Annotated in this window: 50 protein-coding genes and 3 pseudogenes (1 of these 53 cut by a window edge); 26 read left to right on the top strand and 27 right to left on the bottom strand. The window is 70.4% G+C overall.

Annotated features, from left to right (window positions below; all coding sequences use genetic code 11):
* Together IF11_RS0105665 and IF11_RS0105660 are read right to left on the bottom strand one after the other, a co-directional pair.
* Positions 1-354, bottom strand: partial view of a hypothetical protein gene (locus IF11_RS0105665; RefSeq protein WP_030350310.1) — the 5' portion only. 126 nt of this gene lie to the left of the window's left edge; 354 of the gene's 480 nt are visible here — the first part of the coding sequence; its start codon is at positions 352-354; its stop codon lies beyond the left edge, outside the window.
* 109 nt (positions 355-463) lie between these two features.
* Complete coding sequence (locus IF11_RS0105660) at positions 464-1234, bottom strand: hypothetical protein (RefSeq protein ID WP_030350309.1); 771 nt, start codon at positions 1232-1234, stop codon at positions 464-466.
* A gap of 295 nt (positions 1235-1529) precedes the next feature.
* On the opposite strand from IF11_RS0105660, the gene IF11_RS0105655 reads away from it, so the two are divergent.
* The 5 genes from IF11_RS0105655 to IF11_RS0105635 all read left to right on the top strand — a co-directional run bounded on the left by IF11_RS0105655 (position 1530) and on the right by IF11_RS0105635 (position 6417).
* On the top strand, positions 1530-3272 hold the full coding sequence (locus IF11_RS0105655) for a sensor histidine kinase (RefSeq protein WP_030350308.1): 1743 nt from the start codon (positions 1530-1532) through the stop codon (positions 3270-3272).
* The gene (locus IF11_RS0105650; RefSeq protein ID WP_030350307.1) at positions 3269-3676 is read left to right on the top strand and encodes a roadblock/LC7 domain-containing protein; all 408 of its coding nucleotides are present in this window, start codon (positions 3269-3271) and stop codon (positions 3674-3676) included. The genes IF11_RS0105655 and IF11_RS0105650 overlap by 4 nt, the downstream gene beginning before the upstream one ends.
* A complete protein-coding gene (locus IF11_RS0105645) occupies positions 3676-4047 on the top strand; it encodes a DUF742 domain-containing protein (protein WP_030350306.1) in 372 nt (123 codons plus the stop codon). The genes IF11_RS0105650 and IF11_RS0105645 overlap by 1 nt, the downstream gene beginning before the upstream one ends.
* Positions 4028-4642 carry a GTP-binding protein gene (locus tag IF11_RS0105640; RefSeq protein ID WP_030350305.1) on the top strand — a complete coding sequence of 205 codons (615 nt, stop codon included), beginning with the start codon at positions 4028-4030 and terminating at the stop codon, positions 4640-4642. The genes IF11_RS0105645 and IF11_RS0105640 overlap by 20 nt, the downstream gene beginning before the upstream one ends.
* A 173-nt stretch (positions 4643-4815) precedes the next feature.
* Entirely contained in the window at positions 4816-6417 is a 1602-nt protein-coding gene (locus IF11_RS0105635; protein ID WP_030350304.1) for a cytochrome P450, read from the top strand.
* A 40-nt stretch (positions 6418-6457) separates the two neighbouring features.
* On the opposite strand, the gene IF11_RS0105630 is transcribed toward IF11_RS0105635, so the two are convergent.
* Together IF11_RS0105630 and IF11_RS0105625 are read right to left on the bottom strand one after the other, a co-directional pair.
* Entirely contained in the window at positions 6458-7540 is a 1083-nt protein-coding gene (locus IF11_RS0105630) for a terpene synthase family protein (protein WP_030350303.1), read from the bottom strand.
* A 556-nt stretch (positions 7541-8096) separates the two neighbouring features.
* Positions 8097-8705, bottom strand: a complete 609-nt coding sequence (locus tag IF11_RS0105625; protein ID WP_030350302.1) for a TetR/AcrR family transcriptional regulator — start codon at positions 8703-8705, stop codon at positions 8097-8099.
* Positions 8706-8898: 193 nt separating this feature from the next.
* On the opposite strand from IF11_RS0105625, the gene IF11_RS0105620 reads away from it, so the two are divergent.
* From IF11_RS0105620 to IF11_RS38510, 5 genes and pseudogenes are all read left to right on the top strand, one after another.
* Positions 8899-9720: a phosphatase PAP2 family protein gene (locus IF11_RS0105620; RefSeq protein WP_420894581.1), complete on the top strand. Its 822-nt coding sequence runs from the start codon at positions 8899-8901 to the stop codon at positions 9718-9720.
* Positions 9717-10826, top strand: a complete 1110-nt coding sequence (locus tag IF11_RS36375) for a DMT family protein (RefSeq protein ID WP_078490484.1) — start codon at positions 9717-9719, stop codon at positions 10824-10826. Before IF11_RS0105620 ends, IF11_RS36375 begins: the two co-directional genes overlap by 4 nt.
* A 193-nt stretch (positions 10827-11019) precedes the next feature.
* Positions 11020-12054, top strand: coding sequence for an L-threonine 3-dehydrogenase (gene tdh / locus IF11_RS0105610; protein ID WP_030350299.1), 1035 nt, complete (start codon positions 11020-11022; stop codon positions 12052-12054).
* Between the two features lie 75 nt (positions 12055-12129).
* Positions 12130-13329, top strand: a complete 1200-nt coding sequence (locus IF11_RS0105605) for a glycine C-acetyltransferase (RefSeq protein WP_030350298.1) — start codon at positions 12130-12132, stop codon at positions 13327-13329.
* 71 nt (positions 13330-13400) lie between these two features.
* Positions 13401-14246, top strand: a pseudogene (locus IF11_RS38510) (LysR family transcriptional regulator); the annotation flags it as partial.
* Between the two features lie 112 nt (positions 14247-14358).
* On the opposite strand, the gene xylB reads toward IF11_RS38510, so the two are convergent.
* Positions 14359-15834: a xylulokinase gene (gene xylB / locus IF11_RS0105595; protein ID WP_030350296.1), complete on the bottom strand. Its 1476-nt coding sequence runs from the start codon at positions 15832-15834 to the stop codon at positions 14359-14361.
* Between the two features lie 201 nt (positions 15835-16035).
* Between xylB and xylA the strand changes: the two genes are divergently transcribed.
* Positions 16036-17205 carry a xylose isomerase gene (gene xylA, locus IF11_RS0105590; protein ID WP_030350295.1) on the top strand — a complete coding sequence of 390 codons (1170 nt, stop codon included), beginning with the start codon at positions 16036-16038 and terminating at the stop codon, positions 17203-17205.
* 75 nt (positions 17206-17280) lie between these two features.
* Here the strand turns inward: xylA and IF11_RS0105585 are convergent, their stop codons facing one another.
* From IF11_RS0105585 to IF11_RS0105575, 3 genes are all read right to left on the bottom strand, one after another.
* A complete protein-coding gene (locus tag IF11_RS0105585) occupies positions 17281-18528 on the bottom strand; it encodes an ROK family transcriptional regulator (RefSeq protein WP_030350294.1) in 1248 nt (415 codons plus the stop codon).
* A 106-nt stretch (positions 18529-18634) separates the two neighbouring features.
* A complete protein-coding gene (locus IF11_RS0105580) occupies positions 18635-19066 on the bottom strand; it encodes a hypothetical protein (RefSeq protein WP_030350293.1) in 432 nt (143 codons plus the stop codon).
* Positions 19060-19533 carry an ATP-binding protein gene (locus IF11_RS0105575; RefSeq protein WP_030350292.1) on the bottom strand — a complete coding sequence of 158 codons (474 nt, stop codon included), beginning with the start codon at positions 19531-19533 and terminating at the stop codon, positions 19060-19062. Before IF11_RS0105575 ends, IF11_RS0105580 begins: the two co-directional genes overlap by 7 nt.
* 208 nt (positions 19534-19741) lie before the next feature.
* Here IF11_RS0105575 and IF11_RS0105570 point away from each other — a divergent pair, with 208 nt between their 5' ends.
* The 3 genes from IF11_RS0105570 to IF11_RS0105560 all read left to right on the top strand — a co-directional run bounded on the left by IF11_RS0105570 (position 19742) and on the right by IF11_RS0105560 (position 21744).
* Positions 19742-20605: a helix-turn-helix domain-containing protein gene (locus tag IF11_RS0105570; protein ID WP_030350291.1), complete on the top strand. Its 864-nt coding sequence runs from the start codon at positions 19742-19744 to the stop codon at positions 20603-20605.
* Positions 20606-20842, top strand: a complete 237-nt coding sequence (locus IF11_RS0105565; RefSeq protein WP_030350290.1) for a DUF397 domain-containing protein — start codon at positions 20606-20608, stop codon at positions 20840-20842.
* A 101-nt stretch (positions 20843-20943) separates the two neighbouring features.
* A complete protein-coding gene (locus tag IF11_RS0105560) occupies positions 20944-21744 on the top strand; it encodes an SAM-dependent methyltransferase (RefSeq protein WP_030350289.1) in 801 nt (266 codons plus the stop codon).
* An 85-nt stretch (positions 21745-21829) separates the two neighbouring features.
* Here IF11_RS0105560 and mmsB read toward each other — a convergent pair whose 3' ends face one another.
* The 6 genes from mmsB to IF11_RS0105530 are packed head-to-tail and all read right to left on the bottom strand — an operon-like array spanning position 21830 to position 28977.
* Positions 21830-23080, bottom strand: a complete 1251-nt coding sequence (gene mmsB / locus IF11_RS0105555; RefSeq protein WP_030350288.1) for a multiple monosaccharide ABC transporter permease — start codon at positions 23078-23080, stop codon at positions 21830-21832.
* 5 nt (positions 23081-23085) lie between these two features.
* The gene (gene mmsA / locus IF11_RS0105550; protein WP_106979109.1) at positions 23086-24627 is read right to left on the bottom strand and encodes a multiple monosaccharide ABC transporter ATP-binding protein; all 1542 of its coding nucleotides are present in this window, start codon (positions 24625-24627) and stop codon (positions 23086-23088) included.
* Positions 24624-25730, bottom strand: coding sequence for a multiple monosaccharide ABC transporter substrate-binding protein (gene chvE / locus IF11_RS0105545; RefSeq protein WP_030350286.1), 1107 nt, complete (start codon positions 25728-25730; stop codon positions 24624-24626). The genes mmsA and chvE overlap by 4 nt, the downstream gene beginning before the upstream one ends.
* A 24-nt stretch (positions 25731-25754) precedes the next feature.
* Positions 25755-26732, bottom strand: a complete 978-nt coding sequence (locus IF11_RS0105540) for a hypothetical protein (protein ID WP_030350285.1) — start codon at positions 26730-26732, stop codon at positions 25755-25757.
* A 47-nt stretch (positions 26733-26779) separates the two neighbouring features.
* Complete coding sequence (locus tag IF11_RS0105535; protein ID WP_030350284.1) at positions 26780-27817, bottom strand: zinc-dependent alcohol dehydrogenase; 1038 nt, start codon at positions 27815-27817, stop codon at positions 26780-26782.
* On the bottom strand, positions 27814-28977 hold the full coding sequence (locus tag IF11_RS0105530) for a mandelate racemase/muconate lactonizing enzyme family protein (protein ID WP_030350283.1): 1164 nt from the start codon (positions 28975-28977) through the stop codon (positions 27814-27816). Before IF11_RS0105530 ends, IF11_RS0105535 begins: the two co-directional genes overlap by 4 nt.
* Positions 28978-29143: 166 nt before the next feature.
* On the opposite strand from IF11_RS0105530, the gene IF11_RS0105525 reads away from it, so the two are divergent.
* From IF11_RS0105525 to IF11_RS43125, 4 genes and pseudogenes are all read left to right on the top strand, one after another.
* A complete protein-coding gene (locus IF11_RS0105525; RefSeq protein WP_030350282.1) occupies positions 29144-29911 on the top strand; it encodes an IclR family transcriptional regulator in 768 nt (255 codons plus the stop codon).
* A gap of 22 nt (positions 29912-29933) precedes the next feature.
* Positions 29934-30374: pseudogene (locus IF11_RS0105520) on the top strand (helix-turn-helix domain-containing protein); the annotation flags it as partial.
* 75 nt (positions 30375-30449) lie between these two features.
* A complete protein-coding gene (locus tag IF11_RS0105515; RefSeq protein ID WP_030350280.1) occupies positions 30450-30887 on the top strand; it encodes a YchJ family protein in 438 nt (145 codons plus the stop codon).
* 49 nt (positions 30888-30936) lie between these two features.
* A pseudogene (locus IF11_RS43125) lies at positions 30937-31593 on the top strand (PIG-L family deacetylase); the annotation flags it as partial.
* Between the two features lie 270 nt (positions 31594-31863).
* On the opposite strand, the gene IF11_RS0105510 reads toward IF11_RS43125, so the two are convergent.
* The 5 genes from IF11_RS0105510 to IF11_RS0105490 all read right to left on the bottom strand — a co-directional run bounded on the left by IF11_RS0105510 (position 31864) and on the right by IF11_RS0105490 (position 36396).
* Complete coding sequence (locus IF11_RS0105510) at positions 31864-32616, bottom strand: class I SAM-dependent methyltransferase (protein ID WP_106979108.1); 753 nt, start codon at positions 32614-32616, stop codon at positions 31864-31866.
* Complete coding sequence (locus IF11_RS0105505; protein ID WP_030350278.1) at positions 32613-33245, bottom strand: TIGR04282 family arsenosugar biosynthesis glycosyltransferase; 633 nt, start codon at positions 33243-33245, stop codon at positions 32613-32615. Before IF11_RS0105505 ends, IF11_RS0105510 begins: the two co-directional genes overlap by 4 nt.
* Positions 33242-33985, bottom strand: coding sequence for a glycosyltransferase family 2 protein (locus IF11_RS0105500; RefSeq protein ID WP_037727100.1), 744 nt, complete (start codon positions 33983-33985; stop codon positions 33242-33244). The genes IF11_RS0105505 and IF11_RS0105500 overlap by 4 nt, the downstream gene beginning before the upstream one ends.
* A 176-nt stretch (positions 33986-34161) precedes the next feature.
* A complete protein-coding gene (locus IF11_RS0105495) occupies positions 34162-35223 on the bottom strand; it encodes an NAD-dependent epimerase/dehydratase family protein (protein WP_030350276.1) in 1062 nt (353 codons plus the stop codon).
* Positions 35224-35325: 102 nt separating this feature from the next.
* Positions 35326-36396, bottom strand: coding sequence for an ATP-dependent DNA ligase (locus IF11_RS0105490; protein WP_030350275.1), 1071 nt, complete (start codon positions 36394-36396; stop codon positions 35326-35328).
* A gap of 74 nt (positions 36397-36470) precedes the next feature.
* On the opposite strand from IF11_RS0105490, the gene ligD reads away from it, so the two are divergent.
* The gene (ligD, locus tag IF11_RS0105485; protein WP_030350274.1) at positions 36471-37484 is read left to right on the top strand and encodes a non-homologous end-joining DNA ligase; all 1014 of its coding nucleotides are present in this window, start codon (positions 36471-36473) and stop codon (positions 37482-37484) included.
* 61 nt (positions 37485-37545) lie between these two features.
* Here ligD and IF11_RS0105480 read toward each other — a convergent pair whose 3' ends face one another.
* Together IF11_RS0105480 and IF11_RS0105475 are read right to left on the bottom strand one after the other, a co-directional pair.
* Entirely contained in the window at positions 37546-39777 is a 2232-nt protein-coding gene (locus IF11_RS0105480; protein WP_030350273.1) for an OmpL47-type beta-barrel domain-containing protein, read from the bottom strand.
* On the bottom strand, positions 39774-42254 hold the full coding sequence (locus IF11_RS0105475; protein ID WP_030350272.1) for a ThuA domain-containing protein: 2481 nt from the start codon (positions 42252-42254) through the stop codon (positions 39774-39776). Before IF11_RS0105475 ends, IF11_RS0105480 begins: the two co-directional genes overlap by 4 nt.
* Positions 42255-42457: 203 nt before the next feature.
* Between IF11_RS0105475 and IF11_RS0105470 the strand changes: the two genes are divergently transcribed.
* Complete coding sequence (locus IF11_RS0105470) at positions 42458-43477, top strand: multicopper oxidase domain-containing protein (protein WP_030350271.1); 1020 nt, start codon at positions 42458-42460, stop codon at positions 43475-43477.
* Between the two features lie 79 nt (positions 43478-43556).
* Here IF11_RS0105470 and IF11_RS0105465 read toward each other — a convergent pair whose 3' ends face one another.
* Positions 43557-45815 carry a DEAD/DEAH box helicase gene (locus IF11_RS0105465; RefSeq protein WP_030350270.1) on the bottom strand — a complete coding sequence of 753 codons (2259 nt, stop codon included), beginning with the start codon at positions 45813-45815 and terminating at the stop codon, positions 43557-43559.
* A 187-nt stretch (positions 45816-46002) separates the two neighbouring features.
* On the opposite strand from IF11_RS0105465, the gene IF11_RS0105460 reads away from it, so the two are divergent.
* A complete protein-coding gene (locus IF11_RS0105460) occupies positions 46003-46971 on the top strand; it encodes an alpha/beta fold hydrolase (protein ID WP_240627578.1) in 969 nt (322 codons plus the stop codon).
* Here IF11_RS0105460 and IF11_RS0105455 read toward each other — a convergent pair.
* A complete protein-coding gene (locus IF11_RS0105455) occupies positions 46957-47745 on the bottom strand; it encodes a TetR/AcrR family transcriptional regulator (RefSeq protein WP_078490481.1) in 789 nt (262 codons plus the stop codon). The two genes, IF11_RS0105460 and IF11_RS0105455, sit on opposite strands and share 15 nt — an antisense overlap.
* A gap of 126 nt (positions 47746-47871) precedes the next feature.
* Between IF11_RS0105455 and IF11_RS0105450 the strand changes: the two genes are divergently transcribed.
* Positions 47872-48669, top strand: a complete 798-nt coding sequence (locus IF11_RS0105450; RefSeq protein ID WP_030350267.1) for a VOC family protein — start codon at positions 47872-47874, stop codon at positions 48667-48669.
* Positions 48670-48767: 98 nt separating this feature from the next.
* Positions 48768-49055, top strand: coding sequence for a WhiB family transcriptional regulator (locus IF11_RS0105445; RefSeq protein ID WP_030350266.1), 288 nt, complete (start codon positions 48768-48770; stop codon positions 49053-49055).
* A 189-nt stretch (positions 49056-49244) separates the two neighbouring features.
* Here IF11_RS0105445 and IF11_RS0105440 read toward each other — a convergent pair whose 3' ends face one another.
* The 4 genes from IF11_RS0105440 to ssgD all read right to left on the bottom strand — a co-directional run bounded on the left by IF11_RS0105440 (position 49245) and on the right by ssgD (position 54060).
* The gene (locus tag IF11_RS0105440; RefSeq protein ID WP_030350265.1) at positions 49245-50219 is read right to left on the bottom strand and encodes an acyl-ACP desaturase; all 975 of its coding nucleotides are present in this window, start codon (positions 50217-50219) and stop codon (positions 49245-49247) included.
* A 117-nt stretch (positions 50220-50336) separates the two neighbouring features.
* Entirely contained in the window at positions 50337-51122 is a 786-nt protein-coding gene (ddaH, locus tag IF11_RS0105435) for a dimethylargininase (RefSeq protein WP_030350264.1), read from the bottom strand.
* Between the two features lie 139 nt (positions 51123-51261).
* Positions 51262-53535, bottom strand: a complete 2274-nt coding sequence (locus IF11_RS0105430; RefSeq protein ID WP_030350263.1) for an ATP-binding cassette domain-containing protein — start codon at positions 53533-53535, stop codon at positions 51262-51264.
* Positions 53536-53643: 108 nt separating this feature from the next.
* Positions 53644-54060 (bottom strand): spore wall synthesis regulator SsgD, encoded by a 417-nt coding sequence (ssgD, locus tag IF11_RS0105425; RefSeq protein ID WP_030350262.1) that lies wholly within the window; start codon positions 54058-54060, stop codon positions 53644-53646.
* Positions 54061-54272: 212 nt separating this feature from the next.
* Between ssgD and IF11_RS0105420 the strand changes: the two genes are divergently transcribed.
* Genes IF11_RS0105420 through IF11_RS0105410 form a run of 3 tightly spaced genes read left to right on the top strand, consistent with a single transcriptional unit; the run spans position 54273 to position 56561 of the window.
* Positions 54273-55460: a WD40/YVTN/BNR-like repeat-containing protein gene (locus IF11_RS0105420; protein WP_051745534.1), complete on the top strand. Its 1188-nt coding sequence runs from the start codon at positions 54273-54275 to the stop codon at positions 55458-55460.
* Positions 55461-55469: 9 nt separating this feature from the next.
* Positions 55470-55835 (top strand): iron chaperone, encoded by a 366-nt coding sequence (locus tag IF11_RS0105415; protein WP_030350260.1) that lies wholly within the window; start codon positions 55470-55472, stop codon positions 55833-55835.
* Positions 55836-55880: 45 nt separating this feature from the next.
* A complete protein-coding gene (locus tag IF11_RS0105410) occupies positions 55881-56561 on the top strand; it encodes an endonuclease V (protein ID WP_030350259.1) in 681 nt (226 codons plus the stop codon).
* Positions 56562-56707: the final 146 nt, after the last annotated feature.

Genomic DNA, 56707 nt, shown 5'->3' with positions numbered 1-56707 from the left:
GACGGTCTCCAGCGCCTGAACGGTGCGATCGCCCAGGGGGCGGGCCATACGGTCCGCTCCGCTCGGCATCCCGATCGGCCCCATGCGGGCCGACTTCACCGCGCGGCGGGCCACCCCGTCCATTCCCGCGGTGGCGTAACCGATCGCCGTGGCCAGATCCTCCACGGACTTCTTCATGGCGGAGTGCAGCTCGGCGATCCCCAGCAGCGTCTGCGCGGGACCCCCGGCCTCAAGCCCATGGGCGGACGGAGTCCCGTACAAGCCGCTCAGGTGCTCACTCTCCTCACCCAGCAACTTCGCGGCCCGGTCCAGCACCCGGATCACCGCCACCAGCTCACTGACATCCGCGGCCATCACACACCCCTCCCGGAGGAACTCGTCCGCCGACGATAGGCCCCTGACGCCGCTCCGGTCCGCCGTTCCCGCAACCAGTAACCCCAAAGACGGACACGCCGGTTCGCTCTCAGGGGCGGACCGCGCCGTGGCGCAGCCAGTCGAGCAGGTCGTCCGTCATGGGTTCGCTCAGGCCGCAGGTGTCGATGTCCCGCTCGCCCGCGCCGAGATCGAGCAGATGCACGGTAGCCCGGTCGTGTTCGCTGCCGCTGTCGTCGTCACGGTCATGTCCGTGCCGTCGCATGAAGAGGCCGCTTCCCCCGCTGTTGTCGCCGATCAGAATCCAGTCCGGGGCGTAATCGCCCACCTCGTAGGTCTCGTTGCGTTCGAGGATGTCCTGCGGTCCGTAGACCAGCACACCGTTTGGCAGCAGGACGCCCGGTGTCGACCGCCAGAGCCGGGCGACCGCCGGGGTCGGACCGGCGCCGAGGCCGAGGTGTCGCGCCGCGCGTACGGTCAGGAAGCCGGCGAACGAGTCCGCCACATACTCGGCGTCGGCGTCGGCGTCGTCGTCGGCGCCCCGCCTGGTCACCGCGTACTCCCCGTAAGCCTGCCGTCCGAGCGCGAATTGGTAGGTGTCCCCGGTCCCTGGCTCGGTGCAGAAGCGGAGAAGGTCACCGTCGAGGCGCCACGCGGTGGTGAGGTCGGTGGCCGCCGCCGGGGCGCCGGCAGGGCTGCCGCCGCCGTACTCGGCCAGCCACCATCGGTACGACGGCGGCAGCGGGCCCACGACGGACTCGGCCGCGAGGATCCTGGCCTCGGGAAGTCCTTCACCCCGGAGAGTGAAGATCGTTGGCGATTCCTCGATCAGCCCGCGGAGCTGTACCAGGTCCGGTCTCATACGGGCGAGCCTGTCATACGAGCGTCATCACCCGATGATCAGCCGATATCGGGCCTATTGTCACGCCCCGGTTCCGTTACTCTTCGTGCCTTCGTGGAAGCTCAGCGTGCAAACGCGCGAGTCTATGCCCAACGGCATTGCCCGCGCACGAGGTTGCGTGAATATGCCGATGCGCCGATTTCATCGGGCTAAGCTCTCGCGGAGCGCGCCGAGTTGATACGTAATCAGGCACTTGTTCCCCGTGTGCCTTGATCGTTCGAATTATCTGATCTGAATCGACCGCCAGAGGGCTTACATGGTTCGAGTTGAAGCACCCCCGAGTGATCAAGCATCCCCGTCCGTCCGCGCGCTCGTACTCCCCGCCGTCCTGATCGTGGCGGCCACGGCGGCCGCGGTGGCCCTTGTGCCCGACGCCGCCCGGATACCGCTCGTGGTATACGGCGCGATCGCGACGATCGTCGTGACCTGGTGCGCGGGCGAACTGTCCCGGCGGGCCAGGACCGTCAGTACGCTGCACGAGCACTACGCGTACCGCCTCGCGCAGTTGGAACGGCGTCTCGCCCAGCACGACGAGGAGACCGTACGGCTCGGCAAGGAACTGATGCCGGCCACCATCCACCGGCTGCGACAGGGCGAATCGCCCGACGAAGTCATCCGCGCCGTGGTGGACGGGGACGAGCGCTACCGCGAACTCCCCACCGTGCAGCGGTCCTTGCTCCGCTCCGTACTGCAGATCGTGGACGACGAGGAGGCCATGCGCGAGTCCGCGCAGCGTTCCTTCGTGAACATCGCCCGCCGTGTCCAGTCCATCGTGCACCAGCAGGCCAGCGAGCTGCGGGAGATGGAAGAGGCGCACGGCCGCAACCCCGAGGTCTTCGACGACCTGCTGCGCATCGACCACGGCACCGCGCTGATCGGCCGGCTCGCGGACAGTATCGCCGTGCTCGGCAAGGCCCGGCCCGGACGCCAATGGCCCAGGCCCGTACCGCTGTTCAGCGTGTTGCGCGGTGCGATGTCCCGGATCCTGGAGTACCAGCGCGTCGATCTGCACTCCATCGCCAAGGTCGCCATCATCGGCACGGCCGTGGAACCCCTCATCCACGCGTGCGCCGAACTCCTCGACAACGCCACCCGCTACTCGCCGCCGCAGACCCGCGTCCATGTCACCGCCGTCGAGGTGCAGACCGGGATCGCGATCGAGATCGAGGACGGCGGTGTCAGCCTCAGCGAGGAGGCACGGGCACGGGCCGAGACCATGCTCGCGCAGGCCCAGGCCGGTATCGACCTCAATGACCTCGGCGAGACGCCCCGGCTCGGGATGGCCGTGGTCGGCCGGCTCTGCCAGATGTACAACCTGCAGGTCTCGCTGCGGCAGTCGGCGTACGGCGGTGTCCGGGCCGTTCTCATCGTGCCGCGCGATGTCGTCACCACCGGACCCGCGCCCGGGATCGCCCATGGCATCGGCGCCTCGGCGCTGCCCCGCGGCAGCGGTGCCGGACTCCCCACGACGGACGTACTGCGGCCCGCAGACCGCGTGCCGCGGCCGGCCACCGGACCTCAGCCGTCGGCGCCGGTGGCGGGGCCCATGGAGGACGACATTCCCGTGGTGACGGAGTGGACCGAGAACGGGCTGCCGCAGCGGCGCAGCCGTGGCCGCGCCCCGCTCGGCTCCCACAACCTCGGCCTCCGGAACACCGGCCGCGCGCCGGCCGCAGCAGGAGGCGACGGCCGCGGTGACCGCCGGCCGCCTGCGAACGGCCTGGCCAACGGCCGGAGCAACGGGTACGGCGGCGGGTACGGCGGCAGCGGGTACAACGGCGGGCGCGGTGACGCCCCGGGCGGCGCGCCGGACGACGCACAGCGCGGCGATGGCGGTACGCCGGAGAAGAAACCCGGTCCCGGCATCTGGCTCGAAGCGTTCACCAAAGCGGTCAACGGCACTCCGCGCGAGCAGTCGACCGGGGCGGGGGAGGCGCCGGGCCACCCCGGTGACCAGGGCGAATCCGACGATGTGTGGGGCAAGGGAGATCTGAAGTGATCCAGCAGCGGGCGAACATGGACTGGATGCTCAAGGAACTGGCCGATGGAGTACCGCAGATCCAGCAGATCGTGGTGCTCTCCGCGGACGGACTCCGGATCGCCCGGCACGGCGGCGACCCGGATGTCGCCGACCGGCTGGCCGCCGCCTGCGCCGGACTGCAGAGTCTGGCCGCGGCCGTCGCCGCCGAAATCCCCTCCAGCGACGGCCGGATGCGGCTCGTCGTCATCGAGATCGGGGGCGGCTTCTTCTACCTGATGGAGGCCGGAGCGGGCGCGTATCTCGCCGTCCTCGCCGATGAGACGGTGGACGCGGGGCTGGTGGGGGCCCGGATGCGGGACATGGTGGTCCGTATCGGAGCGCATCTGACGAGTCCGCCGCGTCATGACGGGCAGGCCGGATGATCACGCCTCCCCGACGAGAACGCCGGCGCCCCGAGGCGGATGTGGGGGACCCGGAACGGCTGTACGTGATCACCGGCGGCCCCGACGGCGCCGAACGGGCGCCGCTCGATCTGGTCACCATGATCGTGGCCCGCGACGAACCCTCGCCGACGGTGCAGCCGGAACAGGCCGCCATTCTGCGGCTCTGCCGGGCACCGCTGTCCGTGGCCGAGATCTCCGCGTATCTCAGCCTCCCCTTCAGCGTGGTGACCGCGCTGCTGACCGAACTCCTCGCGACCGAGCTGGTCGAATCGCGCGCGCCCATAGTCCGCGCCGCACTCCCCGACCGGTCCCTTCTCGAAGCGGTGATGCATGGACTTCAGAAACTCTGACACGATCACGGGTCCCAGGAGCGAAGACGTCCTGCCCACCACGGCCACCTCCGCGGTGAAGGTCGTGATCGTGGGCGGATTCGGGGTCGGCAAGACGACGATGGTGGGCTCGGTCAGCGAGATCCGTCCGCTCACCACCGAAGAGACCATGACCCAGGCCGGGGTGGGGGTGGACGACAACTCCGGTGTGGAGACCAAGACCGCCACCACCGTCGCCATGGATTTCGGCCGGATCAGCATCACCGAACAGCTGGTGCTCTATCTCTTCGGGACGCCCGGCCAGGAGCGCTTCTGGTTCCTCTGGAACGGCCTCTTCGAGGGCGCCCTGGGAGCCGTGGTGCTCGTCGACACCCGCCGCCTCGAAGTCAGCTTCGATGTGATCGGACGCCTGGAGGAGCGCGGCGTACCGTTCGTCGTCGCCGTCAACACCTTCCCGGACGCGCCGCACCACCCCGTCGAGGCGCTGCGGACGGCCCTGGATCTGCCCGACGAGGTCCCGATGGTCGACTGCGACGCACGGCTGCGGGCGTCGAGCCGCGATGTGCTGCTGACGCTGATGCACTACCTGCACTCGCTGGCGCTGCCGACTGCCTGACCGGCCGCGATCGGCCGCGCCCGGCCGCCGGTTCGAGCCGACCCGACCCGGCTCCGTGACCGGCCGCGCCCGGTCTTCCGCGCACCGAGCGCCGCGTGCCATCCCCGTACACGCATCCCCGTACACGCCGTACACGTACACGTACACCTTCCGGCCTGATCCCTGGAGCGACCGTGACCACCCCTTATTCCCACCGGCCCGGGCCGGACGGCCCCATGGTGCCGCCCCCCGGCTGCCCGGCCCATGGCATGACCGCCGGCGAACTCAACTCCCATGGCCCGAGCGGCGGCCAGGACACCATAGGGCCCACACTGCACGGCCTCGCCGCCGGTGGGCTGCGGCGGCTGTACGGGCCCGAGGCCGAGAACGACCCCATGGGGCTGTACGAGAAGCTGCGCGCCGAACACGGTTCCGTCGCGCCCGTGCTGCTCCACGGCGACGTACCCGCCTGGCTCGTCCTCGGGCACAGCGACAATCTGCATATGACGCGCACGCCGTCGCAGTTCTCCCGGGACTCCCGGCGCTGGCGCGCGCTGCACGACGGCACCGCGCCCCCCGACCATCCCCTCGCGCCCATCTTCACCTGGCAGCCCATCTGTGTCTTCGCCGACGGCGCCGAGCATGAGCGGCTGCGCGGCGCGGTCACCGACTCGATCGCACGGATCGACCACCGCGGCGTCCGGCGCTATATCAACCGCTACAGCAACCGGCTGGTCAACGAGTTCTGCCGGGACGGCAGGGCGGATCTGGTCAGCAGGTTCGCCGAGCATCTGCCGATGATGGTGATGGCGCAGATCCTCGGGATGCCGGAGGAGTACAGCGAACGCCTCGTACAGGCCGCGCGCGACATGATCAAGGGCACCGCGACCGCCAACGAGAGCAACGCGTATGTGATGGCCACGCTGACCCGGCTGGTGAAGCGACGCCGTATCGCGCCCGAGGAGGACTTCGCGACCTGGCTCACCGAACACACGGCCGGACTCACCGACGACGAGGTCAGCCAGCATCTGCGGCTGGTGCTCATCGCGGCGTACGAGACCACCGCCAACCTCATCGCCAATGTGCTGCGCATGGTCCTCACCGATCCGCGCTTCCGCGCGCAGCTGAGCGGTGGCCATATGACCCTGCCGGAGGCGGTCGAGCAGACACTCTGGGACGAGCCGCCGTTCACCACGATCTTCGGCCGCTGGGCGGTCGGCGACACCGAACTCGGCGGGCAGCGCATCAAGGCGGGGGACGCGCTGGTGGTCGGGATCGCCGCGGCCAATGTGGACCCGGTGGTACGGCCCGATCTCAACGCCTCCATGCAGGGCAACCGGGCCCATCTCGCCTTCAGCGGCGGCCCGCACGAGTGCCCGGGGCAGGACATCGGGCGGGCGATCGCCGACACCGGGATCGACGCGCTGCTGCTGCGGCTGCCCGACATCCAGCTCGCCGTGGAGGAGCATGAGCTGCGGTACGAGGGCGCGCTGATGTCCCGTCAGCTGCTGGAGCTTCCGGTGAGCTTCGCACCGCGTCCGCCGCAGGATGTCACCGGGCCGCCGAGCGCGTCGGCCGCCGTACCGCGACCGCGGTGGCAGGTGGATTCGCCCCGCCCGGACGTGGTGCGGCCACCGGCTCAGGCCCCGGTCCCGTCGTCCGCGGAGGACGGGACCGGCGCGGCGGGGACCCCGGAGGCAACGGGGGTGATCCCGGAACAGCGCCCGGAACAACGCGTGGGCAGCGCCCCGCAGCGGGCCTGGCGGGCAGTGACGCGCTGGTGGCGCGGCCACTGACGGAGCACGGACGGAGGCGGCCGGCCGGCGCGTTCACCGCTCAGTGCGCCGGGTCCAACTGGTCCCACCACCAGGCGATCGTCGGGATCGGAAGCGGCTCCAGGCTGTCGTCGGCCGGCTGCTGCTTCCACCACCCGCCCGGGGTCGCCCGCGGACCCGACGGCACGGAGTAGCGGGGGCAGACCGACGCCCAGTCGAGATGCCCCCGGATGAACTGGCCGAGCCCCTCCACATAGCGGCGCAGACCGTCGTCCGCCTCCTTGAGTACCTGCTGGGCCAGCCGGTCGAACAGCACCATCACGCGGTCCCGCATCGCCACCACCCGTACGAGTGCGCGACGCGGGTCGCAGTGCTGCTCCTGGCAGAGGACGTCGATCAGATTCAGATTGTCGTCCGCCCGCAGCAGTTCCTTGTTGCGGGAGTAGAGGTCGTTGTCCCAGCTGACCAGCGTCCAGGTGATCTCCGTGAGCGCACGTACCCGCGAGTCCTGCATGTCCTCGTCCGCCACGGAGAAGCCGCCGACCACCTCGATCATCGCGGTGGAGGGCGCCATCCCGATGGCCCTCATCCACAGCGTGACGTAGTCGTCGAGCGAGGGCAGTCCCGGGTTACGGCGCCAGGACGCCTCCCACACCAGCCCCGAGGTGTAGACGCGCATGGCTTCCGTCAGACGGCGTACCTGACGCGGCGACGCGTATTGCTCCAGTTCCAGCCGCAGCCTGCGCAGCGCGGCGGTGTGCGGCGAGTCCCCGAGCGCCCGCGCGGTCGGCGCCTCCACGGCGCGCATCATGCGCGAGGTCTCCTGGGCCAGCAGATCGGCCGTGACCTCGGACTCGTCGCACACGCCGTCGTCGAGCGAGAAGAGCACGGCGTGGAATTTGGCCATCAGCGTGAGCGGTTCGAGCGCTCCGTACGGCATGGTGGAGGCGGTGAGGCCGCCGAAGTCGCAGACGGCCAGGCGTTTGAGTTGATGCTCGTCGCTGTCGAGGCGTTGTTGGAGCATCCATCGCACGGTCTGGTCGTTGAGAATCTCGACCGAGGGATGTCTCGCGGGCGGTACGGGGCAGTAGAACGGCACAGCCGGAAGCTGTTGGACCAAGCGCTGTTCCGAGACACAGGTCATGATCGGCCTCCTGTTGCGGCAAGGGCGGCAATACGGTGCGCGGATGAGGGACGATGCCGTTCGGGTGGAGCGTATCTGTCCATGTCGGATCGTCAACAACAGTCCAACTGGTGTGCCACTGGCCGAAATTGACTCGTTGTGAACTGACTTGATCAGTACCGGTCGAGAGCCGAAGCGACCGCGCACCACCTCCACAGAGCCCGCGCACCGCCCGCCCGCGCGCCGTGCACGGGCGGTTCACGCCACTCCGCCACCCCCCACCAGCCTCCCCCGAGCCGCCCGTCGCCCGCCGCCGGCCGATCGTTTTCGTCACGGCTCGTATACGGGTCCTCCTGGATGCCGTCGCCTTTCTGATCGTTATCGCTACGTCATTGACGGGTGACGCACGGAGACGAATGTACGAGACCGCTCTCCGCACGCAACCGCTCCGGTCGCCCCGGCATGCCTGTGGGCCCCCTCCGGAGAAGAGGCCCACAGGCATGGAGTGCGCCGCTCCCGTCCCCACGGTGCGGCGCCGGTGAGGTCGTCGTCATCCGCTCGGACGACGGCCCACCGGTCAAGGGTGCGAGGTGACTCGCGAGGTGGCCCGCAGGCCGAGTGCGGGGAAGACCGCGGCTTCCAGGAAGCGGTGGAGATACGCCTCGTCGGCCTGCCGGCCCTCCACCATCGGACGGGCGCGCATGACGCCCATCAGCTGGGCCGCCACGAACTCCGCCGCCGGGTTGTCGGCCGCGATCTCGCCGCGGGTCACGGCGCGTTCGACCATGGCGTTGATCGCCGCGACCTCCGGTTCGATGAGGTTCTCGCGCAGGGCGCGCAGCAGCTCCGGATTCTGGAAGGCCGCGTGGCTGAGCGCGTGCATCAGCGCGGTGTCGCGGCCCGCGCCCGCCACCGCCGCGCGGGCCGCCGCTCGCAGGTCCCCGACGAGGCTGCCCGTGTCGACATCCGCGAGCTTGACGCAGCGGGTGCCGCGGAGCGCCGCCGCGACCAGTTGCGGTTTCGTGCCCCACTGACGGTAGAGCGTGGACTTGCCGCAGCGGGAACGGGCGGCGACGCCCTCCATGGTCAGTGCCTCGTAGCCGCTCTCCCTGAGCAGGTCCAGGGCGGCTTCGTAGAGTTCCAGCTCCCGTTCCGGCGTGATCTTGGAGCGGCGCTGCGACGTCATCGTCTCTCCCCGTCTCCGCCGTCCGGGTCCGGTGCGGCTCCGGCGGCGATACGTCAGTGTACCGATACGCCAGTGTACCGATACGAATCCGTATCGGTACACTGGCGTATCGATAGGGCGTGGTCCAGACCGCGCCGCCGCACCGCCACGACGTTCATGCCGCGCCGTGTTGTCCAGGTAAGGGGGTCGGGTGATACACGCCCGCACCGGGCCCGCCGCACGGAAGCCGGAAACTTCCGCCCGACCGCCCCTCGTACGTGAGCTGTTGCTCGTCGCCGGACTCTTTCTCCTCTACAAACTCGGCAGGCAGGCCGCCACAGGCCGGACCGGCGAGGCCTTCCAGAACGCCGACCGGGTCCGGGACTGGGAGCGCGCCCTCCATCTGCCGGGCGAGGGCTCCGTACAGGGCGTACTGCTGGACAGCGGGACGCTGGTCCACCTGGCGAACACGTACTACGCGACGGTGCACTTCCCGGCGACGGTCCTCTTCCTCGGCTGGCTCTACTGGCGCCGCCCCGGCCACTACGTGTGGGCCAGGCGCGTCCTGTCCGTACTGACCGGGGCCGCGCTCGCACTGCATCTGCTGATGCCCCTCGCGCCGCCGCGGCTGCTCGCCGCCTCCGGGCTGGTGGACACCGGACAGGTGTACGGGCCGACGGTGTACGGCGAGAGCCCCGACACCGACGCGCTGGCGAACCAGTTCGCGGCGATGCCGTCGCTGCACGTCGGCTGGGCCCTGATGGTGGCCGTGGGGCTCATCGCCGCCACGCGGTCACGGTGGAGGTGGCTCTGGCTGCTCCATCCGCTCGTGACGCTGCTCGTGGTCATAGGCACCGCCAATCACTACTGGCTCGACGCCTTCGTGGCCGTCGCCCTGCTCACGGGTGCCCTGGCGGCTATCAGGGCGCCGCGTCCCGGGTCCCGGTCGCGCGGCTCCCTGGTCGCGCGCTCCGCTGTCGTACAGGTCCCGCCGATGTCCCCTGTCGCTCCCGTCACCTCGGGGGCCGGCCGATGAACGGCGCGACGGCCGTGGCCGTGGCGCTGTCGCTGGTCTCGGCCGTCGCGTACGCCTCCGCCGCCGTGGCGCAGGAGCGGCTCGCGGCCCGTACGGAACCGGGCGCCGGGCTGTTCACCCTGCTGACCCGCGGTGCCTGGTGGTGGGCGGTCGGGCTGAACGCGGCCGGTGCGCTGCTGCATGTCGTGGCGCTGACCTACGGACCGCTCACGGTCGTCCAGCCGCTGGGCGCGCTCACCCTCGTCGCGGCCGTACCGCTGGGTGCCCGGCGCGCCGGGCGGCAGGTCAGCCGGGGCGAGTGGCGCGGTACGGCCTTCACCCTGGTCGGCCTCGCGGCCATCCTGCTCACCGCGGCCGGCAGCTCCCCCGACGAGACGCTCAGCCTGCCGCAGGCGCTCGGCGTCGCGGGCGTGGCGCTGGCGCTGGTCGCGCTGCTGACCCGGCCGGGAGCCGGGTCCGGCCTCCGGCACGCGGCGGCCTCCGGCATCACCTCGGGCGTCGCCTCGGCCCTCACCCAGACAGTGACGGTCGCCGCCACCGCGCGCGACGCGGACGCTCTGCCGATGTGGCAGGTGGCGGCCGTGGCGCTGGTGGTCGCGACCTTCGCGTCGGGCGGTCTGCTGCTCTCCCAGCGTGCCTATCGCGGCGGACTCGGAGCCCCGCTCGCGGTCCTGACCCTGGCCAACCCGCTCGCGGCGGCGGTCATCGGTCTGACCCTGCTGGGGGAGCGCCTCCAGGGCGGCGTCCCGGGCGTGACGGCGGCGCTCCTCGGCGCGGTGCTCGCCGCGCGGGGCGTGGTGCTGCTGACCCGTACGGCGGTGACCGCGTCCGCGCTGTCGGCGGCGGTCACGGAGGTACCCACGGCGTGGGTGCCCGGGCAGCGGTCCGCCGTACCCACCGCCGTATCGCCGACGCGTCCCGACCTCGGTGGCCACGTCATGGAGCCGGCCGCCGCGGGGCCGGGCCTGGGCGTACCCGCGCAGGGTGCCGCGTCGCCCGGCCCGCTCACCGCGCGGCCGTCCTGGCGACCGCACCCCCTGAGGTCGGGGCGGGCGCTCCGGGAACGCCGGCGTGCGCGTCGTCGCGGGGACTGCACGTACCGATAGCGGACGCCTCCCGCCCGCCACCCGGTCGTCTTCCCGGCGCGCCGCGGCGCGTGAAGCTGCGCTGTTGGGCCGCTTAAGAAATCCTCGATGGACTGAACGGTCGCCGCTCGGCAGATTGGTGCCCGACCACCGAACAGTGATCACCGCTCAGCGCCATGCACCACGCACCACCACCCCCGGGAGAGCCGCGCCCATGAAGGCACTTGTCAAACAGAAGGCCGAGCCCGGGCTGTGGCTCATGGATGTGCCCGAGCCGGAGTACGGGGACGGTGACGTACTGATCAAGGTGCTCCGTACCGGCATCTGCGGTACCGACCTGCACATCCGGTCCTGGGACGGCTGGGCCCGGCAGGCCGTCACCACACCCCGCGTCCTCGGCCACGAGTTCGTCGGCGAGGTGGCCGCCGTCGGCGCCGCCGTACAGGACGTCGCCATCGGCGATCTGGTCAGCGGTGAGGGCCATCTCGTCTGCGGCAAGTGCCGCAACTGCCTCGCCGGCCGCAGGCATCTGTGCCGCAGCACCGTCGGGCTCGGCGTCGGCCGCGACGGAGCCTTCGCGCAGTACGTCTCCCTGCCCGCCGCGAACGTCTGGGTACACCGCGCGGAGGTGAATCTCGATGTCGCCGCGATCTTCGACCCGTTCGGCAACGCCGTGCACACCGCGCTCTCCTTCCCGCTCGTCGGCGAGGACGTGCTGATCACCGGCGCGGGCCCCATCGGCATCATGGCCGCGGCCGTCGCCCGGCACGCCGGTGCGCGCAATGTCGTGATCACCGACGTCAGCCCGCACCGCCTCGCACTCGCCCGCAAGGCCGGCGCCACCCTCGCCCTCGATGTCTCGTCCGCCGACATCGGCATCGCCGACGCACAGCGGCAGCTCGGCCTCAAGGAGGGCTTCGACGTCGGTCTGGAGATGTCGGGCCGCCCCGAGGCCATGCGCGACATGGTCGACAACATGACGCACGGCGGCCGGATCGCCATGCTCGGGCTGCCCGCCGAGGAGTTCGCCGTCGACTGGTCGAAGATCGTCACCTCGATGATCACGGTCAAGGGCATCTACGGACGCGAGATGTTCGAGACCTGGTACGCGATGACCGTCCTGCTCGAAGGCGGGCTCGACCTCACGCCCGTCATCACCGGCAGCTACGGATACGAGGACTTCGACGCGGCCTTCGACGAAGCGTCCTCCGCACGCAGCGGCAAGATCATTCTCGACTGGAGCGCCTGACCGCCCCACCGGCCCCCGCAGCGCACCGCGCCTCCCAGAAGGCAGCGCACCGAGCCCCAGAAGAAGGAGCCCTTCATGTACGCGTCCGTCCGGGACGACCTGTCCGCCACCCTCGACGAGATCCGCGACGCCGGTCTCTTCAAGCCCGAGCGCGTGATCTCGACCCCGCAGAGCGCCTCCGTCGCCGTCACCGCGGGCGGCGCCCCCGGTGAAGTCCTCAACTTCTGCGCCAACAACTACCTCGGACTCGCCGACCACCCCGAGGTCGTCGCCGCCGCCAAGGACGCGCTCGACCGCTGGGGCTACGGCATGGCGTCCGTACGCTTCATCTGCGGCACCCAGGAGATCCACAAGGAGCTGGAGCAGCGGCTGTCCGCGTTCCTCGGCCAGGAGGACACGATCCTCTACTCCTCCTGCTTCGACGCCAACGGCGGGGTCTTCGAGACGCTGCTCGGCCCGGAGGACGCCGTCATCTCGGACGCCCTCAACCACGCCAGCATCATCGACGGCATCCGGCTCTCCAAGGCCCGTCGCCTCCGGTACGCCAACCGCGATCTCACCGAGCTGGAGTCCAGGCTCAAGGAATCCCAGGACGCCCGTCGCCGGCTGATCGTCACGGACGGCGTGTTCTCGATGGACGGGTATGTCGCCCCGCTGGCCGAGATCTGTGATCTCGCCGACCGGTACGACGCGATGGTCATGGTCGACGACTCGCACGCCGTCGGCTTCGTGGGCCCCGGCGGCCGGGGGACCCCCGAGCTGCACGGCGTCATGGACCGGGTCGACATCATCACCGGCACGCTCGGCAAGGCGCTCGGCGGCGCCTCCGGCGGCTATGTCGCGGCCCGCGCCGAGATCGTCGCGCTGCTGCGCCAGCGCTCCCGTCCGTATCTCTTCTCCAACTCCCTCGCGCCGGTCATCGCCGCCGCGTCGATCAAGGTCCTCGATCTGCTGGAGAGCGCGGACGAACTGCGGGACCGGCTGAACGCCAACACCGCGCTCTTCCGTACGGAGATGACGGACGCGGGGTTCGAGATCCTGCCCGGCGACCATGCCATCGCTCCCGTCATGATCGGCGACGCCGCCGAGGCGGGCCGGATGGCGGAACTGCTCCTGGAGCGCGGGGTCTATGTGATCGGCTTCTCGTACCCCGTCGTCCCCATGGGCCGGGCGCGGATCAGGGTGCAGCTGTCCGCCGCGCACTCCACGGCCGATGTGGAGCGGGCGGTCGCGGCGTTCGTCGACGCGCGCGAGGCGATGAAGCGGGAGGGCTGAGCGCCGGTGCAGGTGGGGCGGCCGGTGCCGGTGGGGGTGGAGTTCCGGGCAGACCTGGCAAAATGGGCCGGGTGATCGACCCCCGGCGGCTGCGCGTCCTGCGGGCCGTGGCGGACCACCGTACGGTGACCGCCGCGGCCGCCGCGCTCTATCTCACGCCCTCGGCCGTCTCCCAGCAGCTCGCCGCGCTGGAGCACGAGACCGGGCACGCGCTGCTGACTCGCAGCGGCCGGGGCGTGCGGCTGACCGCCGCCGGGGAGATCCTGCTCACCCACGCGCACGCCGTCCTCGCCCAGCTGGAGCGCGCCGAGGCGGAGCTCGCGGCGTACGCGGGCGGGACGGCGGGCGAGGTCACGGTCGCCGCCTTCGCCACGGGCATCGCGGAAGTGCTGGCCCCGGCCGTCCAGCTGCTCGCCGGACCGCAGCCCGACATCCGGGTACGCGTAAGGGACGCCGAGGGCGACGAGAGCCTGCCGATGGTGCTCGACGGAGAGGCGGATCTCGCGGTCGCGGTCGAGTACCGGGGCGCCCCGCGCGAGGACGATCTGCGGCTGTGGCGGATGCCGCTGTACGCGGAGCCGTTCGACGCGGTCCTGCCCGCCGCCCATCCGCTCGGGCTCGGCGCCGAGGTCGTGCTCGCCGAGCTGGCCGACAGCGACTGGATCGGCCCGTACCCCGGCAACCCCTGCCATGACGTGATCCAGCTCGCCTGCGAACTGGCGGGCTTCCAGCCGCGGCTGGCGCACTCCTCCGACGACTTCCGCGCGGTCGTCGCCCTCGCGGGCGCGGGCGCGGGAGTGGCGCTGGTCCCGCGCTCCGCGCTGCGCGGCATGGAGCTGAAGGGTACGGTCGTATGCCCGGCGACGCCCGGCACGCACGCTCGCGGCGTTGTCGGGATCACCCCAGTACGTCCAGTACTGGGGCGACCCTCCGCCTTGCGATCGCACGCACCGCGGCGACTTCCTGCCGCTGCCGCGGCGGGCGCCGGGCCCGCCCTCCGGGCGGACGGCGCTCCTTTGAAGACAGGCCCTAGCTCAGCAGGCTCGGCGCCGCCCTGTCCAGTACCGATCCCACGCGCTCCCAGGTCTCCATGTCCCGCTCCACCGCAGGCAGTTCGGGCCCGTCGCCGGTCCGCCAGGAGGTCGCGATCGCCACCGGGTCCTCGCCCGTCGCCGCGCCCGCGGCCAGCGCGGCGGCGCCCAGCGCGACCAGTTCTCCGCTCGTCGGGACGATCACGCGGCGGCCGGAGAGCCGGCGGACCGTATCCACCCACATCCGGCCCTGCGCACCGCCGCCGACCAGACGCAGCGGACGGCCCGCCGCGTCCGGGGACGCGGGGTCGAGGCCACAGGCGCGCAGCACCTCGTCCAGCGCGCGCAGTACGGTGACGGCCGCGCCCTCGTAGGCGGCGCCCAGCAGCTGCTGCGGGCTGGTGTCATGGCGCAGCCCGGTCAACAGGCCCGAGGCGGCGGGGAGATCGGGGGTGCGCTCGCCGTCCAGGTAGGGGAGCAGTACGGCTTCGCCGCCCGGCACCGCGTCCTCGCGGTCGAGCCGGAGCAGCGAGGCGACCTTGTCGACGGCGAGCGTGCAGTTGAGCGTGCAGGCCAGCGGCAGATACGTACCGTCGGCCGCCGCGAACCCGGCGAGCGCGGGGGAGCCGGGGCGGGTGCGGGTGGCGGCGAAGACCGTACCCGACGTGCCGAGGCTCAGCACCGGATGGTCCAGCAGGCCGGCGCCGCCGAAGCCGAGACCGACGGCCGCGCTCATGTTGTCGCCGGTGCCGGCGGCGACGGCGATGCCCGCGGGCAGGCCCAGTTCCGCCGCGGAGCCCGCGGTGAGCGAGCCGACGCGCGCGGCGCCGGTCGTGGCGACGGCGGGCAGCAGATCGGCGTCGAGACCGAGGAGCGCGAGCAGTTCGGGGTCGTACTCGCCGGTGGCGGTGGAGTACCAGCAGGTGCCCGAGGCGTCACCCGCGTCGGTGGCCGCGGTGCCCGAGAGCCGCTCGGTGAGAAAGTCGTGGGGAAGCCTGATGGCCGCCGTGGCCTCCGCGATGGCGGGGTCGTTCTCCCGCAGCCACTGCCACTTGGAGGCCGTCATCGAGGCCACCGGTACGGAGCCCGTGCGCGCCGTCCAGGCGTCCGGGCCGCCCAGCGCGTCGGTGAGCGCGGCCGCCTGCGGGGCCGAGCGGGTGTCGTTCCAGAGCAGTGCGGGGCGCAGCGGCCGGCCGGTACGGTCGAGCACGACCAGACCGTGCTGCTGTCCGGCGACGGCGATGCCGGTCACGGCCGAGGCGTCCGTCCCGGATTCCTTCAGACCGGCGGCGACCGCCTCGCGCAGCGCGTTCCACCACACCTCCGGGTCCGTCTCCCGGGCGCCGCCCTCACCGGTCACCCGGTGCGGCGCGCGGCCCACGGCGAGCAGCCGGCCTGTGGTGGCGTCCGTGAAGGCCGCCTTCGTGGACTGGGTGGAGCTGTCCACGCCGATGACGACCGGGCTCCGCGACATGGGCGTACCTCCAGATTGAGCGTCGGGGAAACAAATTACGCGATGGCGTGGCACACGGGAACCGTGCCGACGATCATCATCCTGTGTCCATGGGCGTGCGGGGTCTTTTGCGCACCCGCATCCCCGTGCATTATTAGTCATGTCAGGAAACAAATAAGGTCGGCACGTGCCGGACCTGAGGTATCGAAGGCGGCCAGAGTCATGACGGAACGCTTCACACCCACCCCCGAGGACAAGTTCAGCTTCGGCCTCTGGACGGTGGGCTGGCAGGGCAAGGACCCGTTCGGCGACGCGACCCGCCCCGCGCTGGATCCCGTCGAATCGGTTCACCGACTCGCGGAGCTCGGCTCGTGGGGTGTGACCTTCCACGACGACGACCTCATTCCGTTCGGCTCGACGGAGGCGGAGCGCGAAGCGCACATCAAGCGGTTCAGGCAGGCGACCGAAGAGACCGGCATCACGGTCGAGATGGTCACCACCAACCTGTTCACCCACCCCGTCTTCAAGGAGGGCGGCTTCACCGCGAACGACCGCGACATCCGCCGCTACGCCCTGCGCAAGGTGCTGCGCAATGTCGACCTCGCGGCCGAACTGGGCGCCAGGACCTTCGTCGCCTGGGGCGGCCGAGAGGGCGCCGAGTCGGGCGGCGCCAAGGACGTACGGCTCGCCCTCGACCGGATGAAGGAGGCGTTCGACCTGCTCGGGGAGTATGTCGTCGAGCAGGGCTACGACCTCAGGTTCGCCGTCGAGCCCAAGCCCAACGAGCCGCGCGGTGACATCCTGCTGCCCACCGTCGGCCACGCCCTGGCGTTCATCGACCGGCTGGAGCGCCCCGAGCTGTTCGGCGTCAACCCCGAGGTCGGCCACGAGCAGATGGCCGGGCTCAACTTCCCGCACGCCATCGCCCAGGCCCTCTGGTCGGGCAAGCTCTTCCACATCGACCTCAACGGCCAGCACGGCACCCGCTACGACCAGGACCTGCGGTTCGGCGCCGGTGATCTGCGTGCCGCCTTCTGGCTGGTCGACCTGCTGGAGAACGCGGGCTGGGAGGGCGCGCGGCACTTCGACTTCAAGCCGCCGCGCACCGAGGACTTCGACGGGGTGTGGGCCTCCGCCGCCGGCTGCATGCGCAACTATCTGATCCTCAAGGAGCGGGCCGCCTCCTTCCGTGCCGACCCGCTCGTCCAGGAGGCGCTGCGCGCCTCCCGCGTGGACGAACTGGCGCAGCCCACCGCCCCCGAGGGCGTGGCCGCGCTGCTGGCCGACCGCAGTGCCTACGAGGAGTTCGACGTCGACGCCGCCGCCGCGCGCGGCATGGCGTTCGAGCACCTCGACCAGCTCGCCATGGACCACCTCCTCGGCGTCCGCTGACCGCGGGGCCCTGCCGCGGGCGCGCGGGACGGGCGTATGCCGGCCCGTTCCGCGTCGCTTGGGCCGTGTCGTACGTCAGCCCGTCCCGCGCGCCTCGCGCTGTACGTACGCCACCGGATCGGCCAGCACCGCCTGGACGACCAGGGCCGCCGCGCCGCGTGCCGCGTCGCCCGCCGAGGAGGACCCGCGCAGCCGCCCGCTGCCGCTCTCCCACAGCCCCGACACCACCCGGGCGGTCAGCTCGCGGTCAGCGGCCGGCGAGAGCCAGGGCATCAGTTCCCGGTAGATCCCGCCGAGGACGACCGCGTCCGGATCGAAGAGGTTCACCGCACCGGACAGCACCCGGCCCAGCGTCTGGCCGGCCCGTTCCACGGCGGCCACGGCCTCCGGGTCGCCCGCGTCCGCCCGCAGCCCCAGCTCGGCCACGCCCGGCACCCCGGCGTTCTCATCGATCCCCGCCGCCCGCAGCAGCGCGGACTGACCCGCGTACTGCTCCAGACACCCGCGCGAGCCACAACGGCACAGCGGCCCCGCCGGATCGACGACCACATGGCCGATCTCCCCGGCGAACCCATGGGCCCCGCGCAGCAGTTCACCGTTGAGCACCAGCGCGCCGCCGACGCCGATCTCGCCCGTCAGATAGAGGAAGGTACGCAGCGGGCCGAGTTCGCCGAACCACAGCTCCGCCAGCGCCGCGAGATTGGCCTCGTTCTCCGAACTCACCGGCAGCGGGGGCAGCTCGGGCCGCAGCTCGGCCAGCGCGGCGGCGAACATCTCGTCGGCGGGAACGAGGTTCCAGCCGAGGTTCGGGGCCTGCCGGACCGTACCGCCCGACACCAGCCCCGGCAGGGCGAGTTGGACCCCGACCGGCAGCAAGTCCTGTTCGGCGGCGGAGTCCAGGGTGCGGGCGGCGATCCTGGCGCAGCGGGCCAGCACATCGGCGGGCCGGGAGCCCCTGTTGTCGAGGTGTTCGGTCAGCCGGACGCGGTCGGTGCCGGACAGGTCGACCACACATACCGACACATAGTCGATATTGATCTCGACGCCGATCCCCGCGGGTCCCGTGCGCGTCACCTTCAGCACGGTGCCGGGCCGCCCGGCCTGGCCGCTGAACGTCTTGCCGGACTCGGAGAGGAACCCGCTGTCCAGCAGCTGTTCGACCAGTGACGACACGGCCGCCCGGGTCAGGCCCACCCGCGCCGCGACACCGGCCCTGGTCGCCTCGCCCTCGTCCCGTACCGCCCGCAGCACAAGGCTCAGATTGTGCCGGCGCACGGTCTCTTTGTCGGCCTTCGGGCCGAGGGAAGTGTGGTTGTTGTTCATCTCGCCGACGAGCCTATGTGATCGGCCCACGGTGGCGGGAGCGGAGCGCCAGCCCGACCGGCCGATCAGTCGGTTCCGGGCCGATCGGCCGGTCCCCGCTCAGGCCCTAGCTCCGCTGTGCCGGAACCGTCCCCGCCGTGCCGTCCGGCGCCCAGGACGGGGCCGTGCCGGTCAGCTGGCAGACCATGAGATAGAAGGGGATCGGCGGGGTGTACGGCGTGGGGTCCTCCGGCCAGTGGATCAGCCGGGGATGCGCCGCCGGCACGGTCGTCCCCGCGACATAGCGGGCCGGGGACGGCCAGGTCAGATCGAGGTCCGAGCCCGCCGGAACGATCCACCACCACCACTCGGCGTCGGCGAAGATACAGCCCTTCCTCGGCAGCCGCGCCATCAGCCGGAAGCCGTGCTGCGCCGGGATACCCACGGCGTCACACCCCAGCGAGGCGGGCAGGGTCGGCGGCAAGGGCAGCTGTACGTGCCCGGGAGATGACTCGTGGCGCAGGCCGCGCGAAAGGCGCTGCAGCGCGGTCTTCAGCATGACTGCTCCGCTCCGTGTGACAGTTCCGCCCAGACGACACGCCCGGGTCCGTATCCCGATGTGTCGTGGGCTCCCCAGCCGCTGCATATGGAATCGACGAGAAACAGTCCGCGGCCGCCCTCGCCCTCGGTCTCGCCCTCCGCGGTGCGGTGCAGCTGCGGCCCCGTCGGCCCGTACCCCTGGTCCTCCACGGCGATCCGCAGCTTTCCGTTGCTCTGCCGTATCTCGCAGATGACATGGTCGCCCGCGGCGTGCACCACCGCGTTGGTGACCAGCTCCGACACGACGAGCACCGCGGTCTCGCGGGTCTCCTCGTCCACATCCCAGGTGCCGAGGCGGTCACGGGTCAGCTGTCTCGCGCGGCAGACGGACTCCGCGTGAGCAGGCAATTGGAACCCGTAACGGCGGACAACGTTGCCAGGGCACAGGGCTATGAGCTGGGGGGTGAGCGCGTTACCAGGTGCCACGACCGATTCCTAACGGTGGGGGAGCGGTGTTCGCGCACAAGACCTCTCCCGTGGCAGAGCGCGACAACCGCGTGAACTGGTTCACCGAGCCACTCTCCACCCGCCGAGGACACTTGGCAAGTGGCACTCTGGATTTTTCAGAGTGCCGTATTCTTCGTGGTGGAGACATGGCAGACTGCTGTCAACCGTGCGTGGGGAGGACCCAAAAGTGAGCGAACCGCGGTCCGCCCCGACCGTGGGACAGGTCGTACTGGGCAGACGCTTGCAGGATCTGCGTGAGCGTGCCGGCCTGAAACGCGAGGAGGCCGCCAAGCTCCTCCGCGTGGCGCCGGCGACGATACGCCGGATGGAGACGGCCGAGGTCGCTCTCAAGATCCCCTATGTACAGGTGCTGCTCAGGGCCTATGGAATCCCCGAGGACGAGACCGACGCGTTCGTCGAACTCACCGAGGAAGCCAATAAGCCCGGCTGGTGGCAGCGGTTCCACGACATCCTGCCCGACTGGTTCAGCATGTACGTCAGCCTGGAGGGGTCCGCCGCGCTGCTCAGGGCGTACGAACCGCACTTCATCCCCGGGCTGCTCCAGACCGAGGGCTACGCGCGCGCCGTCATGAACGCCGGCGCCGTGGGACAGGCGCGGCCGGAGGACATCGAGCGCCATGTGGCGCTCCGGATGGAACGCCAGTCGCTGCTGACCCGAGCGGACGCGCCCAAATTCTGGGTGATCATGGATGAGACGGTGCTGCGCCGCCCGGTGGGCGACAGCCCGGAGATCATGCGGGAACAGATCGACCGGCTGCTCGAAGCCACCGACCTGTCCAATGTGACCCTGCAAGTCGCGGAGTTCGCGACCGGACACCACCCCGGTACCTACGGGCCGTTCGTGATCTTCCGTTTCGCCGTACCGGAGCTGCCGGACATGGTCTACAGCGAGTACCTGACCGGTGCTGTCTATCTCGATGCCCGTCCCGAAGTGGCCACCCACCTGGAGGTCATGGACCGGATGGCGGCCCAGGCCGCAACTGCACAACGCACGAAGGAGATCCTCAAGGATGTCCGCAAGGAGCTGTGAATGGATCCCATATACAACGGCATGCCCGCCGCCGACCTCGGCGCCGAAGGCTGGCACAAGCCGTGGAGTGGTGGCAACGGCGGCAACTGCATCGAGGCCATGAAGCTGGCCGACGGCAGAGTCGCTGTGCGCCAGTCCGCCGACCCTGACGGCCCCGCACTGATCTACACCACCAATGAGATCGCCGCCTTCATCCAGGGTGCCAAGTCGGGCCAGGCGGACTTCCTGCTCACCTGATCCCCTCAGCCGATCCGATCCCGCTCAACCCCTGCTTCTCCCCTTCTCTTTCTCCATCTCTCCACTCATCGACTCATTGACCTGAGACTCATGGAGCGCACATGACCGGGCATGACCCGATCGACACCACCAAGCCGCATCCGGCCCGGGTGTACGACTGGTTCCTCGGCGGCAAGGACAATTACCCGGTGGACGAGGAGATGGCGAAGCAGCTTCTCGCACTGGACGCCAGGGGGCCCGAAATGGCCCGGGTCAACCGGGCGTTCATGCACCGCGCCACCCGCTGGCTCGGCACCGAAGGCGGGGTGCGCCAGTTCCTCGACATCGGTACGGGCATCCCCACCGAGCCCAATCTCCACCAGATAGCCCAGGAAGTCGCACCCGACTCCCGGATCGTCTACACCGACAACGACCCGATCGTCCTCCGGCACGCCGAGGCGCTGCTGCGCAGCACCCCGGAGGGCGTCACCGAGTATGTCCAGGCCGATGTGCGCGAGCCGGAGAGCATCATCGAGGCCGCCGGCACGATCCTGGACCTCACCCGTCCGGTCGCGCTCTCGCTTGTCGCGCTGCTCCACTTCGTCTCGGACGAGGACGGCGCGTACGAGCTGGTGCGCCGGCTGCTCGATCCACTGCCGTCCGGCAGCTATCTCGTCATCTCCCATGCCACGGGCGATTTCGACCGGGAGAGCTCGGACCAGGCCCGTGCGCTGTACCGGCAGCGTGGTCTGACCCTGGCCCTCCGCTCGCGGGACGAGTTCGCCGCGTTCTTCACCGGGCTCGATCTGGTCGAGCCCGGGGTCTCGCTGGCCGCCGACTGGCGTCCAGAGCTGGGTGAGGTCGTGCCGGTCCCGGGCAACGAGCCGATCCCGGGGTACGCGGCGGTGGCACGCAAGTTGTAACCGGTAACGGGGGCGCGGCGTCGCAGCACAAATTCAGGTGCGCTGCGGCGCCGCGCGCAAGTCGGTACCTCCGTAAACCGGCGCCTCAGGCGCCCACTCGGCGCTTGTTCCAGACGTCGAAGCCGACCGCCGCCAGCAACACCAGCCCCTTGATGACCTGTTGATAGTCCGTGCCGATGCCCACGAGCGACATGCCGTTGTTGAGCACGCCGAGCACCAGCCCGCCGATGATCGCGCCGAAGACCGTGCCGACGCCGCCGCTCATCGACGCGCCGCCGATGAACGCGGCCGCGATGGCCTCCAGTTCGAAGTTGATCCCGGCCTGGGGCACACCCGCGTTGAGCCGGGCCGCGTAGACGATTCCGGCCAGCGCCGCCAGTACCCCCATATTGACGAAGACGAGGAACGTGACGCGCTTGTCCTTGACCCCGGACAGCTTCGCCGCGGCCTGATTGCCGCCGAGCGCGTACACATGACGCCCGACGACGGCGTTGCGCATCACATAGCCGAAGCCGATCAGCAGCGCCGCGAGCAGCAGCAGGACGACCGGCACACCGCGGTAGCTGGCCAGCGTCATCGTGAAGGCGAGTACGGCGGCGGCGAGCGCCACGCACTTGACGAGGAAGAGGTTACGGGGGAGCACCTCCAGGTCGTACGCCTGCTGCCGGCGCCGGTCCCTGAACTCCTGGAACAGCGCGAACGCCAGCAGCGCCAGCCCCAACAGCAGCGTCAGATTGTGGTAGTTGGTGGCCGGGCCGATCTCGGGGAGATAGCCGGTCGAGATCTTCTGGAAGCCCTCGGGGAACGGGCCGAGCGAACGCGACCCCAGGAAGATCTGCGTACCGCCGCGGAACAGCAGCATCCCGGCGAGCGTGACGATGAACGACGGAATACCGACATACGCGATCCAGAACCCCTGCCAGGCCCCGGCGACCGCCCCGATGAGCAGCCCGAGGACCAGCGCGAGCACCCACGGGATGTCGTGCTCGACCATCATCACCGCGCAGGCGGCGGAGACGAACGCGGCCAGCGAGCCGACCGAGAGATCGATATGGCCCGCGATGATGACGATCATCATGCCGATGGCGAGGACCAGGATGTAGCTGTTCTGGAGCACCAGATTGGTGACGTTGTTCGGCTTGAGGAGGACGCCGTCGGTCCAGATCTCGAACAGGACGACGATCAGGCCGAGCGCGACCAGCATGCCGTACTGCCGCATATTGCGGCGCGCGGCCTCCAGCAGGAGCGCCCCCGTACCGGTCCGCCCGGACGGGGGCGACGGTGGGGATTCCTTCGGTGTGTCGCCCTTCGGCGTATCGGTGGTGACCGGACCCATGTCGACTACCTCGTGTTCTTGGTCATGTGACGCATCAGGACTTCCTGGGTCGCTTCCGCCCGCGGGATCTCACCGGTGAGCCGGCCGGCCGCCATCGTGTAGACGCGGTCGCACATACCGAGCAGCTCGGGGAGTTCGGAGGAGATGAAGATGACGGCCTTTCCCTCGGCGGCGAGCCGGTCGATGACGGTGTAGATCTCGTACTTCGCGCCGACATCGATACCGCGCGTGGGCTCGTCGAGGATCAGCACATCGGGACCCGCGAAGATCCATTTGCTGAGGACGACCTTCTGCTGATTGCCGCCCGACAGCCGGCCGACCTGTTCGAAGACCGTGGGCGCCTTGATGTTCATGCTCCCGCGGTACGACTCGGCGACCCGTGTCTCCTCGTGCTCGTCGACCACCCCGCGCCTGGCGACCTTCGACAGGGCGCTCAGGGTGATGTTCCGGCCGATGGTGTCGATGAGATTGAGCCCGTACTGCTTGCGGTCCTCGGTGACATACGCGATGCCGTGCGCGACGGCCTCCGGCACCGTCCGCGTACCGATCTCCCGGCCGTCCTTGAGTACGGTCCCGCTGATGTTCCGGCCGTACGAGCGGCCGAAGACGCTCATCGCCAGTTCGGTGCGGCCCGCGCCCATCAGCCCCGCGATCCCGACGATCTCGCCCCTGCGGACCTGGACCGAGACGCTGTCGACGACCTTGCGCTGCTGGTCGATCGGGTGGTGCACCGTCCAGTCGCGCACCTCCAGCGCGGGGTGCGCCCCCGGATCGCCCTCGTAGGGGGTGCGTTCGGGGAAGCGGTGGTCGAGATCGCGGCCGACCATGCCCCGGATGATCCGGTCCTCGGTGGTCGACCCGGCCTTCACATCGAGGGTCTCGATGGTCCGGCCGTCCCGCAGGATCGTGACGGAGTCGGCCACCTCGGCTATCTCGTTCAGCTTGTGCGAGATGATGATCGAGGTGATGCCCTGCTCCTTCAACTCCCCGATCAGCCGAAGGAGCTGGGCGCTGTCGCCATCGTTGAGCGCGGCGGTCGGCTCGTCCAGGATCAGCAGCTTCACCCGCTTGGCGAGCGCCTTCGCGATCTCCACGAGCTGTTGCTTGCCGACCCCGATATCGGCGACCCGCGTCTGCGGATGCTCGTCCAGACCCACCCGTTTGAGCAGCGAGGCCGCGTGCCTGAGGGTGTCGTTCCAGTTGATGAAGCCACGGGTGGCGTGCTCGTTGCCGAGGAAGATGTTCTCCGCGATCGACAAGTAGGGGATCAGGGCGAGTTCCTGATGGATGATCACAATGCCCTGGGCCTCGCTGGCCCTGATGTCGCGGAAGGCGCAGGGAGAGCCCTCGAAGAGGATCTCGCCCTCGTAACTCCCGTACGGATGCACGCCGCTGAGCACCTTCATCAGGGTGGACTTGCCCGCGCCGTTCTCCCCGCAGATGGCATGCACCTCGCCGGGCGCGACCGTGAGGCTGACATCGGAGAGCGCCCTGACCCCGGGGAAGGTCTTCACGATGGAGCGCATCTCCAGGACGGGCGCCGTCACTTCAGGTCACTCGCCTTGAGGTAGCCGGAGTCCACCAGTTCCTTCTGGTAGTTCTCCTTGTCGACGCTGACCGGCTTCAGCAGATACGCCGGGACGACCTTGGCCTTGTTGTTGTACGAGTTCTCGTCGTTCACCTCGACCTTCTTGTCCTTCAGCATCGCGTCCGTCATCTGAGCCGCCGTCCTGGCCAGCAGGCGGATGTCCTTGTAGACGGTCATGGTCTGCTGGCCGGCGATGATCGACTTCACCGAGGCGACCTCGGCGTCCTGTCCGGTGACCAGCGGATACGGCTTGGCGGATGTCCCGTAGCCGTCGGACCTGAGCGACGACAGGATGCCGATGGAGATGCCGTCGTACGGCGAGAGCACCGCGTCCACGTTCTGCGAGCCGTACGACTTGGTGAGCAGGTCGTCCATCCGCTTCTGCGCGGTGCCGCCGTCCCAGCGCAGGGTGGTGACCTGGTTCAGCTGGGTCTGTCCGCTCCGGACGACGAGCCGCTTGTCGTCCAGGTACGGCTTGAGGGTCTTCATCGCGCCGTTGAAGAAGTACTGGGTGTTGTTGTCGTCGGAGGAGCCGGCGAACAGCTCGATGTTGAACGGGCCCTTCTTGCTCCCGTCCTTCAGACCCAGCTTGTCGATCAGGTAGGTGGCCTGGAGGACGCCGACCTTCTCGTTGTCGAACGACGCGTAGTAGTCGACATTCTTGGTGCCGAGAATCAGCCGGTCGTACGAGATGACCTTGATGTTCTGGTCCGCCGCCTGCTGGAGGACATCGCTCAGGGCGCTGCCGTCGATGGCCGCGATGACCAGCACGTCCACGCCCTTGGTGATCATGTTCTCGATCTGGGCGACCTGTTGGGCAACGTTGTCCTCCCCGTACTGGAGGTCGGTCTTGTAGCCGAGCTTCTTGAGTTCGCTGACAACGTTGTTCCCGTCGGCGATCCAGCGTTCCGACGACTTGGTGGGCATCGAGATGCCGATGGTGGAGCCCCCGCTGTCCTTCGTATCGTCCTTGCTGCCGCCCTCACTGCTCTGCCCGCAGGCGGCGAGTGAGAGGACCAGCGATACGGCGGTGACGGCGAGTGCGGCTCGGCGAGTGCGCATGGGTGCATCAGTCCTTGTCTGGGGTCATGGCTGGTCTGGGGTCAGGGGGAAGCGGCTGAGCGGGCCCGGCAGCCGGGAGCCGAGCGGCGACATTCCGCCGTCGGCGCCGTGCCGGGAGAGCAGGTCGAGGACGAGCCGGCCGCGTCGGACCCGTTCACGGGCGCTGCTGAGGGCGGTGTCCCGCAACTGGGCGCCGTACGGATAGATACCCGGCGACTTGGACAGCCCGAACTTCAGATAGAGCGGGGCGCCGCGCCGGATCAGCTCCGCTGTCTCGTACATCCGCACATAGCCGCCCAGATCGTCGGGCGCCTCGATATAGAGGTCCATCGGCGCACGGCTCGTCCGGCGGATCTCGCTGAAATGCGCGAGCGCCAGATCCGAGGGGATATTGATCGAGTCGGCGCCCAGCCGCTCGAACACGGCGTACGACGCCGGATTGACCGGGCCGATCAGCGCCGACACCTTGAACGTGGTGTCGGCGGGCAGCACGCCCCGGGCGCGCAGCCGGTGCAGGGTCCACAGCACGCCCTCGTCCGCCACGAGCAGACACTTCACCCCGAGTCCGGTCGCGCGCAGGGCGTCCTCGACACAGCCGGCCAGGGCGTCATGGCCCCGGGCGCGCAGCCCCGCGCCGCCGGAGTCCGTACGGGTCGAGCCGCCGGTGTCCCAGGTCCCGCGCGGCCCGGTGAACAGGCACAGCTCGATGTCGCGGGCCGCGCAGGCGTCGGCCATCTCGGTGATATCGGCGTCGGAGAGCATCCAGACGCCGCTGCCCTGGCTGACGCGGTGGATGGGCACATCGAGCCGGGCGGACTCCTTGAGGACCACCGCCAGGCTTTCGGGACCCTCGACCGAGGGAATCTCGGTACGCCAGCGGCCGCCGTCGGGGAAGGCGTGCGGGGAGGCGTCGGAGGGGTGGGGTTCGGGCGCGGCCAGTCCGAGCGTGGCGAGCGCCTGTTCGCCGGGGCGGCGGGGGGCGGGGGCTGATACGTCGGTCACGGACGAGTCCTCCGGTTCAGTGGTGCGCGTGGTGGTACGGATCCGGGTCAGGGGCGCAGCAGCACCTTCCCGGTGCCGGGAGCGCCGCCGCCGACCAGCGATACGGCCTCGCCGTACCGCTCCAGCGGGAATTCATGGGAGATCAGCGGAGCCGGGGCCAGCAGCCCGGCGGTGAACGCCCGTACGGCGAAGGCCCAGGCGGCGGACGGCGCGCCGAAGACGCTCCGTACCGTCAGCTGATTCAGCGTCAGCAGTACGGGATCGATCCCGGTCGCGCCGGGGGTGAACATCCCGGTGAGCACCACCCGGCCGCCGCGCCGGGCCAGCAGACAGGACGAGGCGGCCGTGGACGGTGCCCCGGCGGTCTCCACCACCAGGTCGTACCGGCCGTGCAGTTCCTTCGCGTCCTCGGGGGTTCCGATCAGGGTCGCGCCGAACTCCGTTGCCAGCAGCGTCCGTTCGGTCCGTGGATCGATCACCGCAAGCTCGGCGGGTGAGGAGGCCGCGAGCAGTTGTACGGCGAGGAGCCCCAGCGTGCCCGCGCCGACCACGGCGATCCGCTCACCCGGCTCCGGCCGGCTGGACCGTACCGCCGCGGCCACCACGGCGGCCGGTTCCAGCAGGGCGGCGGCCCGCAGATCCGCGTCATCGGCGAGCGGATGCAACAGCCGTGCGGGCACCACGACATGGTCGGCGAACGCGCCGGGAACGGTGAAGCCCGTCTCGTCGTAGCCGCTGGTGCACAGCGAGGTCTCACCGGCCCGGCACCGCGCGCAGGTCCCGCAGGCACGGAATCCCTCGGCGACCGTCGCGCGTCCGGTCAGCCGCGTATCGACCCCCTCGCCCACCGCGTCGACCGTCCCCGACCATTCATGACCGGGCGTCACCGGATAGCGCACATAGGCCGCGTCGCGATGGCCGTCGTACACCTCGCGGTCGCTCATACAGATCCCGGCGGCGGCGACCCGTACCCGCACCTCGCCGGGCCCGGGGACGGGCACAGGACCGGTCACCAGACGGTGGACACCGGGCCGGTCGACCACGATCGCCCGGCTGGTCCCTCCGTCCGCCGTCGGGACGGTCATCGTGGCTCCTTCGGGTCGCGCTTCTCCCAGCCCTCGGCCCACAGGTCGAACCGCGCGTGCTGCTGCGGGAATTCGGCCGCCGCCGCCACATCGAACTCGACCCCGAGACCCGGCGCGTGCGAGACCTCGAAGCACCCCGTCTCGGGATCGACCTCCGGAGCGCCGGTGACGACCTTCTTGATCTCCGCGTCCGCGAAGTCATTGAAGTGCTCAAGAATCTTGAAGTTCGGTGTGCAGGCGGCCAGTTGAAGGCTTGCTGCGGTCAGCACCGAACCGCCGACATTGTGCGGCGCGATCAGTGTGTAGTGCGTCTCGGCGGTCGCGGCCAGCTTCCGGGTCTCCAGGATGCCGCCGATGTGCCCCACATCGGGCTGGATGATGTCGGCGGCCCCCGACTCGAACAGCTCACGGAACTCGATGCGGTCATGGATCCGTTCACCGGTCGCGATCGGCAGCTCGACCTTGTCGGCGACCTTGCTCAGCGCCTTGAGATTCTCCGGCGGCACCGGCTCCTCCAGCCAGGCCGGGGCGTACGGCGCCATCTCGCGCGCCAGCCGTACGGCGGTCGACGGGCTGAACCGGCCGTGCATCTCCAGCATCAGCTCCGCGTCGGGCCCGATCGCGTCCCGTACCGCCTCGATCAGCGCCACCGCCTCGTTCGACGCCGCCCGGTCCAGCTCGAAGTGGCCGGTGCCGAACGGGTCGATCTTCAGGGCCCGGTAGCCGCGCGCGATGACGGCCTCGGCCGCCTTGTGGTACGCCTCCGGGGTCCGCTCGGTGGTGTACCAGCCGTTGGCGTACGCCTTGACCCGGTCGGTGACCTTGCCGCCGAGCAACTGCCACACCGGCACGCCCAGCGCCTTGCCCTTGATGTCCCAACAGGCCATCTCCACGACCGCGATGCCCGACATCACGATCTCGCCGGCCCGCCCGTAATCGCCGTACTTCATCCGCCGTACGAGATCCTCGACGGCGAACGGGTCCGAGCCCTGGATGTGGTTGGCCTCGGCCTCGCGCAGATAGCCGAGCAGCGCGTCCGTTCTGCCGAGCATCCGGGTCTCGCCGACCCCGGTGAGCCCTTCGTCCGTATGAACGAGGACATAGGTGAGGTTACGCCAGGGCGTACCGACCACGTGTGTGCTGATTCCCGTCATGCGCACGGCAGTTGCCCCTCGGCTCGTTCGGTATTTCGTCACACGTTCGAAATCGTGGCGTGACGGTATTCAGGCAGTCCGAGGGGTGTCAATGGGTTGCGCGGCGGTTAGCCTGTGTTCGTCATTCCGGCCGATGGCCGAAGTACCGAACAAGAGGGGTGGGTGAGCGGTCGTGGGACGGCTGGTCCCCGCGGTGACGCGGGCCCTGGACATACTCGAACTGTTCCTGGAGGGCGACGGCACGCTCTCCGCGCCCGATGTCATCAAAAAGCTCCAACTGCCGCGCACCACCGTGCACGAGCTGCTCACCACGCTCGCAGCCCGCTCGTATCTGGCGGCCGTCCCGGGCCGGCCCGGCCGCTTCCGGCTCGGCGTGCGCTCCTACCAACTCGGCAGCAGATACGCGGAACAGCTCGATCTCGCCGCCGAGGGCGGCCATGTCGCCCGCGAGATCGCGGAGACGTGCGACGAGACCGTGCATGTCGCGATCCTGGAGGAGACCGATGTCATCTACATCGCGAAGGTGGACTCCACGCACGCGGTCAGAATGGTCTCGGCGGCCGGTCGCAGGCTGCCCGCCCACTGCACCTCGGTCGGCAAGATGCTGCTCGCCTCACTGCCCGCCGGCGAGCTGGAAAACCGTATCGCTGGGCATGAGTTCACCGCGATGACGCCCGCCAGCATCACCGATCCGGAGGTGCTGCGGGCGGAGCTGGCGGGGATCAGGGAGCGCGGCGTCGCCGTCGAGCACCGCGAGTCCAACCCAGATGTGAGCTGTGTGGCGGCGCCGGTACGGGACAGCGCGGGCCGGGTCGTCGCGGCCCTGTCCATCTCCGTGCCGATGATCCGGTGGAGCGACGCGCGCGAGGTGGAGCTCGCCCAGCTCGCCGTGAAGGGCGCGGGCGCGCTGTCGGCACGGCTCGGTCACCGCGGGCAGTGATGAGCCGGCGGTGACCGAGGAAGTCCGCCGGGACCACGGCGCGCAGGCCGCCCTCTCCGTCAGCCGCCGGCTCGTCTTCGCGCTCCATCGCGACGGCGGGCAGCGGCAGTTCGTCGAGCAGCCGCTGCCCGCCGTACCCGACAGCTCCCTCGCGCCGCTGCTCGCCTGGGCGCGGGAGCGGCTCGGCACCGCGCTGACCATGGCGGAGCCGGCCGCGTGCGCGGCGGTCAGCCAGGCCACGCCGCACCGCCGCTTCCGTGCCCAGCTGGGCACCACACCGCTGGGCTGGCTCACCGCGCGGCGGGTCGCCCTGGCCTGCCGGCTGATGGAGGCGGGCGAACCGCGGCTGGACCGGGTGGCCCGGATCAGCGGGCTGGGTACGGCGGCGGATCTCCGCGCCCAGCTGCGGCGCCGCACGGGTCTGCCGCCCAGCGCGTACCGCCGCCGCTTCGGCCCGGCGTGAGGCGGCCCCGCGTGAACGGCCCCGCGTGAACGGCCCCGCGTGAGGCGAGCGCCGATCAGCGGCGAGAATGGGCGCATGGCCCGACGCACCGCTCGCACCAGCCGCCCCGCCCGCCCCAACCGGTCCAGCCGGCCCGCCGTCACCGCCGACTCGCCCTGCCCCTGCGGGCTCGATGCCACGTACGGCGCGTGCTGCGGACGGTTCCATGCCGGTCCCGCCACCGCGCCCACCGCCGAGCTGCTGATGCGCTCCCGCTACAGCGCCTTCGCCGTCCTCGACGCGGCGTATCTGCTGCGCTCCTGGGACCCGGCCACCCGCCCGCCGGCCCTCGATCTCGACCCCGCGACACGGTGGACCGGCCTGGAGATCCTGGACACCACCGACGGCAGCCCGTTCCACACCACGGGCACGGTCACCTTCCGGGCCCACTTCACCCGGCGGGGCGAGCCGGGTGTCCAGGAGGAGCGCAGCCGGTTCGCGCGCCACGACGGTGCCTGGGTATACGTGGGCTGAGTGGAGTACCGGGTTGGCGCGTCACGCGCGGGCGAACCGAAGATGGGCCATGCGAACCCCACTCCGCGCCGGTATCGCCATCGTGGTCGCTCTGTGCGGCGTATCCGATGGCGCGACGGCCCGGGAGAGCGGTGCCCCCTGCCGGGGCTCGACCGTGGCGGTGGTGGCCCACCAGGACGACGATCTCCTGTTCCTCAACCCCGACCTGGTGGATGACTACAAGCACGGCCGATGTCTGCAGGTCGTGTACGTGACAGCGGGCGATGCCGGAAAGCCCATGGAGTACACCCTCTCCCGGGAGCGAGGGATGCGGACCGCGTACGCCGCACTGGCCGATACGGCCCCGCGCTGGCGCCGTGCCGATACACGGGCGGACGGGCGTCGCTTCCTCGGCTACGAACCGGCCGTTCCCCGTCCCCGCGTCCGTCTGACGTTCCTCCGGCTCCCCGACGGACACAGCCACGGGACCGGCGACAGAACGCAGCACTGGCAGAGCCTGCGCAAACTCGCCCAGGGCGAGATTCCCCGCATGGTCTCGGTGGACGGCGCCAACAGCCTCACGTCAAAGGAGCTGACACACACCCTGGGAACGCTCATCGCCGAATCCCGCGCCGACACGGTCAGGACGCTGGACCCGGGCTCCGTCGTCGCGCGTTTCCACGCGACCGGCAGGGATCATTCCGATCACACGGAAGTGGGAAGGTACGTCACCAGCGCGGTATCCGCGCTCCAGGCCGGAGAGATCAAACGGCTGGTGCACTATCTCGGATACCCCAGCGCCTCGCTTCTCGCGAACTTGAGCGTCGAAGTCACCGAGTCCAAAGAACGGCTCTTCGACGCCTACCTCAGCGGCAAGCGCTGCCGTGTGCCGTGCCCCGCCACCCCCCCAGCACTTCCCGCGCTTCTATCTCCCCTGGCTCGCGCGGCAGTACCACGACTGACCGGCGCACGAGGCGCACGAGCGGGGTGGGCGGGATCAGCCCGGGCGTTCCAGCGCGACGAAGCGGCGGCCCGCCGCCGTCCACTGCTCGGACGGGGTCCAGCCCGTGGCGCGGGCGTGCCGTATGAGCGCGCGGGCGCCGACCCGGGCCCACGAGAACGCCTCGCCCGGGGCGCCGTTGCCGTTGTCGACCCGTACCCGCACGCGCTCGTCCAGCTCGGCGTCCGTGCCGGCCGAGGCCGTCTCGACGATCAGCGAACCGGCCGTGCGGACCACCCCGGTGAGCCGGGAGAGCAGCGCCAACGGGTCTCCGCCGATACCGATGTTGCCGTCCATGAGCAGCGCGGTGTGCCAGCCACCCTCGCGCGGCAGCGGATCGAACACCGATCGCACCAGCGCGCTGCCGCCCGCGCGCACGGCGTGTGACACGGCCGCCGGGCTGATGTCGATGCCCAGGGAGGGGCGGCCCCGGGACGCCAGCGCCGCCACCAGCCTGCCGGGGCCGCAGCCGATGTCGAGTACGGTGCCCCGGCAGCGTTCGAGCACCGTCAGATCCGCGCTGTCGGGCTCCGCGCACCAGCGCTCCACCTCCAGCGGCAACAGCCAGCCGTCGGAGCGCCGCAGGAAGAGCGGACCCCGGCCGGTGCGCAGCGCGTCGGTGTAAGGGTCCGCCTGCCAGGGAGCCGTACGGCGCGGCCGGAAGGTGCCCACGGCGGGCGACCGGGGCGGCGCCGGGGTGTGGGCCGGGGCGTGGGTGTGGGCCTGGGCCGTGGTCTTGGCGGTGGTCATCGCGCCCCGGCCCCGGCGAGCCGGCCGAGCGCCGCGGCGAACCGGCTGTCCGGTGCCTCGGCCGCGACCAGCGTGGCGTCCCGTGCGGTGTCGACATCGCGCAACGGTGGCAGATCCCGTACGGCCAGTCCCGCGTCGAGCAGCCGCGCGCGCTGTACGGCCCCGGTCTCGGGCACCGACATCGGCACGCCCAGCAGCAGCGCGGGATCCGGCGCGGCGAGCCCCAGCGCCCAGAACCCGCCGTCCAGAGCGGGCCCGAACCAGGCGTCGCACCCCTGCCAGGCGTCGGGCGCGAGCGCGGGGGCCAGCAACTCCGGCGTGAGCTGCGGGGTGTCCATCCCGACGAGCAGGGCCGGCCCCGTACAGAGTCCGAAGGCGGCGGCCAGCCGCTCGTCCAGCCCGCCGCCCGACTGCGGTATGACCTCGATCCCGGCCGGCAGCCAGCCTCCCGGGACGCCGTCGAGGACGAGCACCCGCCGTCGTACGGGCGCGGCCAGGACCGCCGCGAGCGTGTCGCACAGCGCCGCCTCCGCGAGCAGGGCGGCCTCCTCCGGCCGGAAGGGGGGAGTGAGCCGCGTCTTGACGCGCCCGGCCACGGGCGCCTTCGCCAGCACAAGGAGAGTCGTCATCGGGCACCCGCCCGGCTCGTCCCGTCCCGCCCGGCGCGCGAGCCGTCCGTCCCGGCCCCGGCCGGCGGCTCCGCCAGCACTCCGCGCATGTCGTGCACCGCCTGCCAGGTGCCGCGCCAGGTGCCGGTCACCTTCGACCTGCCGGTACGCGGCAGATACGGCACGTCGCGTTCCGCCACCCGCCAGCCCGCGTCGGCCGCCCGTACGACCATCTGGAGCGGATAGCCGCTGCGGCGGTCCGTGAGGCCGAGTCCGAGCAGCGCCTCGCGGCGCGCCGCGCGCAGGGGGCCGAGATCGCGCAGCCGCAGACCGGTTCTGCGGCGCAGCATCCGCGCCAGCGCCAGATTCCCGGCACGGGCGTGCGCCGGCCAGGCCCCGCGCGCCTGCGGCCTGCGGCGGCCGAGCACCAGATCGGCCCGGCCCGCCGCGATCTCCGCCACGAAGGCGGGCAGCAGCCCGGGGTCCAGGGAGGCGTCGCAGTCGCAGAAGCAGACGAACTCCGCCTCGGCCGCGAGCAGTCCGGCGTGACAGGCCGCCCCGAACCCGCGCCGCGGTTCGTGCACCACCGTCGCGCCGAGCCCGGCGGCGATCTGCGCCGAGCCGTCGGCCGAGCCGTTGTCGACGACGATCGCGCGCCAGCCGTCCGGCATGCGCCCCAGCACCCAGGGCAGGGCGAGGGCCTCGTCAAGACAGGGAAGTACGACGTCAACCGTCGTGGGTTCGGAGGGGGTCACGTCCATCACCGTATGAATTCGGGAGCCGAAAAAAGGGATGTGAGGCCTTACGAAACACGGACATCCGCGGTGCGGCGACCGGCCCCGGGCCGTTCGGGTCACAGCACACCGCACGGACCGCACCGGGACATGGGGGACCGGCCCGGGGCGCCGTACCGCTCCGGGCCGCGCGTACGCGGCGGTCAGAGAACCGCGGCCGCCCGCTGGCCCGCCGCGGCGAACTCCGCCATGCCCTCGGCGAATCCGACCGAGGGCCGCCAGCCGAGTTCCGCCCTGAGCCGCGCCGACGACGCCGTGATGTGCCGGACGTCGCCGAGCCGGTACTCCCCGGTGACCACCGGCTCGGGGCCGCCGTGCGCCGCCGCCAGCTCCCGGGCCATCTCGCCGACGGTGTGCGGCTCGCCGCTGCCGGTGTTGAACGCGCTCAGCACTCCGGGCTCCCGGATCCGTACGGCACTCAGCGCCAGCGCGTTCGCCGACGCCACATCCCGCACATGGACGAAATCCCGCCGCTGCCCGCCGTCCTCGAAGACCCGCGGCGACTCGCCCCGCGCGAGCGAGGAGCGGAAGAACGAGGCGACCCCCGCGTACGGGGTGTCGCGCGGCATCCCCGGCCCGTACACATTGTGGTAGCGCAGCGAGACGGCCCGGCCGCCGGTGGCCCGCGCCCAGGCCGCCGCCAGATGCTCCTGGGCCAGCTTCGTCGCCGCGTACACATTGCGCGGGTCCGCCGCCGCGTCCTCACCGATCGGCCCCGGCGCCAACTCCGCGCCGCAGGACGGGCAGCCGGGCTCGAAGCGCCCGGCGTCCAGGTCCGCCACGGTCCGCGGGCCCGGCGCGACCCGGCCGTGCCGGGGACAGTCGTAGCGGCCCTCGCCGTAGACGACCATCGACCCGGCGAGCACCAGATCCCGCACCTCCGCCTCGGCCATGGCGGCGAGTAGTACGGATGTGCCGAGATCGTTGCAGCTCACATAGTCGGGGGCGTCCGCGAAGTCCTTGCCGAGCCCGACCATCGCCGCCTGGTGGCAGACCGCGTCCACCCCGCGCAGGGCGCCCGAGAGGGCCGTCCGGTCCCGTACGTCGGCCTGGATCCACTCCGCCTCCGGGGGAGGCGGCGGTGGGACGGGGTGCGCCGAGGGCAGCAGGGCATCGAGGACGATGGGCTGATGGCCGAGGGAGCCGAGAGCGCTGACGATGTGCGAGCCGATGAAGCCCGCGCCTCCGGTGACGAGTACACGCATGACGGGGACGCTATGCGGCGCCCGGCCGCCACGCGCGGTCACGCGCCGGGGCGTCACAGGTCCGTAAGATCGCGGCGCTCGTACGGCCCCGCCGGACAGGACCTAGGGTCCGGGCGTCCGCAGGACCTCCGCCAGGTCGTACCGCACCGGCTCCTCCAACTGCGCGTATGTACAGCTCGCGGGCGTACGGTCCGGCCGCCAGCGGCGGAACTGCGCGGTGTGCCGGAACCGGTCGCCCTCCATATGGTCGTACGCGACCTCGCACACCCGCTCAGGCCGCAGCGGAAGCCACGACAGATCCTTCGTACCGGACCAGCGGCTCGGCGCGCCCGGCAGCCGGGCGCTCTCGTGCGCGGACTCCTCCGCCCACGCCGCCCACGGATGGCCCTCCGCCGACTCCATGCGCAGCGGCGCCAGTTCCTCGATCAGCTCCGCCCGGCGCTTCATCGGGAACGCGGCGCACACCCCGACATGCTGGAGCGCCCCCGCGGCGTCGTACAGCCCCAGGAGCAGCGAGCCCACCACGGGACCGCTCTTGTGGTGGCGGTATCCGGCGACGACCACATCCGCCGTCCGCTCGTGCTTGATCTTGTACATGGACCGGGTGTCCGGCCGGTACGGCAGATCGAGGGGTTTGGCGATCACCCCGTCAAGACCCGCGCCCTCGTACCGCTCGAACCACTCCCGGGCCACCTCGATATCGCTTGTGGCGGGCGCCAGATACACCGGAGGGTGCAGCACCGCGAAGGCGGCCTCCAGCGCCTCCCTGCGCCGCGCCTGGGCGACGGTGAGCAGCGAGGCGTCCCCGAGGGCCAGCAGATCGAAGATCACGAAGCTCGCCGGGGTCTGCTCGGCGAGCAGGTCCACCCGGGACTTCGCCGGATGGATGCGTTCGGTGAGCCGGTCGAAGTCCAGCCGGTCCCCATGGACGATCACGATCTCGCCGTCCACCACACAGCGTCCGGGCAGCTCGGCGCGCAGGGCCGTGACCAGCTCAGGGAAGTACCGGGTCAGCGGCTTTCCGGTCCTGCTGCCGATCACCACCTCGTCGCCGTCGCGGTGGACGATCGCCCGGAAGCCGTCCCACTTGGCCTCGTACTGCATCCCGGGCGGGATACGCGCCACGGACTTGGCGAGCATGGGTTTCACGGGAGGCATCACCGGCAGATCCATGCCCCGATTGTGCTCGGGAACAGCCGCCTCCGCCCGATATGCGCTCCGCGCGGGCCCGGCCTACGGTGGCGCACATGGGTGCAGCGGTGGAGCTGGAAGCGGGCGGCAGGGCCGTACGGCTGTCCAGCCCGGACAAGATCTACTTTCCCGAGCGCGGTTTCACCAAGCTGGATGTCGCGCGCTACTTCCTCGCCGTCGGGCCGGGCATCCTGCGCGCCCTGCGCGACCGGCCCACCACTCTGGAGCGCTTCCCCGAAGGCGTCGACGGCGAGTCCTTCTTCCAGAAGCGCGCCCCCAAGAACCTGCCCGACTGGATCCCCACCGCCCGTATCGACTTCCCCAGCGGCCGTTCGGCCGACGAGATCTGCCCGACGGAGGTCGCCGCCGTCCTCTGGGCGGCGAACCTCGGCTGTCTCACCTTCCACCCCTGGCCGGTGCGCAAGGGCCGCACCGACCACCCCGACGAGCTGCGTATCGACCTCGACCCGCAGCCGGGCACGGACTTCAAGGACGCGGTCAGAGCCGCCCACGAACTGCACGCGTTCCTGGACGAACAGGGGCTGCACGGCTGGCCCAAGACCTCCGGAGGACGCGGCCTCCATGTGTTCGTACCGATCGAACCGCGCTGGACCTTCACCGAGGTACGCCGCTGCGCCATCACCGTCGGCCATGAACTGGAGCGGCGGATGCCGGGCCGGGTGACCACCGCCTGGTGGAAGGAGGAGCGCGGCACGCGGATCTTCGTCGACTACAACCAGACCGCCCGCGACCGCACCATCGCCTCCGCCTACTCCGTACGCCCCAAACCGCACGCCCCGGTCTCCGCGCCGCTGCGCTGGGCCGAGCTGGACGAGGTCGCCCCGCAGGACTTCGATCTGGCGACGATGCCGGTGCGCTTCACCGAAGTGGGTGATCTGCACGCCGAGATGGCGGACCGGCCGGACAGCCTGGAAGGGCTGCTGGAACTGGCCGACCGGTACGAACGGGACCACGGCCTCGGGGACATGCCGTACCCGCCGGACTACCCGAAGATGCCGGGGGAGCCGAAGCGGGTCCAGCCGAGCCGGGCCAGGAAAGAGGAGCCGTAGACGCGGGTGTGCCCCCTCTCCGCCGGAGAGGGGGCACACCCGTGGTGATGGGTTCCGCGGCCTACAGTTCCTGGATGCGGATGTTGCGGTACGAGATCACGTCCGACGTCCCGTGGACCTGGAGCCCGACATAACCGGTGGCGTACCGCCGGCCGTCCGTGCCGGGGTCTCCGGCGCGCTCCGGGTAGAAGGTCTGCCCGCCCACATTGTCGAACTCATTGATCACGACACCGTTGCGCAGGATCGTGAAGTGCTGGTCGACCACGCGGATCTCGTAGTCGTTCCAGGTGCCCTTCGGAGTGACTCCCGCGCCGCCCAGACCCACGCGGTCGAAGCCGTAGATCGAGCCGGTCTTGTACATGTCGCCGTCGGGCCTGTCGAGGATCTGGATCTCATGGCCGTAGTTGATGGCGACCCACTCCGGACGGGACTCCTCCGGGTGGTCATGGACGTTCGGGAAGCGGACGAAGACACCGCCGTTGGCGTTGCCGTTGCCCGGGGCGTCGTCGCGGAACTGGAGCTTCAGCGAGAAGTCGCCGTACTTGCGCTCCGGGAACCACAGCATGCCCATGCCCTCGACCGTGGTACTGCTGGTGATGGCACCGTCGCCGGAGAGCGCGAACTTACCGCCGCCGACCTGCTGCCACTTGGCGAGGGACGCCGCCGTGCCGTCGAAGAGATCGCGGTAGCCCTCGGTCTGTCCGGGCTTGCCGATCGCGGACTGCTTGGCGGCCCTGGTGATCTTGTTGAACTCGCGCTGGTCGATGACATTGTCGGCCAGCAGCTTGTCGAGCACCGTGTCGACGTGCTTGAGGAAGAGGGCGTGCGAGCTCCAGTCCTTCTCGTCCTCGATCAGCTCGTTGATCGTGCACCGGTTACGGGTCAGCCGGTTCGGCACACCCGTGTCGACCGTACCGACGATGACCGTCAACCGCTCGTCGAACTCAGGGCAGTTGGGCGCCGGAACGCCACCGCCCTGCGCGATGGTGAACGTCACCTGCTTGGCCTGGGCGGTGTTGCCCGCCTTGTCGGTCGCCCGGTACGCGAGGACGTGGTAGCCGACCTGGTCGACGATCACGGGCGTCGTGTACGCGAGATACGGGCCGCCGTCGAGGGAGTACTCGACCTTGTCCACCCCGGATTCGGCGTCGGTCGCGGTGACGGTCGCCTTGGCGCTGGTGATGAACGCGCCGTTGGAGTTCTTGTCACCGGTCACCACCGCACCGGTCACCGGCGCGGTGGTGTCCTTCGCCGGCGCCTCCACGACGGTGAAGTCGACGGACTTCTCGGCCGCCGCGTTGCCCGCCTTGTCGGTCGCGCGGTAGCGGACCTTGTGGGTGCCGGTCTGGTGCACCATCACCGGAGCGGTGTACGGCTGCCAGGCGCCGTCGGCCCCGAGCGCGTACTCGATGGTGTTGACGCCCGAGCCGGTGTCCGAGGCGGTGACGGTGACCGTGGCCATCGTCAGATAGTTGCCCGCCTCGTCCTTCTCGCCGCTCACGGTCGCCGAGGTCTCCGGCGGGGTCGTGTCATCGGTCGGCGGGGCGACGACCTTGAAGGAGACGGACTTCTCCGCCGCCACGTTCCCCGACTGGTCGGTGGCCCGGTATCTGATCGTGTGGTCACCGATCTGGTCGATCACCACCGGAGCGGTGTACGGCTGCCACGGTCCGTCGGCGCCGACCGCGTACTCGGTCGTCGCCACCCCGGAGCCCTCGTCGGTCGCCGTCACCGAGACCGTCGCGGAACCGACGTACGCGCCATCGGCGTTCTGCTGCCCCTCCACCTTGGCGGCGGTCTCGGGAGCCGTGGTGTCCCCCGGACCGACCTCGGTCACGGTGAGCACACCGGTCATCTGGCCGTGCCCCGGGATGGAGCAGTGGAAGCGGTACTTGCCCGGCGTGAGCCTGACCTCGGCGGTGTACTTGCCGCCGTTGGCGTCACTGGGGTTGGCCAGGATGTTCAGCTGAACGTCGTTGTTGTACTCGGGATCGGACACGTCGAACGTCAGCGTGTGCGGCATCCCGGTGGTGTTGCCGGTGGCCGCGCTGTTCTCGAAGACGATCGTGGTCGGCCCGGCCAGCGCGGTGGTCGGGAAGGAGAGGTACTTGTCGATGGGGTCGCCGGCCGTCCAGGTCAGTACCTGGGCCGCGGCCGCCTTCCCGCCGTCCGTGCGGTCGTCGGTACGCCCGTACGCCGCCGTCGAGGTCAGCCCCAGCACCATCAGGAACGCGCCCACCAGGGCCGTCCACAGGCGTAGAGGCCGATGCCTCAGGAGAGATCGGTGTCTCACTGCGCCGCCTTCCTGACCAGGTTGTTGGCGGCCGGTGTCGGCGCGCCGCCCTTGTACGTCACACGCCACAGCGCGGACTGGTTGTCCGAGGTGAAGAAGCCCCGCCCGTAGTCGAGGACATAGAGCGAGCCGTCCGGGGCGAACTTCCAGTCCATCAGGTTGCGGATACCGCCCTGACCGACCGGAATGATCTTCTTCAGCGACTCGGCGTGCACCGGCAGACCGCCCTTGCCGACGGTCTTGGGGTCGGTCACCACCGCGTGGCGCGGGCTCTCGGCGGCGTCGTAGAAGTCACCCACGAACCACTTGCCGTCCCAGTACTCCGGCCACTTCTCGGCGCTGGCGCTCTGCGCGTCGTACCGGTAGACCGGGCCGTCCATGGTGGCCTGGCCGCCGCCCTTGAGCCACGGCAGGAGGTACTTGGCCTCCTCCGTCTTGTAGCTGGGCACGCCGTTCGCGTCACGCGGGAAGTCCGGGGCACCACCCTGCGGCGAGTACCAGATGGTGTTGCCCGTGACGGGAGGCAGATTCACCAGACCGTCGTTGTTGGGCGACTCGTTCTTCGGCGCGGCGCAGTTGTACCAGCCGAGCGGCTTGGACGGGTCGGGCAGATTGCGGTCCCGGTAGGGCTGGTTGTTGCCCATGCAGAACGGCCAGCCGTGGTTGCCCGCCTTGGTGATCGCGGAGAACGTGTCGTACTTCGCCGGGCCCCAGACGGTGGACGGCGAACCGGCGTCCGGGCCGACCCAGCCCGCGTACAGAATGTCGGTCTTCTTGTCGATGGAGATACGTGCCGGGTTGCGCACGCCCATCACATAGATCTCGCCCCGGGTCTTGCCACCGCCCTCGGCCTGCTCCTCGCCCGTGAAGAGGTTCCCCTCGGGCAGGGTGTACGTGCCATTGGGCTCCGGGTGGATCCGGAGGATCTTGCCGTTCAGGTTGTTGGTGTTGCCCGCGGTGCGGCGCGCGTCCGCGAAGGAGACACCCTTGTAGTTCGGCTGCGGGTTGTTGCCCGAGTAACCGTCGCTGAATCCGGAGGAGTTGTTGTCGCCGGTCGCGATGTAGAGGTTGCCCTTCGAGTCCCAGGCCATGCCGCCGCCGGCGTGGCAGCAGCTGTGCACCTGGACCGGCCACTTCAGCAGGACCTTCTCGGAGGCGAGATCCAGCTTGTTGGTCGCCAGGTCCAGGGTGAAACGGGAGACGCGGCGTTCGGCCATCTGGGTGTCGCGGTTGAGCTGGGAGTGCGGGGTGTAGTGCAGATACACCCAGCCGTTGGTCTCGAAGGCGGGGTCCAGCTCGATACCGAGCAGCCCCTCCTCGACCTTGATCAGCTCATCGCCGCCGCCCTTGTTGCCGAAGATCGTCAGCGCGCCCGCGAGCGTCACCTTCTTCGTCTTCGGGTCATAGACATGGATCTGGCCCAGACCCTTGCCGATGTTCGGGTCGGCCCAGTCGGTCACCACGGGGGCGCTGTTGTCGCCACCGCCGCGGCCGATGTACAGCACGCGGCCGTCGGGCGCCACGACCATGCCGTGCGGCTCGCCGATCTGGTCCTGCTGGCCCGCCTGGTTCGGCTGAGTGACGCGCTCCGCCTTGTAGTTGGAGTCGATCGTCGCCTTGCAGTCGGCGGCGGAGATACGGGTGGTCCACTGGAGCGCGCCGCGCAGATGGGCGCGGAAGTCGGTCTCGGCGTATGAGTCGGCCGTACCGCCCATCCCGGTGTAGAAGGACCGGCCGCCGTCGTAGTCACGGCACCAGGAGATCGGGTGGTCGGCGCCGTTGGCGCCCGTGCCGGGCTTGTAGCTGGCCTCCCTGACGCGGGCGACCGTATGCACCTTGCCGGTCGGGTTGGTGGCCCAGTTCAGCCACTTGTCCGGCCGCTTCCACTCCAGCGGCAGATTCTTGGTGGCCGGGTTGATACGGTCGCCGATCTCGACCGTCGCGCGCTGGACCGTGGCGGGGCTGGTCGTGGGACGCGCTCCGATCAGTCCGGTGAACCAGTCGGAGTACGGTTCCGTACGGGCCGCGTCATGAATGCCGAGGAAGCCGCCACCGGCCTCCACATAGGCTTCGAGGCCCGCCTCCTGCTCGGGATCGAGCACATCGCCGCCGCCCGTCAGGAACACGACCGCGTTGAACTTGCCGAGCCTGGTGGCATTGGTGAAGACCGAACCGTCGTCCGTGGCCTCGGTCTTGAAGCGTCCTGCGGCGGGTCCCGTCAGACCGATCGTCTCGATCGCCTCGATACCGGCGTTGACGACCGGCGACTCCTCGGTGGCCGAGGCGTGGAAGACCAGGACCTTGACATTCTCGCCACCGGGCGGCGACGGAAGGGACAACGTTGTCGACGGCGGCTCCGGGTACGGCTTGGCCGTGGCGGCGGTGCCGCCGAGCAGGGACGCCGCCATGGTGCCGGCCACCAGGGCCGCGGCCATTCCGCGCCTGGATCTCGACCGGTGATGTGGTGCGCGCTGCATGTGTTCACCCACCCCTCTTTGGTCACAGCAACAGCGCCTGAAGCTAGACCTCTTTCGTCATTACGCCAATAGGTACGACCGCAATCCCACCAACTTTGTCCTGAGTGTGGATAAACGAAGATCACTGGTCTACCGTGTGGCCGTCCCCGGGGCCTCATGTGCCCCGTAAATATCCGTACGGCACTGGGGAGTTCGGTATGGCCATGGACAGACGGAGCTTCAATCGGCGCCTGTTGGCGGGAGGCGCGGTCGCCGCGACGGGGGTGACATCGTTGTCGGTGGCCTCGGCCCCCGCGGCCACCTCGGCGCCCGCGGCGGTGACCCCGCCCAGAACCGCACCGGCGGGCGGTCAGGTACGTCATCTCAAGCTGTACGCCGAGACCTTGCCGAACGGTCAGATGGGGTACGGCCTGGAGAAGGGCAAGGCGAGCATCCCGGGCCCGCTCATCGAGATCACGGAGGGGGACACCCTCCATATCGAGTTCGAGAACACCACGGACGTGGCGGCCAGCCTCCATGTCCACGGCGTGGACTACGACATCGCCAGCGACGGCACCAGGATGAGCAAGAGCCATGTGGAGCCCGGCGGTACGCGTACGTACACCTGGCGCACCCATACGCCCGGCAAGCGCGCGGACGGCACCTACCGGCCGGGCAGCGCGGGGTACTGGCACTACCACGACCATGTCGTCGGCACGGACCACGGCACGGGCGGCATCCGGAAGGGCCTCTACGGGCCGGTGGTTGTGCGCAGGAAGGGTGACATCCTTCCGGACAAGCAGTTCACGATCGTCTTCAACGACATGACGATCAACAACAAGCCGGGCGCGGAGAGCCCCAACTTCGAGGCCACGGTGGGGGATCGTGTCGAGATCATCATGATCACGCACGGCGAGTTCTACCACACGTTCCATATCCACGGTCACCGCTGGGCGGACAACAGGACGGGCCTGCTCACCGGCCCGGAGGACTCCAGCCGTGTGATCGACAACAAGATCACAGGACCGGCGGACTCCTTCGGCTTCCAGATCATCGCGGGCGAACACGTGGGCGCGGGCGCCTGGATGTACCACTGCCATGTCCAGAGCCACTCGGACATGGGGATGGCCGGCCTGTTCCTGGTGGCGAAACCGGACGGCACGATCCCGGGGTACGAGCCGCACCATCCGGATCACCCGATGGGGGCCGGGGAGACGAAGGGGGCGGAGCATTCGGGGCATTAGGGGGCTTCGGGTGGGGGTCATGACCGAGGGGTAGTCGGGGCGGCCCCCACTCGCCATCGAACTCGCCGGGTGACCCCGACTACCCCTCGGTGCGAACCCGCACCCCCACCCCCACCCGAACCTGCTCCTCCTCCACGATCCTGCGTGCGATGTCGCGGTCCGAGACGTCGATCGCGTCGGGCGTGGCGTCTGCCAGGGCGCTGCGTCTGGCGTACGCGTCGAACAGGCGGTTCTTGTCCGCGAGGATGTCCAGCAGGCGTTGGTCCACGCTGTCCACCGCGAGCAGTCGGTGGACCTGCACCGGGCGGACCTGTCCCATCCGGTGGGCGCGGGCCACCGCCTGGTGTTCCAGAGTGGGTTTGACCTGCGGCTCGCAGAGGATGACCACCGACGCGGCCTGCAGGTTGAGCCCGATCCCGCCCGCCTGGATCTGACTCAGCAGCACGGCGTGGCCCGGGACCGCGGTGAAGCGGTCGACGATCCCCTGGCGGCGAGCGGCCGGAACGCTGCCGGAGAGCGGGCCGAACACCCCCTCGCCCAGGGCCTTTCGGACCGTGGCGAGAACATCCTGGAAGTACGAGAAGACGACGACCTTCAGTTCGTTCTCCGCCGCCTCGGTCACCAGCTCCCGCAGACGCCCGAGTTTCGCCGAGGTCTCCGGGCGGGCGTATGCGGCCCGGCGCATCCGCATGAAGTGGGCCGAGGCCACGGCCTCCCGGTAGGCCGCCAGATCCCCGGCGCTCAGTTCCTCCCACTCGTCGACCTGGACCAGCGCGGGCAGTTCGGCGAGGACGTCCTGCTGGTTACGGCGCAGATAGGCGGGGGCGACCGCCCGCCGGAAGGCATGGGAGCCCGCGACCGCGTCGATTCCCTCGACAGCCGGGGCCAGTTCGGGCTGAAGGCGCTGCACCAGGCTGCGGAACTCCGCGACCCGGTTCTCCATCGGCGTACCCGTCATGAACAGGACGTGTTCGGCCCGTGCCGTCCAGCCGGAGAGCGCACGGGATCTGCGGGTGTCCGGGTTCTTCACATAGTGGGCCTCGTCGACCACCAGCATCCGCGGCTCCCCGGGCAGCGGCCCCACGCCCCCGGGCAGCGGCCCCACATCCCCGGCCGACCGCTCCGCGTCCCCGGCCAGTGGCAGCGTATGCAGGGAGTCGAAGGTGGTGACAGCGACGCCGCCCCGCTCGCGCCACTCCGTGAACGCCTCCCGCCGCTCCGGGCCGTGTACCGGCACCGCCCGCAGCGTGCTCCGGGCGCGGATCTCCCGCGTCCAGTTGATCAGCACGCTGCTGGGGCACACCACCATGAAGTGCGTGCCGCCGCACGCCGCGAGATGCGCGAGCGCCGCGATGGCCTGCACCGTCTTGCCGAGCCCCATCTCGTCGCCGATGATCACCCGCCGCTGGCTCAGCGCGAAGCGCGCCCCGAACGACTGGTAGCCGCGCAGCGACACCCGCAGTCTGGTGTCGTCCAACTCCTGGGCCCGCACCCGCCCCGCGATCTCGGACGGCATGAACCCCTCGGACGCGGCGACATCGGGCGCGCTGCCCGTGGTCTCCGCCAGCACGCTGTAGTACTCGGCCGAGCGCAGCTCGAAGTCGACCCAGCACTCGACGTCCGAGGCCGGCTCCCGCAGCAGATCCACCGAGATCTGTGCGAGCAGCAGCGGGACGTCCGCATCCGCGGCCTCGTCAAGACGCTGCCGGATCCGGCCGACAGCGCCGAGGGCCCGCTCCCGCCGTTCCCGTCCCGCGAGCGCCATACGCAGCCGGCCGCGCGCGGGCTCGGCCTCCGGCAGCAGTGCGCGCAGTTCCGTGGTGAGCCGCTCGGCGGAGTCATGCGCGCGCCGCAGCCCCGGTCCCGCTTCGACCAGCCGGTGCAGAGCGGTCACCAGCGCGGTGGTGCGCGGCTCGGGGCGGTCTATGTCGATACGTACGGAGACGGTCTCCCCGACCGCCTCGGCGATCCGGGTGGCGGCGGCCACCGTCTGGTCGGCGGTGTGCCCGCCGACACCGGGCAGTTGGCGCAGGGCGTGCCGGCCCGCCTCGTACACCTCGCCCACGGAGGTGAAACCGGCCTGTTCGAGGGCGCCGAGCCGTAACCGTCCTGCGGTGACCTCCTTCAGCCGGGAGACCGGGATGGCGGCGAGTTCCGCGCCCGTCAGCTCGCGTTGGAGTGGGCGGAAGGCGTCCCGTATGGCGGTGACGGCGCGGTCGTGGTCGTCGAGCAGCCGCTGTGCGCTGTCGAGCAGCGACATCGCCGCGTCGAGCACGGCCCCGACTCTTCGCCCCGCGTGCGCCGGAGCATGTCCCGGCGTGGCCCCCGCACCTCTCATGCGCCTCTCCATCCGACACCCGCGACACCCGACACCCGCACCCGGCACCGGACCGACCCGCTCTGTCCGGACCTGACCGGCTCATATGCTCCCACGCCCACCGGGAATTCCGGCCGAGGGAACGAAACTAAACGAACGATCGTGCTAGCATCTCCCCATTCGTCGGCCGATCAAGGAGATCCGGGCCATGTCACCCATGACCGCGTTCGTCCAGACCGTCTCTCGTACCGCCCTGCGCACCGCCCTCAACGCCACCTCGTTCCTCGCCCCTCGGCTGGCCGGACGCGCCGCCTTCGCCGTCTCTCTCCATCCCGCCGGCCGCAGCCGTCTCCGCCCGGGGGAGAGCGATCTGCTCGCCGACGCCCGTATCGGACAGCTCACCGTGCACGGCAAGTCCGTCGTCACTCACCAGTGGGGCGACGGCTCGCGCCCCGTGCTGCTCGTGCACGGCTGGAGGTCACGCGCCGCGCGGTTCGGGGCGTTCGTCACGGCGCTGCGCGAACAGGGCTACAGTCCGATCGCGTTCGACGCCCCGGCGCACGGCGCCTCCTCGGGGCGGGACACCTCGATCGTCGAATACCGGGAGATCATCCGGCAGTTGCACGCGGAGCACGGCAGGTTCGAGGCCGTCATCGCCCACTCGTTCGGCGTGCTCGCGACGTTCTTCGCCCTGCGTGACGGCGTGGAGGCGCGCCGGGTGGTCGGGATCGGCGGAGTCACCGAATTCGGCTGGATCATCGACGCGTTCCGTACGCTGCTCGGTCTGCGGGAGCGCATAGCCCGCGACATGCGTGGTTATGTCGAGCGGATCATGTTCCCGGGGGACCCGGACATCTGGCGGCGCCTCAATGCCTCGTACCGCCCCGAGGAGATCGGCGCCCCTGTGCTGCTCTTCCACGACGAGCATGACGACACGGTGCCGCTCGGCCAGTCCCGGGCCCTCGTCCGCGCGTACGGGGAGGGCGCGCGGCTGGTGGTCACCCGGGGGCTCGGCCACCGGCGGATCCTCGCCGACCCCGAAGTGGTCGCCGCCGCTGTGGACTTCGTACACCAGGGGCGGCAGCACGCCGCCCCAGGGCTGTCGGACGAGCCGGTGGTACGGGACGAGCCGGTCGTACGGGACGCCGCCCCGCGCCCCGGATCAGCTGTCCTCTGACGCCTTCGCCCCCGACGCCCGGACGTCCCGCCCGAAGTCGACGCTCCTCGGGAGGGTGGCCGGGTCGGTCGCGGCGGCGCGCAGCCGGTTCAGAATGCCCCGGGCCGCCCTCTCGTAGGCGACCTCGTCGTCGTGCAGTACGGACTTGGCGTTGGCCGCCTCCATCAGCGCGATGATCTCGAACGCCAGCTGTGGCACGTCCAGTTCAGCCTCGAAGCCGCCCGCGAGCCGCGCCTTCTCGATGGTGCGTTCCACATAACTCACCCAGTCGTCCAGGGACGTGGCGATCGCGTCGTGCACCGGGCCGCTGCGCGCGTCGAATTCGGCGGCGACGGCGTAGAAGAAGCAGCCGCCGGCGAAGACCCGGGTCGAGGAGTACGTCAGCCAGTTGCGGCACAGCGCCCACACCCGTCCGGCGCCCGGGGGCAGTTCGCGCGTCGGCCGGACGACATGCGTGGCGTAGACATCGGCGGCCGCCCGTACCGTCGCCAGCTGAAGTTCCTCCTTCGAGCCGAAGAGGGCGAAGACACCGCTCTTGCTCAGCTTCAGCTCGGTGGCGATACGGCCGAGGGAGAGCCCCTCCAGCCCCTCGACCGACGCGATGTCCATCGTGCGGTCGAGCACCAGCCGCCGGGTCTGATTGCCGCGCTCGACGCGCCCGTCGGTACTGCGCGCGTCGGTACTGCGCGCGTCGGTACCGCGCCCGTCGGTACCGCGCCCGGTGTGGCTCCCCGTACGGACCTGCGTACGTCCGTCGCCGCGTGTGCCGCTCATTCCCCCACTCTACTGAACGCACGATCGTGCGGCCTCCTGTCCGGGCCCGGCAGCACATGCGAGGGCGCCGCGCGGGGAGGAGACTCGGAGGGGAGAGAGCTATGGGATCCCATGAAGGAGCGCGCCATGGTCAGCACCCCCTTTGTCACTGGTTCCCCGGTGTGGATCGACCTCGGCACCCCCGATATCGGGGGTGCGACCGCTTTCTACAAAGGCATATTCGGCTGGGACTTCGTGTCGGCAGGCCCGGATGCGGGCGGCTACGGCCTGTTCCAGCTGAACGGTAGGACAGCGGCCGGTGCCATGCCCGTGGAGCCCGGTCAGGCACCGCCTTCCTGGTCCTTGTACTTCCAGACGCCCGACGCCGATGCCACGGCCAAGTCCGTTCAGCAGGGCGGCGGTTCCGTGGTCTTCGAGCCGATGGACGTCATGGACCTCGGCAGGATGGCGGTCTTCACCGACCCGTCGGGCGCGGGCTTCTCGGTCTGGCAGCCGGGCAAGAACAAGGGCCTTGACGCCGTCAACGAGCCGGGCAGCATCTGCTGGGGCGAGCTGTACACCCCGGACGAGGACGCCTCGTACCGCTTCTACAACTCGGTCTTCGGCTGGGAGACCACGAGCATGCCGATGCCGGACGGAAACGGCAGCTACCGGATGGTGAGTCCGGCAGGTCAGGGCGCCGAGGGCATGTTCGGCGGCTTCGTGCCGATCGGCACCGACCCGGCGGAGTCCGACACGGGGCCGCACTGGCTCCTGTACTTTGCGGTCACGGACTGCGACGCTTCAGTGACGGCCGCGCGGAAGCTGGGCGGTACGGTCCGGGTGGCGCCGACCGATATCGAGGGCGTCGGGCGGTTCGCGAAGCTCGCCGATCCCTCCGGGACACGGTTCGCGCTGATGCAGGGCGTGGACCAGGCCGGCTGACGGCGGCGCGGGGGACGCCGGGTCCTTCGCGGACCGGCCGCCGTCTCGTTGACCGTTCGTCAATCACCTGTTTATCGCGGCCGGGCAACCTGTCCGGCATGCCGATCAACATCACCACCAGCACGACCGCCACGACCGACCGCAGCGAGCACGAACTCTCCTGGCAGGAGAGCGCGTTGTGCGCACAGACCGGGCCGGAATTCTTCTTCCCCGCCCCCGGCTCCTCCACCCGCGAGGCCAAGCGGCTCTGCGGCGCCTGCGAGGGCCGGGTGGCCTGCCTCCAGTACGCACTCGCCCATGACGAGCGATTCGGCGTCTGGGGCGGTCTCTCGGAGAAGGAGCGACAGAACCTCCGGCGCGACGCGGCCGGCCTGCACAGCACCTGAACCGGCCGCGTGACCGGGCCCGTAAATCGCCCGCGTGACCGGGCGCGTAAACCGGCCACGTGAACCGATCGCGCGTTACTCGGCGCGTCTCGACTCGGCGCGTCTCGCGTCTGAGCGGATCGTCGCCGCCGCCGAAGATCACGGCGACGGCGACGATATGGGCGGCCGGTACGGAACCGGCCGGCCGAATCAGCCTGCGGCGCGCGCCGCCATCCGCGCCTTGCGCGCGGCGAGCTTCTCGTCGAACTTGCTCGCCTCGCTGTCCAGCCCGCCCATGTACATGCCCAGCTCCTCCTGCGCCTTGAGCCCCTCCGGGCCCAGCCCGTCGATGTCCAGGACCTTCAGATAGCGCAGCACCGGCTGGAGCACATCGTCGTGGTGGATCCGCATGTTGTAGATCTCGCCTATGGCCATCTGCGCGGCGGCGCGCTCGAAGCCGGGCATGCCGTGTCCGGGCATCCGGAAGTTCACGACGACATCGCGGACGGACTGCATGGTCAGATCCGGGGCGATCTCGAAGGCCGCGCCCAGCAGATTCCGGTAGAAGACCATGTGCAGGTTCTCGTCGGTGGCGATCCGCGCCAGCATCCGGTCGCAGACCGGGTCGCCCGACTGATGTCCGGTGTTGCGGTGCGAGACCCGGGTCGCCAACTCCTGGAAGGCGACGTACGCGACGGAGTGCAGCATGGAGTGGCGGTTGTCGGACTCGAAGCCCTCCGACATGTGCGCCATCCGGAACTGCTCCAGCTTGTCCGGGTCGACGGCCCGCGAGGTGAGCAGATAGTCCCGCATCACGATGCCGTGCCGGCCCTCTTCCGCGGTCCAGCGGTGCACCCAGGTGCCCCAGGCGCCGTCGCGGCCGAAGAGGCTGGCGATCTCGTGGTGGTAGCTGGGGAGGTTGTCCTCGGTCAGCAGATTGACCACGAGCGCGATCTTGCCTATGTCGGTGACCTTCGACTGCTCGGGGTCCCAGGCTTCGCCGTTCTCGAAGATGCCCGGGAAGTTGCGGCCGTCGGCCCACGGCACGTACTCGTGCGGCATCCAGTCCTTGGCGACCTTGAGATGGCGGTTGAGTTCCTTCTCCACCACCTCTTCCAGCGCGTACAGCAGTCGGGCGTCGGTCCACGCGTCCGAACTGCCGAGGTGGGGAGAGGTGATCGACACGGGTGCTCCAGGGGGGACGGGAGGTTTACCTACGGGTTCGTAGGTTACGACACCGTAGGTTAAGGCCGCGGTAAGGCGAAGGCCAAGCCCGGGGGCGTCGAACATCCCTACGCTCGGTCATGCGCGCAGGTCGGGCAGGTCGCGAAGGCGCACAGAGAGGCAGGTCACGCACCCTTCGAGCTTCTCGTACTCGCTGATGTCGACCGGTACGGGCTCATAACCGAGCCGCGCGAACAGCTCCGCGCTCCTCGGCGCGCTCGCGGCCATCAGCAGCTTTCCGCCGCCGAGCAGCACCACATGAGCGCCCGGCTCCTCGGGCACGGGCAGAAAGCGCGGGAAGACGGACGGGGTGTCCACCAGCGGCTCGTAGCCGATGACGGTGGAGTCCGGCAGGGCCGTCACCGCCGACTTGAGATGCAGCACGGTACGTACGGGTACGGCGACGACCCGCGCCCCGAGCGGCTCGAAGGCCGCGCGCAGCTGCTGGATGCCCGCCGCGTTCGTCCGGCCGCCCTGCCCCACGTACACCGTGTCGCCGGTCTTCAGGACATCCCCGCCGTCGAGCGTGCCGGGCTCCCGTACGTGGTGCACCGAGCAGCCGAGCCCGGTCAACTCCGCCTCCACACCGGGTGTTTCGGGCCGACGGGAGGGGGCGCCCGGCCGGCCGACGAGGGCGACGTTCCGGAACATCACGACGGTGTCCTCGACGAACACCCCGTCCGGGCAGTCGTCGGCCGGCGCCACCTCCACGGTCTCCCAGCCGTGCGCGCGCAGCGTCTCGGTGTACCGCTCCCACTGGCGCAGCGCGAGTTCGGTATCGACGGGGGCGCGTTCGATATGGGTGACCAGCCCCTCGGCGAGGCGCGGGCTCGGGCGTCGGATCAGGGCTTTCCTGCTGGGCACGGGCGGGTCTCCAGATCGGTGAGGGCTCCGGATCGTTGGCGGGGTCCGGACCTGTACGGGGTCCGCACCCGTACGGTCCGGACCCGCCCATCATGACCCGCCGCGCCCACCGGACCCGGCCGACTCGGCACCTCCCGGCTCAGGCCGGGAGAAGGGCCCGCTCCAGCTCCCGGCGCAGATATTCGGCCGTGAAGGACTTGGGGTGCTCCAGCAACTGCCGTGGCGTGCCCTCGAAGACGATCTCCCCGCCGTGCTTGCCGCCGTCGGGACCGAGATCGATCACCCAGTCCGCCCGCTTGACCACATCCATGTTGTGCTCGACGCAGATCACCGAATTCCCGGCGTCGACCAGCCGGTCCAGCAGCGCCACCAGCGTGTCCACGTCCGCCATGTGCAGCCCGGTGGTCGGCTCGTCCAGTACGTACACACTGCCCGTGCGGTGCAGTTGGGTGGCCAGCTTGATGCGCTGGCGCTCGCCGCCGGAGAGTGAGCTGAGCGGCTGGCCGAGGGTGAGATAGGTCAGCCCGACGTCATTGAGTGTGCGCAGCTTCCGCAGCAGCGCCTTGTCCTCGAAGAACTCCATGGCCACCGCCGCCGTCATGTCCAGTACGTCGACGATGGAGCGGCCCCGCACGGTGTGCCGCAGCACGTCGTCATGGAAACGCCGTCCCTCGCACGCGTGGCAGGTCGTGGTCACCGGGTCCATGAACGCGAGATCGGTGTAGATCAGCCCGCGTCCCGAGCACTCCCCGCACGCCCCCGAGGAGTTGAAGCTGAACAGCCCCGGCGCGACGCCGTTCTCCTTGGCGAAGATCTTGCGGACGGTGTCCATGATGCCGAGGTACGAGGCGGGGGTGGAGCGGGACGAGGCGGTGATGGCGCCCTGGTCGATGACGATCGCCTCCGGGTAGGCCGCCGTGAACACCTCCGAGATCAGTGTCGACTTCCCGGACCCCGCCACCCCGGTCACCGCCGTGAGCACGCCGGTCGGGAACCGTACGTCGATGCCCTTGAGGTTGTGCAGCGCCGCGCCGGTCACCGGCAGCCAGTCGGCGGGGAAGCGGAACGACTCCTTGACGGGCGTACGGCGGCGCAGACAGCGGCCGGTGAGCGTATCGGCCTCCCGGAGCCGGTCCACCGGACCCTCGTAGACGACCTGGCCGCCGTCCGTCCCGGCCTTCGGGCCCATGTCGACGATATGGTCCGCGATCGCCATCACATCCGGGTCGTGCTCCACCACCAGCACCGTATTGCCCTTGTCACGCAGCCGTACCAGCAGATCGTTCAGCCGGCCGACATCGCGCGGATGCAGTCCCACACTCGGCTCGTCGAAGATGAAGGTGAGGCCGGTCAGCGAACTCCCCAGATGGCGCACCATCTTGAGCCGCTGGCCCTCACCGCCGGACAGAGTGGTGGTCTCCCGGTCCAGACTGAGATAGCCGAGCCCGATCCCGACCAGCCGCTCCAGCCGCTCACGGGCGGCGGCCGCGATCGGGGTCGCCACCGGATCGTCTATCCGGCCCAGCACCTCCACCAGATCGGCGACCTCCATGCGCGTGTGATCCGCGATGCTCAGCCCGCCGATCCGGGAGGCGAGCGCGGCCTCGTTGAGGCGCGCCCCGCCGCATGCCTCGCACAGCCGCTCCACCGTGAAGCGCGCCGCCGCCGCCTTGCGCTTCTCGGAGAGATTGGCGGTGTCACGCTTGAGGAAGAGCCGGGTGAAGCGGGAGACGATTCCCTCGTACCGCATATCGACCGCGCCCGACTTCACCTCGATACGGACCTTGAAGTCGCCGCCGTGCAGGAGCAGTTCACGCTCCTCGTCGGTGTACTCGCCGAGCGGCTTCGTACGGTCGAAATGGCCCGACTCCGCGTACAGACTCCACTCCCAGCTGTTCACCGAGAGCCCCGGCAGCAGCAGCGCGCCCTCGTCGAGCGACTTGGACCAGTCGATCGCCCGGTCGATGTCGAGCGCCACCACCCGGCCCACCCCGTCGCAGACCGCGCACATCCCCGACGGGTCGTTGAAGGAGTACGCGGTCGCCGCCCCCGCGCTCGGGACGCCGTGGCGCGAGAACAGCACCCGGATCACCGAGTAGATGTCCGTCATCGTGCCGACCGTGGAGCGGACATTGCCGCCGATCGGCTTCTGGTCGACGACGACCGCCACCGAGAGATCATCGATTCCGTCGACGTGCGGGCGCTCGTACTTCGGCAGGAAGCTTCTGATGAACGAGCTGAAGGTCCCGTTCAGTTGGCGCTGCGACTCCACCGCGACGGTGTCGAAGACGATCGAGGACTTGCCGGACCCCGACACCCCGGTGAAGACGGTGATCTTGCCCTTCGGAATGGTGAGGGACACGTCCCGGAGGTTGTTCTCACGGGCACCCGTGATGGTGATGTTCTGAGGCATGCCCCGACGCTAATCGGGAATCCCGACATCTTCTGTCGAGTTTTCCGGGCAGCGTCAGGTGCTCTGTCCGCCTGTCCACCAGGTGTGCTCGGTCGGGCGTGGGCGGGCTCAGCAGGCGTCGCGCAGCAGCTCGGTCAGGTCGTGGTCGAGATCCAGATAGAGATGCTCATGGCCCGCCGGGACGACATCCTGCGAGCGCTCCAGGAAACGCCGCAGTTCGGAGGTGCGCAGATGGACCATCGCGGTGCCCTCGGGAGCGTGGAACTCCAGCACCGTACGGCCGTACCCGAAGGGCCGCACCCGTACGTCCCCGACCCCGACGGGCTCGGTCATGCCCGTCGTCAGCAGCTCACGGGAGAACTCCCAGGTCACCTCGGTGCCCTCCAGCGTCGCCGGGGGCGGGAACGCCATTCGTACGGCGAAGGGGTCCGCCCGGTCGTAGCGCAGGGTCGCGGGTACGGTCTCCAGCCGGGGAACGGACGCGACCAGCCGGGCCTGTACGGCCTGTTCAATGACGAGCGTCATGGTCTGCTCCCCTTCGCCTGACCTGGATGAGGTCTTCCTCTAAGGAGAAAGACGGCGGAGCGCCTCGATACGTGCTCCAAAACGGGAGTGAGCTGTGTCACCGTGCGGCGGTCGGTGTCCCGCACGGCGCGATTCCGGCCAAGGTCGTGCCTGCGCGGGCGCGCTCTGAACGGGGTCCCACCGGTGGGCTAGCTTCCAGCGCCATGAAGGCCATGGGGAAGACGGGGAAGTCGAGGAAGCCGGGGAAGACGCGGCGCGTGTGGTGGGCGGGGCTCGCGGTCGCGGTGAGCGCGGCGACGCTGGCCACAGCGCTGGCCGTACCGGCACAGGCGGACGGGACGGACGGCGGTGGCAGGCCAGGCGACAGGCCCGGTGCCGGAACGCCCGGCTGGCACCTCACGGACACCGGCAGCGACGCGCGCTTCCGCGGGCTCGCCGCCGTCAGCCGCCGCGCCGCGTGGGTCGCCGGCTCCGGGGGTACGGTGCTGCGCACCGCCGACGGGGGCCGCAGCTGGCGCGATGTCTCCCCGGCCGTGGCGGACGAGCTGGAGTTCCGCGACATCGAGGCGTTCGACGGGCGACGGGCCGTCGCGCTGGCCATCGGCGAGGGCGAGGCGTCCAGGATCTACCGTACGGAGGACGGCGGGGCGCACTGGACGGAGTCCTTCCGCAACACCGACCCCAGGGCCTTCTACGACTGCGTCACCTTCTTCGACAGCCGCCATGGCCTCGCGATGAGCGATCCGGTCGACGGCAAGTTCCGCATCCTGTCCACCGGCGACGGCGGCTCGACATGGCGGGTGCTGCCCAGCGACGGGATGCCGGCCGCGCTGCCGGGCGAGGCGGGCTTCGCCGCCGGCGGTCAGTGTCTGGTCAGCTCGGGTCCCAAGGACGTCTGGCTGGCCACCGGCGGCGGTGCCACGGCGCGGGTCCTGCACTCCGCCGACCGCGGAGTGCACTGGACCGTCACCGACTCGGCGCTCCCCGGGGGCGATCCGGCGCGCGGTGTCTTCGGGCTCGCCTTCCGCGACCGGCGACACGGTCTGGCCGTCGGCGGCGACTACCGCGCCGACCAGGTGTCCCCGCGGGCCGCGGCGGTCAGCGGCGACGGCGGACGGAGCTGGCGACAGGCGAACACCCCGCCGCCCGCCTACCGTTCGGGCGTGGCCTGGCTGCCGCACAGCCGCTCGGCGGCACTCGCCGTCGGCCCGACGGGGACGGACCTGACGACGGACGGCGGCCGGAACTGGCGCACCATCGACACCGGTTCGTACGACACCGTCGACTGCACCCCGGATCTCGGCTGCTGGGCCGCCGGCGAACGGGGCCGGGTCGCCCGGCTGGACCTACTCGTCCAGGACGTGCCCGACCTGTTGATCGGGGCTTCGAATCCCGCATAGCCTCATGGAATGGTGCGGAGCGAGGCGAACGACGTAGCCGGCTATCTGGCTGAGGTGTCCGAGGAGCACAGGGACGCCTTGGCCGGATTGCGGCGGCTGTGCCGAGCGGAGCTGAAGGGCTTCGACGAGGTCATGGCGTACGGCATGCCCGCGTATGAGCGGGATGGCGCCGCTGAGATCGCGTTCGCCGGCCAGAAGCAGTACATCTCGTTCTACGTCATGCGTAGCGACGTCCGCGAGGCGTTCGGGGAACGGCTGGCCGGGCAGGACATGGGCAAGGGCTGCCTGCGATTCCGTAGACCGGAGAACATCGACTTCGACCTGTTGCGGGACCTGCTCAGAGCCACGGCGGCGCGCCCCGGCAAGATCTGCTGACGACGCCCCTCCCCAGGTCCGGACAGAGCCTAGGGTGTGATCACCATGCAGATGATAAGAACACCCGAGGACGAGACCGAAGCCCGCGCCATCCAGGACGAGCTGCGCGGTCTGGTCGTACGGGACGAGCCGGGGCCGCCGCCGGGTACCGGGCTGGTGACGGGGGTGGACGTGGCGTACGACGACGAGCGGGATGTCGTCGCCGCCGCGGCCGTCGTGCTCGATGCCGCCACCCTCGCCGTCGTCGAGGAGGCCACCGCCGTCGGTACGGTCGCCTTCCCGTACGTACCCGGACTGCTCGCCTTCCGGGAGATCCCCACCGTCCTGGCCGCCCTCGAAGCGCTCAGCTCGGACCCGGGTCTCGTCGTCTGCGACGGCTACGGCCGGGCCCATCCGCGGCGCTTCGGGCTCGCCGCGCATCTCGGGGTGCTCACCGGCCTCCCCGTGATCGGCGTGGCCAAGAACCCGTTCACGTTCTCGTACGAGCAGCCGGGCGGCCGGCGCGGGGACTCCTCGCCGCTGCTGGCCGACGACGGCGAGGAGGTGGGGCGGGCGCTGCGCACGCGGGAGGGCGTCAAGCCGGTGTTCGTCTCGGTCGGCCACCGCGTCGATCTCGCCAACGCCTGCGCGCACACGCTGCGGCTGGCACGCGACTACCGCCTCCCCGAGTCCACCCGGCGGGCCGACGCGCTCTGCCGCCGCGCGCTGCGCGAGGCGACCGGCTAGGTCCTGTCCGGCCGGTCTTCGCGGGACCGCGACGCGGCAGTGACATGAGCCGCTGCCGCGGCGGGCGCACGCTCGCCGCGTTGTCGGAGTCGCCCGAGTACGGCCGGGCCATCCACAACGCCGATCCTCCGCCTTGCGATCGCCGC

The organism is Streptomyces scopuliridis RB72 (assembly GCF_000718095.1).
Classification (GTDB): domain Bacteria; phylum Actinomycetota; class Actinomycetes; order Streptomycetales; family Streptomycetaceae; genus Streptomyces; species Streptomyces scopuliridis.
Note: the sequence above shows the minus strand (reverse complement) of the source record. Positions and strands in the feature narration are given on the sequence as shown.

Bases quoted from the DNA above. Each gene is read 5' to 3' on its own strand.
- IF11_RS0105585 (WP_030350294.1), bottom strand. From the start codon at position 18,528: ATGAACAACAACCACACTTCCCTCGGCCCGAAGGCCGACAAAGAGACC.
- IF11_RS0105510 (WP_106979108.1), bottom strand. From the start codon at position 32,616: ATGACCACCGCCAAGACCACGGCCCAGGCCCACACCCACGCCCCGGCC.
- xylB (WP_030350296.1), bottom strand. From the start codon at position 15,834: ATGTCGCGGAGCCCGGTCGTCATCGGCGTGGACAGCTCCACCCAGTCC.
- IF11_RS0105410 (WP_030350259.1), top strand. From the start codon at position 55,881: ATGCAGATGATAAGAACACCCGAGGACGAGACCGAAGCCCGCGCCATC.
- IF11_RS0105515 (WP_030350280.1), top strand. From the start codon at position 30,450: ATGGCCCGACGCACCGCTCGCACCAGCCGCCCCGCCCGCCCCAACCGG.
- IF11_RS0105415 (WP_030350260.1), top strand. From the start codon at position 55,470: ATGGTGCGGAGCGAGGCGAACGACGTAGCCGGCTATCTGGCTGAGGTG.
- IF11_RS0105460 (WP_240627578.1), top strand. From the start codon at position 46,003: ATGTCACCCATGACCGCGTTCGTCCAGACCGTCTCTCGTACCGCCCTG.
- IF11_RS0105420 (WP_051745534.1), top strand. From the start codon at position 54,273: ATGGGGAAGACGGGGAAGTCGAGGAAGCCGGGGAAGACGCGGCGCGTG.
- IF11_RS0105605 (WP_030350298.1), top strand. From the start codon at position 12,130: ATGTACGCGTCCGTCCGGGACGACCTGTCCGCCACCCTCGACGAGATC.
- IF11_RS0105640 (WP_030350305.1), top strand. From the start codon at position 4,028: ATGGACTTCAGAAACTCTGACACGATCACGGGTCCCAGGAGCGAAGAC.
- mmsB (WP_030350288.1), bottom strand. From the start codon at position 23,080: ATGGGTCCGGTCACCACCGATACGCCGAAGGGCGACACACCGAAGGAA.
- IF11_RS0105505 (WP_030350278.1), bottom strand. From the start codon at position 33,245: ATGACGACTCTCCTTGTGCTGGCGAAGGCGCCCGTGGCCGGGCGCGTC.
- IF11_RS36375 (WP_078490484.1), top strand. From the start codon at position 9,717: ATGAACGGCGCGACGGCCGTGGCCGTGGCGCTGTCGCTGGTCTCGGCC.
- IF11_RS0105465 (WP_030350270.1), bottom strand. From the start codon at position 45,815: ATGAGAGGTGCGGGGGCCACGCCGGGACATGCTCCGGCGCACGCGGGG.
- IF11_RS0105560 (WP_030350289.1), top strand. From the start codon at position 20,944: ATGACCGGGCATGACCCGATCGACACCACCAAGCCGCATCCGGCCCGG.
- IF11_RS0105565 (WP_030350290.1), top strand. From the start codon at position 20,606: ATGGATCCCATATACAACGGCATGCCCGCCGCCGACCTCGGCGCCGAA.
- IF11_RS0105475 (WP_030350272.1), bottom strand. From the start codon at position 42,254: ATGCAGCGCGCACCACATCACCGGTCGAGATCCAGGCGCGGAATGGCC.
- IF11_RS0105490 (WP_030350275.1), bottom strand. From the start codon at position 36,396: ATGGATCTGCCGGTGATGCCTCCCGTGAAACCCATGCTCGCCAAGTCC.
- tdh (WP_030350299.1), top strand. From the start codon at position 11,020: ATGAAGGCACTTGTCAAACAGAAGGCCGAGCCCGGGCTGTGGCTCATG.
- IF11_RS0105630 (WP_030350303.1), bottom strand. From the start codon at position 7,540: ATGACCTGTGTCTCGGAACAGCGCTTGGTCCAACAGCTTCCGGCTGTG.
- IF11_RS0105455 (WP_078490481.1), bottom strand. From the start codon at position 47,745: ATGAGCGGCACACGCGGCGACGGACGTACGCAGGTCCGTACGGGGAGC.
- IF11_RS0105655 (WP_030350308.1), top strand. From the start codon at position 1,530: ATGGTTCGAGTTGAAGCACCCCCGAGTGATCAAGCATCCCCGTCCGTC.
- IF11_RS0105430 (WP_030350263.1), bottom strand. From the start codon at position 53,535: ATGCCTCAGAACATCACCATCACGGGTGCCCGTGAGAACAACCTCCGG.
- xylA (WP_030350295.1), top strand. From the start codon at position 16,036: ATGACGGAACGCTTCACACCCACCCCCGAGGACAAGTTCAGCTTCGGC.
- IF11_RS0105625 (WP_030350302.1), bottom strand. From the start codon at position 8,705: ATGACGTCGCAGCGCCGCTCCAAGATCACGCCGGAACGGGAGCTGGAA.
- IF11_RS0105500 (WP_037727100.1), bottom strand. From the start codon at position 33,985: ATGGACGTGACCCCCTCCGAACCCACGACGGTTGACGTCGTACTTCCC.
- ssgD (WP_030350262.1), bottom strand. From the start codon at position 54,060: ATGACGCTCGTCATTGAACAGGCCGTACAGGCCCGGCTGGTCGCGTCC.
- IF11_RS0105580 (WP_030350293.1), bottom strand. From the start codon at position 19,066: ATGCTGAAGACCGCGCTGCAGCGCCTTTCGCGCGGCCTGCGCCACGAG.
- ligD (WP_030350274.1), top strand. From the start codon at position 36,471: ATGGGTGCAGCGGTGGAGCTGGAAGCGGGCGGCAGGGCCGTACGGCTG.
- chvE (WP_030350286.1), bottom strand. From the start codon at position 25,730: ATGCGCACTCGCCGAGCCGCACTCGCCGTCACCGCCGTATCGCTGGTC.
- IF11_RS0105660 (WP_030350309.1), bottom strand. From the start codon at position 1,234: ATGAGACCGGACCTGGTACAGCTCCGCGGGCTGATCGAGGAATCGCCA.
- IF11_RS0105535 (WP_030350284.1), bottom strand. From the start codon at position 27,817: ATGACCGTCCCGACGGCGGACGGAGGGACCAGCCGGGCGATCGTGGTC.
- IF11_RS0105470 (WP_030350271.1), top strand. From the start codon at position 42,458: ATGGACAGACGGAGCTTCAATCGGCGCCTGTTGGCGGGAGGCGCGGTC.
- IF11_RS0105450 (WP_030350267.1), top strand. From the start codon at position 47,872: ATGGTCAGCACCCCCTTTGTCACTGGTTCCCCGGTGTGGATCGACCTC.
- IF11_RS0105445 (WP_030350266.1), top strand. From the start codon at position 48,768: ATGCCGATCAACATCACCACCAGCACGACCGCCACGACCGACCGCAGC.
- IF11_RS0105495 (WP_030350276.1), bottom strand. From the start codon at position 35,223: ATGCGTGTACTCGTCACCGGAGGCGCGGGCTTCATCGGCTCGCACATC.